The organism is Kosakonia sp. WA-90, assembly GCF_039871955.1.
GTDB classification, from domain to species: domain Bacteria; phylum Pseudomonadota; class Gammaproteobacteria; order Enterobacterales; family Enterobacteriaceae; genus Kosakonia; species Kosakonia oryzendophytica.
The window spans coordinates 287,841-344,569 of sequence record NZ_JBDPLJ010000001.1; the positions used below are offsets into that span (position 1 = coordinate 287,841).

55 protein-coding genes (2 of these 55 cut by a window edge) are annotated in these 56,729 nt (G+C 55.8%); 35 read left to right on the plus strand and 20 right to left on the minus strand.

The window, feature by feature from the left end; genetic code table 11:
* From nifH to nifM, 14 genes are all read left to right on the plus strand, one after another.
* On the plus strand, positions 1-189 hold the final stretch of the coding sequence (gene nifH / locus ABGA49_RS01235; protein WP_061495732.1) for a nitrogenase iron protein. Its footprint begins 693 nt before the window's first position; 189 of the gene's 882 nt are visible here — the last part of the coding sequence; its start codon lies off the left edge, out of view; it ends in the stop codon at positions 187-189.
* 26 nt (positions 190-215) lie between these two features.
* Positions 216-1,664 carry a nitrogenase molybdenum-iron protein alpha chain gene (gene nifD, locus ABGA49_RS01240; protein WP_088237519.1) on the plus strand — a complete coding sequence of 483 codons (1,449 nt, stop codon included), beginning with the start codon at positions 216-218 and terminating at the stop codon, positions 1,662-1,664.
* Positions 1,665-1,719: 55 nt separating this feature from the next.
* Positions 1,720-3,282: a nitrogenase molybdenum-iron protein subunit beta gene (gene nifK, locus ABGA49_RS01245; RefSeq protein WP_347665010.1), complete on the plus strand. Its 1,563-nt coding sequence runs from the start codon at positions 1,720-1,722 to the stop codon at positions 3,280-3,282.
* A gap of 40 nt (positions 3,283-3,322) precedes the next feature.
* On the plus strand, positions 3,323-3,541 hold the full coding sequence (gene nifT / locus ABGA49_RS01250) for a putative nitrogen fixation protein NifT (protein WP_088237518.1): 219 nt from the start codon (positions 3,323-3,325) through the stop codon (positions 3,539-3,541).
* An 11-nt stretch (positions 3,542-3,552) separates the two neighbouring features.
* Positions 3,553-4,215, plus strand: coding sequence for a NifB/NifX family molybdenum-iron cluster-binding protein (locus ABGA49_RS01255; RefSeq protein ID WP_347665011.1), 663 nt, complete (start codon positions 3,553-3,555; stop codon positions 4,213-4,215).
* Positions 4,216-4,380: 165 nt separating this feature from the next.
* Positions 4,381-5,754, plus strand: a complete 1,374-nt coding sequence (nifE, locus tag ABGA49_RS01260) for a nitrogenase iron-molybdenum cofactor biosynthesis protein NifE (protein WP_061495721.1) — start codon at positions 4,381-4,383, stop codon at positions 5,752-5,754.
* 10 nt (positions 5,755-5,764) lie between these two features.
* A complete protein-coding gene (gene nifN / locus ABGA49_RS01265) occupies positions 5,765-7,150 on the plus strand; it encodes a nitrogenase iron-molybdenum cofactor biosynthesis protein NifN (RefSeq protein WP_347665012.1) in 1,386 nt (461 codons plus the stop codon).
* Positions 7,137-7,601: a NifB/NifX family molybdenum-iron cluster-binding protein gene (locus tag ABGA49_RS01270; protein ID WP_061495717.1), complete on the plus strand. Its 465-nt coding sequence runs from the start codon at positions 7,137-7,139 to the stop codon at positions 7,599-7,601. Before nifN ends, ABGA49_RS01270 begins: the two co-directional genes overlap by 14 nt.
* Before the next feature lie 206 nt (positions 7,602-7,807).
* Positions 7,808-8,632 carry a Fe-S cluster assembly protein NifU gene (gene nifU / locus ABGA49_RS01275; RefSeq protein WP_061495715.1) on the plus strand — a complete coding sequence of 275 codons (825 nt, stop codon included), beginning with the start codon at positions 7,808-7,810 and terminating at the stop codon, positions 8,630-8,632.
* Between the two features lie 31 nt (positions 8,633-8,663).
* Positions 8,664-9,866, plus strand: coding sequence for a cysteine desulfurase NifS (gene nifS / locus ABGA49_RS01280; RefSeq protein ID WP_347665013.1), 1,203 nt, complete (start codon positions 8,664-8,666; stop codon positions 9,864-9,866).
* A 9-nt stretch (positions 9,867-9,875) separates the two neighbouring features.
* Positions 9,876-11,021: a homocitrate synthase gene (gene nifV / locus ABGA49_RS01285; RefSeq protein WP_061495711.1), complete on the plus strand. Its 1,146-nt coding sequence runs from the start codon at positions 9,876-9,878 to the stop codon at positions 11,019-11,021.
* Between the two features lie 2 nt (positions 11,022-11,023).
* A complete protein-coding gene (locus ABGA49_RS01290; protein ID WP_061495709.1) occupies positions 11,024-11,281 on the plus strand; it encodes a nitrogenase-stabilizing/protective protein NifW in 258 nt (85 codons plus the stop codon).
* Entirely contained in the window at positions 11,278-11,715 is a 438-nt protein-coding gene (locus ABGA49_RS01295; protein WP_061495707.1) for a nitrogen fixation protein NifZ, read from the plus strand. The genes ABGA49_RS01290 and ABGA49_RS01295 overlap by 4 nt, the downstream gene beginning before the upstream one ends.
* Positions 11,715-12,512: a nitrogen fixation protein NifM gene (gene nifM / locus ABGA49_RS01300; RefSeq protein WP_347665014.1), complete on the plus strand. Its 798-nt coding sequence runs from the start codon at positions 11,715-11,717 to the stop codon at positions 12,510-12,512. The genes ABGA49_RS01295 and nifM overlap by 1 nt, the downstream gene beginning before the upstream one ends.
* A gap of 42 nt (positions 12,513-12,554) precedes the next feature.
* On the opposite strand, the gene ABGA49_RS01305 is transcribed toward nifM, so the two are convergent.
* Positions 12,555-13,085 (minus strand): flavodoxin, encoded by a 531-nt coding sequence (locus tag ABGA49_RS01305; RefSeq protein WP_061495703.1) that lies wholly within the window; start codon positions 13,083-13,085, stop codon positions 12,555-12,557.
* A 358-nt stretch (positions 13,086-13,443) separates the two neighbouring features.
* Between ABGA49_RS01305 and nifL the strand changes: the two genes are divergently transcribed.
* The 6 genes from nifL to ABGA49_RS01335 all read left to right on the plus strand — a co-directional run bounded on the left by nifL (position 13,444) and on the right by ABGA49_RS01335 (position 21,827).
* Positions 13,444-14,931: a nitrogen fixation negative regulator NifL gene (gene nifL / locus ABGA49_RS01310; RefSeq protein WP_088237514.1), complete on the plus strand. Its 1,488-nt coding sequence runs from the start codon at positions 13,444-13,446 to the stop codon at positions 14,929-14,931.
* A complete protein-coding gene (gene nifA / locus ABGA49_RS01315) occupies positions 14,928-16,499 on the plus strand; it encodes a nif-specific transcriptional activator NifA (protein WP_134318209.1) in 1,572 nt (523 codons plus the stop codon). The genes nifL and nifA overlap by 4 nt, the downstream gene beginning before the upstream one ends.
* 166 nt (positions 16,500-16,665) lie before the next feature.
* Positions 16,666-18,060: a nitrogenase cofactor biosynthesis protein NifB gene (gene nifB, locus ABGA49_RS01320; RefSeq protein ID WP_347665015.1), complete on the plus strand. Its 1,395-nt coding sequence runs from the start codon at positions 16,666-16,668 to the stop codon at positions 18,058-18,060.
* Positions 18,060-18,569, plus strand: a complete 510-nt coding sequence (locus ABGA49_RS01325) for a nitrogen fixation protein NifQ (RefSeq protein WP_088237512.1) — start codon at positions 18,060-18,062, stop codon at positions 18,567-18,569. Before nifB ends, ABGA49_RS01325 begins: the two co-directional genes overlap by 1 nt.
* A gap of 197 nt (positions 18,570-18,766) precedes the next feature.
* Positions 18,767-20,005, plus strand: coding sequence for an EAL domain-containing protein (locus ABGA49_RS01330; protein WP_061495693.1), 1,239 nt, complete (start codon positions 18,767-18,769; stop codon positions 20,003-20,005).
* 256 nt (positions 20,006-20,261) lie between these two features.
* A complete protein-coding gene (locus ABGA49_RS01335) occupies positions 20,262-21,827 on the plus strand; it encodes a methyl-accepting chemotaxis protein (RefSeq protein WP_134318212.1) in 1,566 nt (521 codons plus the stop codon).
* 48 nt (positions 21,828-21,875) lie between these two features.
* Here ABGA49_RS01335 and ABGA49_RS01340 read toward each other — a convergent pair whose 3' ends face one another.
* Positions 21,876-23,291, minus strand: coding sequence for an aldehyde dehydrogenase family protein (locus ABGA49_RS01340; RefSeq protein WP_347665016.1), 1,416 nt, complete (start codon positions 23,289-23,291; stop codon positions 21,876-21,878).
* Positions 23,292-23,391: 100 nt separating this feature from the next.
* Between ABGA49_RS01340 and ABGA49_RS01345 the strand changes: the two genes are divergently transcribed.
* A complete protein-coding gene (locus tag ABGA49_RS01345) occupies positions 23,392-24,282 on the plus strand; it encodes a LysR family transcriptional regulator (RefSeq protein WP_347665017.1) in 891 nt (296 codons plus the stop codon).
* Here the strand turns inward: ABGA49_RS01345 and ABGA49_RS01350 are convergent, their stop codons facing one another.
* Positions 24,283-24,762: a carboxymuconolactone decarboxylase family protein gene (locus ABGA49_RS01350; protein ID WP_347665018.1), complete on the minus strand. Its 480-nt coding sequence runs from the start codon at positions 24,760-24,762 to the stop codon at positions 24,283-24,285. It abuts the gene before it with no gap.
* A 92-nt stretch (positions 24,763-24,854) separates the two neighbouring features.
* Between ABGA49_RS01350 and ABGA49_RS01355 the strand changes: the two genes are divergently transcribed.
* Positions 24,855-26,255, plus strand: a complete 1,401-nt coding sequence (locus ABGA49_RS01355; RefSeq protein ID WP_347665019.1) for a PLP-dependent aminotransferase family protein — start codon at positions 24,855-24,857, stop codon at positions 26,253-26,255.
* A 184-nt stretch (positions 26,256-26,439) separates the two neighbouring features.
* Here the strand turns inward: ABGA49_RS01355 and ABGA49_RS01360 are convergent, their stop codons facing one another.
* From ABGA49_RS01360 to sad, 9 genes are all read right to left on the minus strand, one after another.
* Entirely contained in the window at positions 26,440-27,354 is a 915-nt protein-coding gene (locus ABGA49_RS01360) for a bestrophin family ion channel (RefSeq protein ID WP_061495682.1), read from the minus strand.
* A gap of 264 nt (positions 27,355-27,618) precedes the next feature.
* Positions 27,619-29,070: a tagaturonate reductase gene (locus ABGA49_RS01365; RefSeq protein WP_061495680.1), complete on the minus strand. Its 1,452-nt coding sequence runs from the start codon at positions 29,068-29,070 to the stop codon at positions 27,619-27,621.
* A gap of 431 nt (positions 29,071-29,501) precedes the next feature.
* Positions 29,502-30,470 (minus strand): sensor domain-containing diguanylate cyclase, encoded by a 969-nt coding sequence (locus ABGA49_RS01370; RefSeq protein ID WP_134318216.1) that lies wholly within the window; start codon positions 30,468-30,470, stop codon positions 29,502-29,504.
* Between the two features lie 107 nt (positions 30,471-30,577).
* Positions 30,578-31,570: a diguanylate cyclase gene (locus tag ABGA49_RS01375; RefSeq protein ID WP_347665129.1), complete on the minus strand. Its 993-nt coding sequence runs from the start codon at positions 31,568-31,570 to the stop codon at positions 30,578-30,580.
* 188 nt (positions 31,571-31,758) lie between these two features.
* Entirely contained in the window at positions 31,759-33,207 is a 1,449-nt protein-coding gene (locus ABGA49_RS01380; protein ID WP_088237506.1) for a GGDEF domain-containing protein, read from the minus strand.
* A 91-nt stretch (positions 33,208-33,298) separates the two neighbouring features.
* The gene (locus ABGA49_RS01385; protein WP_061495672.1) at positions 33,299-33,661 is read right to left on the minus strand and encodes a DUF4186 domain-containing protein; all 363 of its coding nucleotides are present in this window, start codon (positions 33,659-33,661) and stop codon (positions 33,299-33,301) included.
* Positions 33,661-34,587 carry a glutaminase B gene (gene glsB, locus ABGA49_RS01390; RefSeq protein ID WP_088237505.1) on the minus strand — a complete coding sequence of 309 codons (927 nt, stop codon included), beginning with the start codon at positions 34,585-34,587 and terminating at the stop codon, positions 33,661-33,663. The genes ABGA49_RS01385 and glsB overlap by 1 nt, the downstream gene beginning before the upstream one ends.
* 62 nt (positions 34,588-34,649) lie before the next feature.
* Positions 34,650-36,239: a methyl-accepting chemotaxis protein gene (locus tag ABGA49_RS01395; protein WP_061495669.1), complete on the minus strand. Its 1,590-nt coding sequence runs from the start codon at positions 36,237-36,239 to the stop codon at positions 34,650-34,652.
* 101 nt (positions 36,240-36,340) lie between these two features.
* Entirely contained in the window at positions 36,341-37,729 is a 1,389-nt protein-coding gene (gene sad, locus ABGA49_RS01400) for a succinate-semialdehyde dehydrogenase (RefSeq protein ID WP_347665020.1), read from the minus strand.
* 105 nt (positions 37,730-37,834) lie between these two features.
* Between sad and ABGA49_RS01405 the strand changes: the two genes are divergently transcribed.
* Positions 37,835-38,686: a LysR family transcriptional regulator gene (locus ABGA49_RS01405; RefSeq protein WP_061495665.1), complete on the plus strand. Its 852-nt coding sequence runs from the start codon at positions 37,835-37,837 to the stop codon at positions 38,684-38,686.
* Positions 38,687-38,706: 20 nt separating this feature from the next.
* Here ABGA49_RS01405 and ABGA49_RS01410 read toward each other — a convergent pair whose 3' ends face one another.
* Positions 38,707-39,189, minus strand: coding sequence for a GNAT family N-acetyltransferase (locus ABGA49_RS01410; protein ID WP_347665021.1), 483 nt, complete (start codon positions 39,187-39,189; stop codon positions 38,707-38,709).
* A 152-nt stretch (positions 39,190-39,341) separates the two neighbouring features.
* Here ABGA49_RS01410 and ABGA49_RS01415 point away from each other — a divergent pair, with 152 nt between their 5' ends.
* Complete coding sequence (locus ABGA49_RS01415) at positions 39,342-40,286, plus strand: L-lactate dehydrogenase (protein ID WP_088237501.1); 945 nt, start codon at positions 39,342-39,344, stop codon at positions 40,284-40,286.
* 9 nt (positions 40,287-40,295) lie between these two features.
* Here ABGA49_RS01415 and ABGA49_RS01420 read toward each other — a convergent pair whose 3' ends face one another.
* Genes ABGA49_RS01420 through ABGA49_RS01430 form a run of 3 tightly spaced genes read right to left on the minus strand, consistent with a single transcriptional unit; the run spans position 40,296 to position 43,285 of the window.
* Positions 40,296-41,057, minus strand: a complete 762-nt coding sequence (locus ABGA49_RS01420; RefSeq protein ID WP_061495660.1) for a DeoR/GlpR family DNA-binding transcription regulator — start codon at positions 41,055-41,057, stop codon at positions 40,296-40,298.
* A 1-nt stretch (position 41,058) separates the two neighbouring features.
* Positions 41,059-42,045 carry a D-threonate 4-phosphate dehydrogenase gene (locus tag ABGA49_RS01425; protein WP_347665022.1) on the minus strand — a complete coding sequence of 329 codons (987 nt, stop codon included), beginning with the start codon at positions 42,043-42,045 and terminating at the stop codon, positions 41,059-41,061.
* On the minus strand, positions 42,038-43,285 hold the full coding sequence (locus ABGA49_RS01430; RefSeq protein WP_134318218.1) for a four-carbon acid sugar kinase family protein: 1,248 nt from the start codon (positions 43,283-43,285) through the stop codon (positions 42,038-42,040). Before ABGA49_RS01430 ends, ABGA49_RS01425 begins: the two co-directional genes overlap by 8 nt.
* Before the next feature lie 174 nt (positions 43,286-43,459).
* On the opposite strand from ABGA49_RS01430, the gene ABGA49_RS01435 reads away from it, so the two are divergent.
* The 6 genes from ABGA49_RS01435 (at position 43,460) to ABGA49_RS01460 (ending at position 49,366) form a co-directional block, all read left to right on the plus strand.
* The gene (locus ABGA49_RS01435) at positions 43,460-44,596 is read left to right on the plus strand and encodes an iron-containing alcohol dehydrogenase (protein WP_134318219.1); all 1,137 of its coding nucleotides are present in this window, start codon (positions 43,460-43,462) and stop codon (positions 44,594-44,596) included.
* Positions 44,597-44,667: 71 nt separating this feature from the next.
* Entirely contained in the window at positions 44,668-45,552 is an 885-nt protein-coding gene (locus ABGA49_RS01440; RefSeq protein ID WP_061495651.1) for a dihydrodipicolinate synthase family protein, read from the plus strand.
* Positions 45,553-45,627: 75 nt separating this feature from the next.
* The gene (locus ABGA49_RS01445; protein ID WP_061495649.1) at positions 45,628-47,052 is read left to right on the plus strand and encodes a sodium:solute symporter family protein; all 1,425 of its coding nucleotides are present in this window, start codon (positions 45,628-45,630) and stop codon (positions 47,050-47,052) included.
* A gap of 1 nt (position 47,053) precedes the next feature.
* Positions 47,054-48,220, plus strand: coding sequence for an exo-alpha-sialidase (locus ABGA49_RS01450; protein WP_134318220.1), 1,167 nt, complete (start codon positions 47,054-47,056; stop codon positions 48,218-48,220).
* Positions 48,217-48,687 carry a YhcH/YjgK/YiaL family protein gene (locus ABGA49_RS01455; protein WP_088237495.1) on the plus strand — a complete coding sequence of 157 codons (471 nt, stop codon included), beginning with the start codon at positions 48,217-48,219 and terminating at the stop codon, positions 48,685-48,687. The genes ABGA49_RS01450 and ABGA49_RS01455 overlap by 4 nt, the downstream gene beginning before the upstream one ends.
* Position 48,688: 1 nt before the next feature.
* Complete coding sequence (locus ABGA49_RS01460; RefSeq protein WP_347665023.1) at positions 48,689-49,366, plus strand: SDR family oxidoreductase; 678 nt, start codon at positions 48,689-48,691, stop codon at positions 49,364-49,366.
* A 59-nt stretch (positions 49,367-49,425) separates the two neighbouring features.
* Here ABGA49_RS01460 and ABGA49_RS01465 read toward each other — a convergent pair whose 3' ends face one another.
* Positions 49,426-50,232: a PhzF family phenazine biosynthesis protein gene (locus ABGA49_RS01465; protein WP_061495641.1), complete on the minus strand. Its 807-nt coding sequence runs from the start codon at positions 50,230-50,232 to the stop codon at positions 49,426-49,428.
* A gap of 172 nt (positions 50,233-50,404) precedes the next feature.
* Between ABGA49_RS01465 and ABGA49_RS01470 the strand changes: the two genes are divergently transcribed.
* The gene (locus ABGA49_RS01470) at positions 50,405-51,607 is read left to right on the plus strand and encodes a sugar transporter (RefSeq protein ID WP_347665024.1); all 1,203 of its coding nucleotides are present in this window, start codon (positions 50,405-50,407) and stop codon (positions 51,605-51,607) included.
* 4 nt (positions 51,608-51,611) lie between these two features.
* Here ABGA49_RS01470 and ABGA49_RS01475 read toward each other — a convergent pair whose 3' ends face one another.
* The gene (locus ABGA49_RS01475) at positions 51,612-52,772 is read right to left on the minus strand and encodes an alpha/beta fold hydrolase (RefSeq protein ID WP_347665025.1); all 1,161 of its coding nucleotides are present in this window, start codon (positions 52,770-52,772) and stop codon (positions 51,612-51,614) included.
* Positions 52,772-53,446 (minus strand): MarC family NAAT transporter, encoded by a 675-nt coding sequence (locus ABGA49_RS01480; RefSeq protein WP_061500014.1) that lies wholly within the window; start codon positions 53,444-53,446, stop codon positions 52,772-52,774. Before ABGA49_RS01480 ends, ABGA49_RS01475 begins: the two co-directional genes overlap by 1 nt.
* A gap of 244 nt (positions 53,447-53,690) precedes the next feature.
* Here ABGA49_RS01480 and marR point away from each other — a divergent pair, with 244 nt between their 5' ends.
* From marR to marB, 3 genes are read left to right on the plus strand one after another with little or no spacing between them, the layout of a single operon-like run.
* Complete coding sequence (gene marR / locus ABGA49_RS01485; RefSeq protein WP_061495634.1) at positions 53,691-54,125, plus strand: multiple antibiotic resistance transcriptional regulator MarR; 435 nt, start codon at positions 53,691-53,693, stop codon at positions 54,123-54,125.
* A gap of 17 nt (positions 54,126-54,142) precedes the next feature.
* On the plus strand, positions 54,143-54,526 hold the full coding sequence (marA, locus tag ABGA49_RS01490; protein ID WP_139109669.1) for an MDR efflux pump AcrAB transcriptional activator MarA: 384 nt from the start codon (positions 54,143-54,145) through the stop codon (positions 54,524-54,526).
* A gap of 31 nt (positions 54,527-54,557) precedes the next feature.
* Entirely contained in the window at positions 54,558-54,776 is a 219-nt protein-coding gene (marB, locus tag ABGA49_RS01495) for a multiple antibiotic resistance protein MarB (RefSeq protein ID WP_061495631.1), read from the plus strand.
* Between the two features lie 36 nt (positions 54,777-54,812).
* Here the strand turns inward: marB and eamA are convergent, their stop codons facing one another.
* On the minus strand, positions 54,813-55,709 hold the full coding sequence (gene eamA / locus ABGA49_RS01500; RefSeq protein ID WP_061495629.1) for an O-acetylserine/cysteine exporter: 897 nt from the start codon (positions 55,707-55,709) through the stop codon (positions 54,813-54,815).
* 195 nt (positions 55,710-55,904) lie between these two features.
* On the opposite strand from eamA, the gene ydeE reads away from it, so the two are divergent.
* Positions 55,905-56,729, plus strand: partial view of an efflux MFS transporter YdeE gene (ydeE, locus tag ABGA49_RS01505; RefSeq protein ID WP_061495627.1) — the 5' portion only. Its footprint extends 363 nt past the window's final position; only the first 825 of its 1,188 coding nucleotides appear in the window; its start codon is at positions 55,905-55,907; its stop codon lies beyond the right edge, outside the window.

Consider the following 56,729-nt stretch of genomic DNA (forward strand, 5'->3'; position numbering starts at 1 on the left):
GACCCTACCTGCAAACAGGCGAATGAATACCGCACGCTGGCCAGCAAGATCGTCAACAACACCAAAATGGTGGTACCGACCCCCTGCACCATGGACGAGCTGGAAGCACTGCTGATGGAGTTCGGCATTATGGATGTGGAAGACACCAGCATCATCGGTAAAACCGCCGCCGAAGAGAACGCGGCCTGAGGCCTCCTGATCGAAGGAATAGCACAATGAGCAATGCAACAGGCGAACGTAATCTGGACATCATCCAGGAGGTGCTGGAGGTTTTTCCGGAGAAGACGCGCAAAGAACGCAGAAAGCACATGATGGTCACCGATCCGGAGCAGGAAAGCGTCGGTAAGTGCATCATCTCTAACCGTAAGTCACAGCCCGGCGTAATGACCGTGCGCGGCTGTTCTTACGCCGGTTCTAAAGGGGTGGTGTTTGGGCCGATCAAAGATATGGCCCACATCTCACACGGCCCGATCGGCTGCGGTCAGTACTCCCGCGCCGGTCGGCGTAACTACTACACCGGGGTCAGCGGCGTGGACAGCTTCGGCACGCTGAATTTCACCTCTGATTTTCAGGAGCGCGACATCGTGTTTGGCGGCGACAAAAAACTGACCAAACTGATTGAAGAGATGGAAATGCTGTTCCCGCTGACCAAAGGCATCTCGATCCAGTCGGAATGCCCGGTGGGCCTGATCGGTGACGATATTGAAGCCGTTGCCAACGCCAGCCGTAAAGTGCTGAACAAACCGGTGATCCCGGTGCGCTGCGAAGGGTTTCGCGGTGTGTCGCAGTCTCTCGGGCACCATATTGCCAATGACGTGATCCGCGACTGGGTACTGGATAACCGCGAGGGTAAACCGTTCGAATCCACCCCATACGATGTCGCAATCATCGGTGATTACAACATCGGCGGCGATGCCTGGGCATCACGTATTCTGCTCGAAGAGATGGGATTACGGGTGGTGGCGCAGTGGTCCGGCGACGGCACGCTGGTGGAGATGGAAAATACCCCCTTCGTGAAGCTCAATCTCGTGCACTGCTACCGCTCCATGAACTACATCTCTCGTCATATGGAGGAAAAACACGGTATTCCGTGGATGGAGTACAACTTTTTTGGCCCGACCAAAATCGCCGAGTCACTGCGGAAAATCGCCGATCAGTTTGATGACACCATTCGCGCCAATGCTGAAACGGTGATCGCCCGCTATCAGGCACAAAATGACGCCATCATCGCCAAATACCGGCCGCGTCTTGAGGGGCGCAAAGTGCTGCTCTATATGGGCGGTTTACGTCCGCGTCATGTGATAGGCGCTTATGAAGATCTGGGGATGGAGATCATCGCCGCAGGCTACGAGTTCGCTCATAACGACGATTACGATCGCACCCTGCCGGAGCTGAAAGAAGGCACGCTGCTGTTTGATGACGCCAGCAGTTATGAGCTGGAAGCGTTCGTTAAGGCCCTGAAGCCGGATCTGATCGGCTCCGGCATCAAAGAGAAGTACATCTTCCAGAAAATGGGCGTGCCATTTCGCCAGATGCACTCCTGGGATTACTCCGGCCCGTACCACGGCTATGACGGTTTCGCCATTTTTGCCCGTGATATGGATATGACGCTCAACAATCCCGCCTGGGGTCAGTTGACCGCGCCGTGGCTGAAATCCGCCTGACTTTTATCCTGCTATCCCGTCTGTTCACCGATTTGTGGCGCGGGAGGAGAACACCATGAGCCAAACTGTTGAGAAAATCCATAACTGCCATCCGCTGTTCGAACAGGATGCCTACCAAACGTTGTTTAGCGGTAAACGGGGAATGGAAGAAGCGCACTCGCCGGAGCGGGTGCAGGAAGTGTTCCAGTGGACGACCACACCGGAATACGAAGCACTGAACTTTAAACGCGAAGCGCTGACCATCGATCCCGCCAAAGCCTGCCAGCCGCTAGGCGCGGTACTCTGTTCGCTGGGATTCGCCAATACCCTGCCCTATGTGCACGGTTCTCAGGGGTGCGTAGCTTATTTCCGCACCTATTTTAACCGTCACTTTAAAGAGCCGGTGGCCTGCGTATCGGACTCCATGACCGAAGATGCCGCCGTGTTCGGCGGTAATAATAACCTCAATATCGGCCTGCAAAACGCCAGTGCACTGTACAAACCGGAGATCATCGCCGTCTCCACTACCTGTATGGCGGAAGTGATCGGCGACGATTTACAGGCCTTTATTGCCAACGCCAAAAAAGACGGTTTTCTTGATGCCGCCATTCCGGTGCCATACGCCCACACACCGAGCTTTATCGGTAGCCATATTACTGGCTGGGACAATATGTTCGAGGGTTTTGCCCGCGCCTTCACCGCCGATTATCAGGGGCAGCCAGGTAAGCTGCCGCGCCTCAATCTGGTGACCGGTTTTGAAACCTATCTGGGTAATTTTCGCGTGTTGAAACGCATGATGGAACAGATGGACGTGCCCTGTAGCCTGCTGTCGGATCCTTCAGAGGTGCTGGATACCCCGGCGGATGGCCATTACCACATGTATTCCGGCGGTACTACGCAACAGGAGATGCGCGAGGCACCCGATGCTATCGACACACTGCTGCTGCAACCCTGGCAACTGGTGAAAACCAAAAAAGTGGTGCAGGAGATGTGGAACCAGCCAGCGACAGAGGTCACGACACCGATTGGCCTGGCGGGCACCGATGCGCTGCTGATGACCATCAGCCAGCTTACCGGCAAGCCGATTGCCGATGCGCTGACGCTGGAGCGTGGCCGCCTGGTGGATATGATGCTCGACTCCCATACCTGGCTGCACGGCAAGAAATTCGGTCTGTTTGGCGACCCGGATTTTGTGATGGGGCTGACCCGCTTCCTGCTGGAACTGGGTTGCGAACCGACGGTGATCCTCTGTCATAACGGCAGTAAACGCTGGCAGAAAGCGATGAAGAAAATGCTCGACGACTCACCGTATGGTCAACAGAGCGAGGTCTTTATCAACTGCGATTTGTGGCATTTCCGTTCGCTGATGTTCACCCGCCAGCCGGATTTTATGATTGGCAACTCCTATGGCAAGTTCATTCAGCGCGACACCCTCGCTAAAGGCGAACAGTTTGAAGTACCGCTGATCCGCCTGGGCTTCCCGTTGTTTGACCGCCATCATCTGCACCGCCAGACGACCTGGGGCTACGAAGGCGCGATGAGCATCCTGACGACGCTGGTTAACGCGGTGCTGGAGAAAGTGGACAAAGAGACCATCAAGCTTGGCAAAACCGACTACAGCTTCGATCTTATCCGTTAACCATCACAGCCCCGTCACTGACGGGGCTCAGGGAGGCACTATGCCAGTCATTATCATTCGCCAGCGTGGCAACGATCTCTACTGCTATATCGCCAAACAGGATCTGGAAGCGCGGGTTCTGCACATCGAACATGACACCGCCCAACGCTGGGGTGGCGTGCTTTCTCTGGAGGGCGGACGCCGTTATTACGTGAATGAGCAGCCAGGTCGCCCTGCGTTTCCGATCAGTTTGCGCGCCACTCGCGATGCGCGGGTGTAAGGAGGTGTTCCATGTTTGACAACGACAGACTTTTCTGGCGGATGCTGGCGCTGTTTCAGTCTTTGCCGGAGCTACAACCCGCGCAGATTGTCGCCTGGCTGACCGACGAGCGCGACGAGACATTAACCACGGATTATCTGGCGTCGCTGAATACGCAGCAACTGGAGGCGCGATTCCCCTATGCACATGCACTGATGTCCAGAGGGCGCTGGAGCCGGGTAAGAGCCTGTCTGCGCGGTGAATTACCAGCGCATCTTACTGTGCAAGCGCCACACGCGCGGCGTCCGCAGTTAATTGCCGCTTTTTGTTCGCAGGATGGCCTGACGATCAACGGTCATTTTGGTCAGGGCCGCCTGTTCTTTATCTATGCTTTTGATGATCAGGGGTACTGGCTGCATGATTTACGTCGCTACCCCGGCAGTCAGGAAGATAAAGAGCCGAATGAGAGCCGCGCCCGCTTACTGGAGGATTGCCACCTGCTGTTCTGTGAAGCGATTGGTGGCCCGGCTGCGGCGCGCCTGATCCGCCATAATATTCACCCCATGAAAGTCTCACCGGGTTTTACCCTTCTCTCGCAGTGCGAGGCGCTCAAAACGCTGCTTGCCGGACGGCTGCCCCCCTGGCTGGCTAAACGACTGGAGCGCGATAACCCTCTGGAAGCGCGCGTGTTTTGACGCCTTCTCATCCCCCGTTCGCGGGGGATTTTTTTGACGTAGGCATTACGTCAATTGTTCGTTTTGTCGCAAAGCCAACATAAATTTTCCCTTACAAATCAATCACTCGCTTCTGGCCTGCGATTTGCAACACCACCGGTAACCCAATCCATACATGAGGTGACTATGAAGGGGAATGAGATTCTCGCACTGCTTGATGAGCCCGCCTGCGAACACAACCATAAACAAAAAACCGGCTGTAGCGCCCCCAAACCCGGCGCCACCGCTGGCGGCTGTGCCTTTGATGGCGCGCAGATCACCTTGTTGCCGCTGTCCGATGTGGCACATCTGGTGCACGGCCCGATCGGCTGTACCGGCAGTTCCTGGGACAATCGCGGCAGCCTGAGCTCCGGTCCGGCTATCAACCGACTGGGCTTTACCACCGACCTTAACGAGCAGGATGTGATCATGGGGCGCGGTGAGCGCCGCCTGTTTCATGCGGTGCGCCATATCGTCAACCGTTACCACCCGGCAGCAGTCTTTGTCTACAACACCTGCGTCCCGGCCATGGAGGGCGACGATATTGATGCCGTCTGCCAGGCGGCGGCAACCGCCACGGGCGTGCCGGTGATCGCCGTGGATGCGGCGGGTTTTTATGGCAGTAAAAATCTCGGCAATCGCCTGGCCGGTGAGGTGATGGTGAAGCAGGTGATCGGCAGTCGCGAGCCGTCGCCCTGGCCGGACGATACCCCCTTTTCCCCGGCGCACCGCCACGATATCGGGCTGATTGGCGAGTTCAACATTGCCGGGGAGTTCTGGCATATCCAGCCGTTGCTTGATGAGCTGGGGATCCGTGTACTGGGGAGTCTTTCCGGCGACGGACGATTTACCGACATTCAGACCCTGCACCGGGCGCAGGTCAATATGCTGGTCTGCTCGCGAGCGCTGATTAACGTTGCCCGCGCGCTGGAACAACGTTATGGCATACCGTGGTTTGAGGGCAGTTTCTACGGCGTGCGCGCCACCTCTGATGCTTTACGCCAGTTAGCCGCCCTGACCGGTGATGAGGATCTGATCGCACGAACGGCAGCGTTAATCTCCCGCGAAGAGCAGCACGCCGAACGGGCTCTGGCCCCGCTGCGCGAGCGGTTACGCGGTCGCAAAGCACTGCTGTACACCGGTGGTGTGAAGTCCTGGTCGGTGGTCTCCGCGTTACAGGATTTGGGGATGACCGTGGTCGCCACCGGCACCCGCAAATCAACCGAAGAGGATCGGCAACGCATCCGTGAACTGATGGGTGACGAGGCCATCATGCTCGATGAGGGCAACGCCCGTACGCTGCTGGATGTGGTGTACCGCTACCAGGCGGACATGATGATCGCCGGTGGACGCAATATGTACACCGCCTACAAAGCGCGGTTGCCGTTTCTGGATATTAACCAGGAGCGTGAGCATGCCTTCGCCGGCTATCGCGGCATCGTCACGCTGGCCGAACAACTCTGTCAGACCCTGGAAAGCCCGGTCTGGCCGCAAACCCACGCTCGCGCGCCGTGGCAATAAGGAGTCGATAATGGCCGAAATCATGCGTAATAAAAAACCACTGGCGGTCAGCCCCATAAAAAGCGGTCAGCCGTTGGGGGCGATCCTTGCCAGTATGGGGTTTGAACAGACCATTCCACTGGTGCACGGCGCTCAGGGGTGCAGCGCTTTCGCAAAAGTCTTTTTTATCCAGCATTTTCACGATCCGATCCCCTTACAATCAACGGCGATGGACCCCACCTCCACCATTATGGGCGCGGATGAAAACATTTTGACCGCGCTGAACCTCCTCTGCCAGCGCAATACCCCCAAAGCCATTGTGCTGCTCAGCACCGGACTTTCGGAGGCCCAGGGCAGCGACATTTCGCGCGTGGTCCGGCAGTTCCGCGATGCGTTCCCGCGTCATAAAGGCGTGGCGATCCTCACCGTCAATACACCGGATTTTTACGGCACGCTGGAGAACGGCTACAGCGCGGTGCTGGAAAGCGTGATTGAGCAGTGGGTGGCGGAAAAACCCCTGCCAGGTCTGCGTAATCGCCGCGTTAACTTGCTGCTCAGCCATTTATTGACTCCGGGAGACGTGGAACTGCTGCGCAGCTATGTGGAAGCGTTCGGGTTACAGCCGATCATGGTGCCGGATATCTCGCTGTCACTGGATGGTCATCTGGCGAATGGTGACTTCTCGCCAGTCACCCAGGGCGGTGCGTCTCTGCGCATGATCGAGCAGATGGGGCTGAGCCTGTGCACCTTTGCCATCGGCGTCTCCCTCTCCCGTGCAGCCACGCTGCTGGCGCAGCGCAGTCGCGGCGAAGTAATTGCCCTGCCGCATCTGATGACGCTTGGCGACTGCGATCAGTTTATTCACCATCTGCAACGCCTTTCCGGGCGCGACGTTCCGGCCTGGATTGAACGCCAGCGCGGGCAATTACAGGATGCGATGATCGATTGTCATATGTGGTTACAGGGGGCCCGCATGGCGCTGGCGGCGGAAGGCGATCTGCTGGCGGCATGGTGTGATTTCGCCCGCAGTCAGGGCATGGTTCCCGGCCCGGTTGTCGCACCAGTGAGTCAGCCGGGGTTGCAAAATCTGCCTGTCGATAGCGTAACCATTGGCGATCTGGAAGACCTGCAGGATCTGTTGTGCGCAACCCCGGCGGATCTACTGGTTGCCAACTCCCACGCGGCGGATCTGGCAGAGCAGTTCGCTATCACGCTGGTGCGCGCAGGTTTTCCCCTCTATGACCGGCTCGGCGAATTTCGCCGTGTGCGTCAGGGTTACGCGGGCATGCGCGATACCTTGTTCGAACTGGCGAACACCCTGCGCGAGCGCCATTCTCACCTGGCCACTTACCACTCCCCGTTGCGCCAGCACGTCAGCGAACCGCCCATCTCCGGAGGCAACTATGCACTATGTTAACCGCCAGTTCAGCACCATTTGCTCCGGCGTCTGGTCAATGAAAGTGGCCTTTGCCAGCTCCGACTATCACCATGTGGATCAGCACTTTGGCGCAACGCCGAGGCTGGTTATTTACGGTGTGAAGGAGAACGACGTGACGCTGTTGCGGGTAGTGGATTTTTCGGTGCTTGCCGGGCATCAGCAAGAGAAGATCGCCAGCCGGATCGCAGCGCTGGAGGATTGCGTCACGCTCTACTGTGTGGCGATTGGCGAAAGCGTCTTCCGCCAGTTGCTGCAAATCGGTGTGCGTGCCGTGCGCGTCCCGGCAGAGACCACTATTGAGGGGCTGTTGCAGGAAATTCAGCACTACTGGTATGACAAAGAGCAGCGTAAAAATACGCGTAACCGCAATCCACAGCGCTTCGCACAACTCTTGCAGGAGCACGACTGGCAGGATGATGAGGAGTGCTGACCGCCAACTGTGTCGTCTCTGTGACAAAACCAACATAAAACTGCGACACAGCTCGCAGTTTTATGACAGAAAAAAATCTTAACCCTCTGAAAATAGGTCACTTTACCTTCTGGTACTGCTTTTGCTTGGTACGTCTGACCCGCTGTTGATTGACGCGGTGAAATGCGCCCCGGCGCTTTCCGTCATACATCCTGGGAGCTGAGAGCATGTGGAATTACTCCGAGAAAGTGAAAGATCATTTTTTTAATCCCCGTAACGCCCGCGTGGTGGATAACGCCAACGCCGTTGGCGACGTGGGATCGTTAAGCTGCGGCGATGCGTTGCGGCTGATGTTACGAGTGGATCCGCAAAGTGAAACCATCCTTGAGGCCGGGTTCCAGACCTTTGGTTGTGGCAGCGCAATCGCCTCTTCGTCGGCGTTAACTGAGCTGATCATCGGCCGTACGCTGGCGCAGGCTGAACAGGTGACAAACCAGCAGATCGCCGATTATCTCGACGGTCTGCCGCCGCAAAAAATGCACTGTTCCGTGATGGGTCAGGAGGCGCTGCGTGCGGCGATTGCCCACTATCGCGGCGAAACCCTGGAAGACGACCATGAAGAAGGCGCGTTGATCTGCAAATGTTTTGGCGTCGACGAAGGCCAGATCCGCCGCGCGGTGTTAAGCAACGGGTTAACCACGCTTGAAGAGGTGATCAACTACACCAAAGCGGGCGGCGGCTGTACCGCGTGCCATGAAAAAATCGAACTGGCGCTGGCGGATATTCTGGCGCAGCACCCGCAGAGTGCCGCCCCCGTCGCAGAACAGAAAGATCCGCACTGGCAGGAAGTGGTGGATGCCATCACTGAACTGCGTCCACATATTCAGGCCGATGGCGGCGATATGACGCTGGTGAACGTTGCAGCGCATACCGTGACAGTCAGCCTCTCCGGCAGTTGCAGCGGTTGCATGATGACCGATATGACGCTGGCATGGCTGCAACAAAAACTGATGGAGCGTACTGGTTGTTATATGGACGTCGTAGCGGCCTGAAGCACCGCCGGTCAACAGAGGGGAAATCACCATGAAACAGGTTTATCTGGATAATAATGCCACCACCCGAATCGATCCGATGGTGCTGGAAGCGATGATGCCGTTCCTGACTGAACATTACGGTAACCCGTCATCCATTCACGATTTTGGCGCACCCTCCCGCGTCGCCCTTGAGCGGGCGCGCCAACAGGTGGCCGACCTGCTCGGTGCGGAACACGCCAGCGAGATTATTTTTACCTCCTGCGCCACCGAAGCGACCTCTACCGCACTGCATGCCGCTGTCGAACTGTTGCCGGAGCGACGGGAAATCATCACAACCGCGGTAGAGCACCCGGCAACCCTGGCGGTGTGCGAACACCTGGAGCGACAGGGCTACCTTATCCACCGCATTGCGGTGGATACCGATGGCGTACTGAATATGCAGCAATATCGCCAGGCGCTAAGCCCGCGCGTTGCGGTGGTCAGCGTTATGTGGGCCAATAATGAAACCGGCGTCCTGTTTCCGGTTGTGGAAATGGCAGCAATGGCGCACGACGTCGGCGCGTTGTTTCACTGCGACGCGGTACAGGTAGTGGGAAAAATACCGCTGGATATTGGTCGGACGGCCATTGATATGCTCTCCTGCTCAGCGCATAAAGTGCATGGTCCGAAAGGCGTCGGTTGTCTCTATTTACGCCGTGGTTCGCGTTTTCGTCCACTGCTGCGTGGCGGGCATCAGGAGCGGGGCCGCCGGGCGGGCACTGAAAATATCGCTGGCATTGTGGGGATGGGCGCGGCATGTGAACTGGCGCAGGTGCACCTGCCTGGAATGAACAGCATTGCCGCATTGCGCGATCGTCTTGAAAGCGAACTGGTCAGCCAGGTGCCTTCGGTAAGGGTGATGGGCGGTAATGCCCCGCGCGTTCCCGGCACCGTCAATCTGGCGTTTGAGTTTATCGAAGGCGAAGCGATTCTGTTGCTGCTCAACCAGGCCGGAATAGCGGCCTCCAGCGGCAGCGCCTGCACCTCCGGTTCACTGGAACCGTCGCATGTGATGCGCGCCATGCAGATTCCCTATACGGCCGCGCATGGCAGTATTCGTTTTTCGCTCTCCCGTTATACCCGTGAGAAAGAGATAGACTACGTCATTGATGCGTTACCGCCCATCATCGCCCGTCTGCGCGCGCTTTCTCCCTACTGGCAGGACGGCAAGCCACGTCCGGCTGAAGCCATTTTCACACCGGTTTACGGTTAAGGTGACGTCATGGCAAGCGTAGTGATAAACGATACGACGCTGCGGGACGGTGAACAGAGCCCGGGCGTGGCCTTTCGCGCCAGTGAGAAAGTGGCGCTGGCACAAGCGCTGTATGAAACCGGCATCACCGCACTGGAAGTTGGCACACCCGCGATGGGCGACGAGGAGCGCACGCGTATGCAGCTGGTGCGCCGCCACCTGCCCGCCGCCACGCTGATGGCCTGGTGCCGGATGAATCGCGACGAAATTCAGCAAAGCGCCGACCTGGGCATGGATTGGGTGGATATCTCCCTGCCCGCCTCTGACAAACTGCGACAGTACAAACTGCGTGAGCCGCTGCCACGCCTGCTGGAACGGCTGACCACGCTGATTGAGCAGGCAAAAACGCTGGGTTTGCAGGTCTGCATCGGCTGTGAAGACGCCTCCCGCGCGAGCGATCTCACCCTATTGACCATTGCCGATACCGCACAGCAGGCTGGCGCGCAGCGGCTGCGTTTTGCCGATACCCTCGGCATACTCGACCCGTTTACCACCGCCACCCGGATCGGTACGTTACGGCAACGCTGGGCAGGCGAGATTGAAATGCACGCGCACAACGATCTGGGGCTGGCCACCGCCAATACCCTGGCGGCGGTACGCGCCGGGGCGACCAGCGTCAATACCACCGTACTGGGGCTGGGCGAACGGGCAGGTAATGCAGCGCTGGAGACGGTCGCCCTCGGCTTACACCGCTGCCTGGATATCGACTGCGGGGTGCACTTCGCCCGCCTACCCGCCCTGTGCCAGCAAGTCGCCGATGCCGCTCTGCGCCCGATAGACGCCCAACAACCGTTGGTGGGCGCACAGGTGTTTACCCACGAGTCCGGTGTGCATGTCGCCGCGCTGCTGCGCGATCGTGACAGTTATCAGGCGATTGACCCGGCGCTGATGGGCCGTGAATACCGGCTGGTACTCGGCAAACACTCCGGACGCAAGGCCGTAGACGGCGTGTTCGCCCGAATGGGCTACCGGCTCGACGCCCTGCAAATCGAGCTGTTGCTCCCGGCAATCCGGCGCTTTGCCGAAAGCTGGAAACGCACGCCCAAAGATTATGAACTGGTCGCCATTTACGATGAGCTGTGCGGCAGCGCAGCGCAACAGGCCGCAGGGAGTTGAGTATGGAGTGGTTTTATCGCATCCCGGGCGTGGATGAACTCGACAGCGCCGAATCCTTTTTTGAATTTTTCTGCGTACCCTACGCATCACCGGCATTGCGCAGTTGTTGCCTGCGGGTACTGCGTGATTTTCACCAACGCCTGCGCGACCACGTGCCGCTGCGGAATTTACTGGAAGAGGATCCGCGCGCCCCCTGGCTTCTCGCCCGGCGTCTGCTGGCGGAGAGTTATCAGCACTGTACCGCGGAGCATAAGCAATGACTCAAAAATATGCCTTTGGCGAAGAGGTGCGCGTGACACGCGCGATCCGCAACGACGGCACTCTGTTCGGTTACCGGCGCGGCGACTTGCTGGTGCGCCGTGGCACTACCGGTTTTGTGCGCGAATGGGGAACATTTTTGATGGACCAGATCATCTACCAGATCCATTTTCTCGACAGCGACCTGATTGTCGGCTGTCGGGAAGAGGAGCTGCTCCCGGCCTGCGCACCGTGGCACGCCGGTCAGTTTCAGTATGGCGACCATATCGTGTGCCGCTGTGCGTTAGCCATCAACGGCGAGGTGGTGATTGCCGCTGGTGCGCAGGGGCAAATTGCGGCAACCGATCAGGGCGACAATGGTGAAAGTTACATTGTCACCTTTTCGACGCGTAGTTTCCAGGTGCCTGCCAGCGCCATGATATTGGTGGAGGAGTAATGAAAGAGCCAGCTTGGGCGCGTTTTGCCAGGCGACGTCTGGCGTTGTCGCGCTGGTGCTGTGAGCCGGACGCCCTTCCTGCCGCGCAGAAAGCGGCCTTCGAGGCAGCCTGGGTACGCCAGAAACGACTGGAAACGGCGGTGGTCGAGGCCGCGGGCGGAGAAAACATCCCGGACGCGGTGCTCAGCGCCGTCGCCGCCTCCCTTGCGCCTCAGCTTGATGAGACGCCCTTTTCCGCAGCGGATCGCCAGGCCGTGATCCGCCACCATGCGCTGATGGAGATGCAATTCACCCGCGTTGCCGCGTCAGCGCCCCAGCCCGATGACATCCAGGTGCTGGCCTGGTATCAGCAACATCAGGCGCAGTTTATGCGCCCGGAACAACGTTTAACCTCGCACTTGCTGGTAACGGTAGATAACGATGGCGAAACGGTGCGACGCCAGGTAGCGCATTTTCATCAGGAAATCGTTCGCACCCGCACGGCTTTCAGCCAGCTGGCGCAGCGCTATTCTCACTGCCCCAGCGCGCTGGAGGGCGGTCGGCTGGGCTGGATCAGCCGGGGATTACTCTACCCGGAGCTGGAACAGGCGCTGTTTGCGCTGAAAGAAAATGACGTTAGCGCCCCCATTGAAACCGCGCTGGGCTGGCATTTAGTATGGTGTGAGCACATCCGGGAACCCGCGCCGATGGCAAAAAACGAGGCACTGGCAAAAGCGCGGGAACACCTGTACAGCCTCCAGCAGCAACAATGGCAACGCCGCTGGCTGGCGACATTACTTAACGATGCATCGGCCTGATGCGTTTTTAGGTCATCAGGCCTGACACCCGATAGTGCGCGGTTACAGAATCGCCGGTTTGAGGCTTTCCAGCCAGGCATCTATCCGTTCGTCGGTGAGGTCATACTGATTGTCCTGATCGATAACCAGCCCCACGAATTTATCCGCCTCCAGCGCCTGGGAGGCGTTGAATGTATAACCTTCTTTCGGCCACAGACCAACCACCTGCGCCCCGCAATTTTTCAACGTGTCATACAGCGGGCGCATACCACTGACAAAATTATCCGGATAGCCGACCTGATCCCCCAGCCCGAATAACGCCACGGTTTTACCGCTCAGGCTGGTTCCGGCAAGCTGCGCCATAAATTCGCCCCAGGATTCGCTTTCACACCCCGCTTCCAGCCCTGGCAGTTGCCCGTCGCCCAACGTCGGCGTGCCGAGCACCAGAACCGGATAAGAGAGAAAGGTCGCCAGATCGGTGCGATTGATATTGACCGGCGAAGCCGCCGCCTCCCCCAGTTTTTGTTGGATAAGTTTGGCGATTTTGCGGGTCTTGCCGGTATCGGTGCCGAAAAAAATACCAATAGTAGCCATTGCATGCTCCTGTCAGGAAAAAGGGTTAATCCGCCATGAAAAGGCAGGAATCAGACAGGATATTGCGAAGGCTGTGCCAGGTTTACGGATGAGCAAAACCTGCACCAAACCGGGCGCGCACGCACCATCGTGATGCTTTTTTCGCCAGCACATTTCGTCCTCAGCGCCCGCCCGCAGGGCAACAACGCGATTAATGCCGTCGAATACCGATCTGGATCAATGTTAACGCCTGTTAATGCCGCAGAAGGTGCACTCTTTGCATGGTTAATGTGCGCCCGACCGCGTGCGGGCGAAAGTCGACAGGTGGCACAAATTGTCATAACTGCGACATAACCCACGTTGACCCCAGGAGTGCGTGATGACTCTGAATATGATGATGGATGCCACCGCGCCGGAAGAGATTGCCGGCGCGCTGACTCAACGGCATCCCGGCCTGTTTTTTACCATGGTCGAACAAGCGCCTGTGGCGATCTCACTGACCGATCCCCATGCACGGATCGTCTACGCTAACCCGGCGTTTTGCCGTCAGACCGGTTATGACCTTGAACAGTTGTTACAGCAAAATCCACGGCTGTTGTCGAGTAAGCAAACACCGCGGGAAATTTACCAGCAGATGTGGCAGACGCTACTGCAACGCCGGGCCTGGCGCGGACAACTGATTAACCGCCGCCAGGACGGTAGCCTTTATCTGGTGGAGATCGACATTACGCCGGTTATCAATCAGTTCGGTGTGCTGGAGCACTATCTGGCGATGCAGCGGGATATCAGCGCCAGCTATGCGCTGGAGCAGCGGCTGCGTAACCATATGACGCTCACGGAAGCGGTGCTGAACAATATTCCGGCGGCAGTCGTAGTGGTCGATGAATACGATCGTGTCGTGATGGACAACCTGGTCTATAAAACGTTTTGCGCCGACTGCGGCGGTAAAGAGTTACTCAGTGAACTGAATTTCTCCGCCCGCAAAGCAGAGCTGGCTACCAGTCAGGTATTGCCGGTCGTGATCCGTGGCGTGGTGCGCTGGTTGTCGGTCACCTGCTGGGCACTCCCCGGCGTTAGCGAAGAAGCCGGACGTTACTTTATTGATAGCGCGTTACCCCGCACGCTGGTGGTGATCACCGACGATACCCAACAGCAGCAGCAACGGGAACAGGGGCGTCTCGATCGTCTCAAGCAACAGATGACCACCGGCAAACTGCTGGCGGCAATTCGCGAGTCGCTGGATGCAGCGCTGATTCAGCTTAATTGCCCTATCAATATGCTGGCGGCCGCACGGCGTCTGAATGGCGATGATCACAATAATGTGGCGTTGGATGCAGCCTGGCGTGAAGGCGAAGAAGCGATGGCGCGTTTGCAACGTTGCCGCCCATCACTGGAGCTGGAAAGCGCTGCAGTCTGGCCGTTGCAGCCCTTTTTTGATGATCTGCGCGCCCTCTATCACACCCGTTTTGATGAGGGTAAAAACCTGCACATCGAGCTCGATTCACCGCAACTCGTCGGTTTTGGTCAGCGCACGCAACTGCTTGCCTGCCTGAGCCTGTGGCTCGACAGAACGCTGGATATTGCCGCCGGCCTGCGTGATTTCACCGCGCAAACGCAAATTTTTGCCCGTGAAGAAAATGGCTGGCTCTCCTTTTATATCAATGACAATGTGCCGCTGATCCAGGTGCGTTACACCCACTCTCCCGACGCATTAAATGCCCCGGGAAAAGGGATGGAGCTGCGCCTGATCCAGACGCTGGTGGCCCACCACCGCGGTGCGATAGAACTGACCTCACGCCCCGAAGGGGGCACCTGCCTGACCCTGCGTTTCCCGTTATTTCATTCACTGACCGGAGGCTCACAATGACCCAGCGAACCGAGTCGGGTAATCCCGTCTGGCGCTTCGACCTGTCCCAGCAGTTTACCGCGATGCAACGCATCAGCGTGGTCTTAAGCCGGGCAACAGAGATTGGTCAGACATTACAGGAAGTGCTGTGCGTGCTGCACAACGATGCGTTTATGCAACACGGGATGATCTGTCTGTACGACAATCAACAATCCATCCTCAGTATTGAAGCCTTGCAGGAAGCCGATCAGGAGTTGATTCCCGGCAGTTCGCTGATCCGCTATCGGCCCGGAGAAGGGCTGGTCGGTACGGTACTGTCGCAGGGGCAATCGTTGGTGCTTCCGCGCGTGGCTGACGATCAGCGTTTTCTCGATCGTCTGGGACTGTATGACTACAACCTGCCGTTTATCGCCGTGCCATTAATGGGGCTGCAATCACAACCGATGGGCGTGCTGGCCGCGCAGCCGATGGCGCGTTTCGAGGAGCGGTTGCCCGCCTGCACACGTTTTCTGGAAACGGTCGCCAATCTGGTGGCGCAAACGGTACGGCTGATGATGCGCCCCGTCGCCACCTCCCCACGCGCAACGGTGATAAATAATGAACGTCCGCGCGGCTGTGCGACGACACGCTCGTTTGGTTTTGAAAATATGGTCGGCAATAGCCCGGCGATGCGCCAGACCATGGAAATTATCCGCCAGGTTTCCCGCTGGGATACCACTGTGCTGGTGCGGGGAGAAAGCGGTACCGGCAAGGAGCTGATCGCCAATGCTATCCACCACAATTCGCCACGCGCCGGTGCGCCGTTTGTGAAATTTAACTGCGCTGCCCTGCCCGATACCCTGCTGGAAAGTGAGCTGTTCGGTCATGAAAAAGGGGCATTCACCGGTGCGGTGCGCCAGCGGAAAGGCCGCTTTGAACTGGCGGACGGCGGCACACTGTTTCTTGATGAGATTGGTGAAAGCAGCGCCTCGTTTCAGGCCAAGCTACTGCGGATTTTGCAGGAAGGCGAAATGGAGCGCGTCGGCGGTGACGAAACGCTACAGGTGAACGTTCGTATTATTGCGGCAACCAATCGCAATCTGGAAGAGGAAGTGCGGCTGGGGAATTTTCGGGAAGATCTCTACTACCGTCTCAATGTGATGCCTATCTCCCTGCCCCCGCTGCGCGAGCGACAGGAAGACATTGCCGATCTGGCACACTTTCTGGTGCGTAAAATCGCGCAAAACCAGAGCCGTACGCTGCGCATCAGCGATGGAGCCATCCGTCTGTTGATGAGCTACAACTGGCCCGGCAACGTGCGCGAACTGGAAAACTGCATTGAACGCTCGGCGGTGATGTCGGAAAGCGGTCTGATCGATCGCGACGTGATCATGTTTAATCACCGGGAAAATACGCCGAAGCAGCCCCCGCTCACTACATCGCGGGAGGATAGCTGGCTCGATCACTCACTGGATGAACGTCAGCGGTTGATTGCCGCGCTGGAAAAAGCCGGCTGGGTGCAGGCGAAAGCGGCGCGTTTACTGGGGATGACCCCGCGCCAGGTGGCGTACCGCATTCAAACCATGGATATCACCTTGCCAAGAATGTGAACCCCGGATTTGTGGCATTCGGCACAATGTCAGCCAAATGCCACAACATTCACAACACAACGCGGGCGCAGTGAAATTAAGTCTCTTTTTTTCAATAAGTTAAAAAGTCGGCACACGGTACAAGATTTGCAACTGGGGGTTATGACTCCGAAACGAAGGTATCCCCATGACTTCCTGCTCATCCACCGTTGGCAGTTCACGCTGCCGGGCCGTTCAGCCTGAACCGTTATCTGATGTTGTGGCTGGCAAAGTGGCGTTGCATCCCTGCTATTCGCGTAGCGGTCACCACCATTTTGCACGTATGCATCTGCCCGTCGCCCCTGCCTGTAATCTGCAATGTCATTACTGCAACCGTAAATTTGATTGCAGCAATGAGTCCCGGCCTGGGGTCTCTTCCTCGCTGCTGACGCCGGAACAGGCGGTCGCCAAAGTGCGCCACGTCGCAGCGGCTATTCCACAGTTATCGGTAGTGGGCATCGCCGGCCCTGGCGATCCACTGGCGAATATGAGCCGTACCTTTACGACCCTGGCGCTCATCCGGGAACACCTGCCAGATATGAAATTATGTCTATCTACCAATGGGTTAATGCTTCCGGATGCGGTAGATCGCCTGGTGGATGTGGGCGTCGATCATGTTACGGTGACCATTAATACTCTCGACCCGGAGATTGCCGCGCAGATCTATGCGTGGCTGTGGCTGGACGGTGAGCGTTACAGCGGGCGCGAAGCCGGTGAAATACTGATCGCCCGACAACTTGCCGGGGTACGTCGCCTGACGGAAAAAGGGGTGCTGGTAAAAATCAACTCGGTATTGATCCCCGGCATTAACGACCAGGCACTGGCGGACGTCAGCCGTGAACTGCGTGCCAGCGGTGCGTTTATTCATAATATTATGCCGTTGATTGCCCGCCCCGAACACGGCACGGTGTTTGGTCTGAAGGGTCAGCCGGAGCCGGATGCCGCGATGACAGCCCGCGTCCGGGAAGCGTGCGGCGAGGTGATGCCGCAAATGACCCACTGCCAGCAGTGCCGCGCCGATGCCATTGGTATGCTGGGGGAAGATCGTAGCCAGCAGTTTGCCCTGCTCCCCGTCGAGGCGTCGCCTCAACCCTGGTTGCCTACGCTCTATCGCCGCACGCAATTGCATGCCAGCATTCTGACCAAAGGCGATGCCGACGAAAAAGATGCCTGCCTGGTTGCCGTGGCGTCGACCCACGGTGAGGTAATCGACGCGCATTTTGGTCATGCGGATCGCTTTCGCATCTACAGTTTGTCGGCAGCGGGCGCGGTGCTGGTCAATGAGCGATTTACCCCGAAATATTGCAGCGGACACGATGAATGTGATCCGCAGGAAGGTGATGCGCTCTTTGCGTTACTGGCGGATGTGAAAGCGGTGTTTTGCGCACGCATCGGTTACGCGCCGTGGCAAAAGCTGGAAGCGCGCGGCATTCAGCCCTGTGTCGACGATGCCTGGCAACCGATCAATACTGCGCTACTGCGTTGGTGGCATCGCTGGCGTCAGCAGTGCGCGGCAAAACAGCCTGACCAGGGGGTGGCCTGATGTTGACACGCGACTGGCTACAGCGTTTGTTATGGCTTTATGCCCATGGCGAGGGCTGTTATCCGTTAAAGATGGGGCTTGATGCCGCGCAATGGGCAACACTGCAGGCTGATTTTTCGCCGCCAGCAGGGCAGATCCCCTCGGATTGTCTGCTGCGACAATCCGTGATGAGCGAACTAAACGCCACCCGAACGGAGGAGCGGCAGCAACTGGCGCAGTGGCTGGCGTGCTATATGGCGCCTGATGCGGCGCCGATGCATCTGATCATCGCCAGCGTGTCGCTGGCGTTTAATCATCTCTGGCAGGATCTGGGGCTACATTCACGCGAAGAGTTGCGGGAGTTGATGAGCGACTGCTTTCCGCGCCTTGTTGAGATGAATACCCAGAATATGCGCTGGAAAAAATTCTTCTATCGCCAGCGCTGTCTGCAAAGCGACGGCGAACTGGTCTGCCGCTCCCCCAGTTGTGATGCTTGCTGCGAACGCGCGTACTGTTTTGAACCTGCCTGAAGCCCTAAGGTAAACAGGCCCGGTGCCACTGGGTTCATCGGGTCTGAATATCTGTGCATCCCCACGCCACTGTCCTATTATTTAATAATAAAAGTAAAATATTTTGCCGCAATCACACGGTTCCAGTAGTCAGGGTGTTACTGTAGCCTATATATTTGGAAAACTTATACAAAAGTAACAGGTGTGTGAGGTAGCGAATGTATTCTTTTGTGGCCAGACAGGCGATATTTGATAAACAATTAAACACCGTCGGTTACGAGCTTCTCTTCAGGGACAGTATGGATAACCGTTTCCCGGATATCTCTGCGGAACAAGCCACCACGCAATTAATTGAAGAACAATTTCTTAGCGCCCCGGTCGGACGCAAAAGTGACAACAGCACGGTATATGTTAATTTCCCCTACCAACTGCTGGTGGAAGGCCTGGCGGAAACGTTGCCAAAAGATCGCGTAGTCATTGAAATACTTGAAGATGCTAAGCCGGATGGCAAGCTACTGGAAACGGTAAAACGCTTACATAACAGCGGATTTCGCATCGCACTGGATGATTTCGTGCCCGGTAACGCATGGGATTCATTTATGCCGTATGTCAACGTTATTAAATTTGATATAAGGAGTGGTTCGCGCGACGAAATAAGCCAGTTTATTCGTTCCAACCGTGATTCATTACGCCATACCGTTTTGCTGGCGGAAAAAGTGGAAACCTATGACGAATTCGAAAATTATAAAAAAATGGGCTTCAATTTGTTTCAGGGGTATTTTTTCAGCAAGCCGGTTGTCACTAAGCGAAATAAATTGGTGCAAAATCGGGCATTCGCACTGAAATTGATGCAGGAAGTGAACGTAGAATCACCTAATTTAAATAAAATTGAAGATCTGTTAAAACGCGACGTCTCGCTTTCCTTCAAGATTATGCGCTATGCGCAGAATATTCTCTATAACACACGCGGCATCAGCGGCTTTCGCAATCAATCATTACGCGACGTGGTGGTTTACCTTGGGATTAGCGAAATGCGCCGTTTTGTGTTGGTCGCTTGCCTGACTTCGTTTGAAGAGGTGAGCAACACCGAGATCTATTATCTCAGCCTCATTCGCGCAAAATTCTGCGAACTGCTGGCGGCGCGCACCTCAGCCAATAATGCCATTAATGATGCATTTATGGTCGGTTTATTCTCCTTGCTTGATGTCATCCTTGGACTGCCGCTTGACGAGTTGCTTGAGCAAATCACCGTCTCTCCGGAAGTGGCAAAAGCCCTGCAAAGCCACAGTGGTGAATTGTACCTTTATCTGCGTCTGGCGCGTCTCTATGAACAACGGATCTGGAAAGAAGCCAACGAGGTGGCGGCGCAATTAGGTTTGTCGAACGCCATGGTCAGCGAGCTGATGAACCAGGCGACAAAATGGGCGGATGAACTGCCGATTAGCACATCGCGTTAATTTTTATTTCTGTTACGTGCAATTCCGTAATAATCATCTTCAGTATTGAAATACACTGAAACATTATTTCAATTGCATTTTGTACAATTGCTTCACATTTTTAACACCCCTCCTTCCCCTTAATCAAAATTTATTTCCCGCCATGTGCCGTTGCACAAAAATCATAGCGTAATGTGATTAAGATCAGATAAAAAGATCAATATTTTCAGAAATATTGCCGTTATTAATAATTCCTTTCTTTATATAGCGTAGGATTATGAAAAAAATAGCGCAGGCAACTGTTCTGACCAAACTGCTCATCGGCTTCTCCATCCTGATTGTGATGATGTTGCTGTTGGGCGTTGTGTCTATTTATCAGCTCAACACCAGTAATCACCATATTGATAAATTCCGCGAAAACCGCATGCCTGGTGTTCGCTATTCCCTTGAAATGCGTGGCGTATTATCCGAAATGCGCTTGCAACAGATTCAGTACATCACCTCTACTACGCCGGAATCTCGCGAGCAGCATCGGGGAGAATTACTGCAAAACCAGGCCATATTCCTGAATGCAGAGCAGCAGTACGCCAAAGCCTCCGCCGATGCGCCGCAAGAGATGCGTGCCCTGTTTGCGACAGTGGTCGATAACTTTAAAAACTTTGTCGACGTTAACGCCAAAGTGATCGACGCAGTAAGCAGTGGCAATGCGGATGAAGCCTCCAAAATCAGCGGCGCTGTCTCCGCCAAATACCGTACCCAGTTAATGAAAGATCTGGCTACGCTGGTGGATATGGAACTGGCGCTGGGCGATAAAGCGGGCGATGCTTCGCAAGCAGGTTATAACCAGGCCTTATACCTGCTGAGTGGTTTACTGCTGCTGGCCCTGATTGCCACAGGTGTGATCGCCCTCTTTATCTCTCGCAATCTGGCGCGTCAGTTGGGCGGCGAACCGGCCTATGCGGTTTCGATCATGAAAGCGATTGCCGCCGGTAATCTGAGCGCGGATGTCACGCTACGCGATAACGACAGCCAAAGTTTGCTGGCGACCATTAAGTTTATGAACAGCAAACTGGCGGAGATCATTAACGGCATTATTAACGGCAGCGAATCTATCTCCCATGCCGCCAGTGAAATTGCCGAAGGCAACAACGATCTGTCGCAGCGTACCGAAGAACAAGCCGCATCGCTGGTGCAAACATCGTCGAACATGCAGCAAATCACGGAAAACGTGAAGAGCAACGCCGAAAACGCCCGTAAAGCCAGCGATCTGGCACGTGAGACATCACAAACGGCGGTTAAAGGCGGCAAAGAGGTGCATGACATGCTGAAACGCATGCATGAAATCTCCGATAGCTCGCAGAAAATTGTCGATATTATCTCGGTGATTGAAGGGATTGCCTTCCAGACCAATATCCTGGCGCTTAACGCCGCGGTTGAAGCTGCGCGCGCAGGCGAACAGGGTAAAGGCTTTGCGGTGGTCGCCGGCGAAGTGCGCAACCTGGCGCAGAAAAGCGCCGATGCGGCAAAAGAGATCAAGCAGTTGATTGAAGGAACGGTGGAGAAGATCACTGATGGTTCACGCTTTGCTGATACAGCCAGCCGCGCGATGGAAGATATCGTGACGTCGGTAAACAAGGTGACCGATATCGTGGCGGAAATTTCTGCCGCCTCAACGGAACAGCACCAGGGGATCAAGGAAATTAGCGTGGCAATTGAACAGATGGACCAGGTGACCCAACAGAACGCCACTCTGGTGGAACAAGCGGCTGTCGCCGCCCAGTCCATGACCGAGCAAAGCGAAATCCTCCGCGATTCCGTACGCTTCTTCCAGTTGGCGCGTTAATGCCGCACAGGCCCGATGATGCAGGATGCCATCGGGCCTGTTCTTCCGTTACATGACGAGGGTTTTCGGCTCCATAAACGCCGCTAATCCCCAGCGCCCCATTTCCCGCCCAATGCCTGAGTGTTTAAAACCACCGAACGGCGCACCGGCCTCATGCGCCAGCGTGTTCACCTGCACACGCCCGGCGTGAATTTGCGCCGCCACCTGCTGTGCACGTTCAACATCGCGACCCAGTACCAACGCACTTAATCCATAATCCGTGTCATTGGCGATCGCTACCGCATGCGCATCATCCTGATAACCGATCACCGATAACACCGGGCCAAAAATCTCTTCACGGGCAATGCGCATTGTGTTCTCCACATCCGTAAACAACGTCGGGCGGACAAACCACCCCTGCCCGCTATTTTCCGGCCGCCCTTCACCTCCCGCCAGTACTCGCGCCCCTTCCTGCTGCCCAAGGCGAATGTACGACTGCACACGCTGCCACTGTTTTTCACTGACCATCGGCCCGATATCGTTAGCCGGATCGTGCGGGTCGCCTGATTTTACCGCCACAACCGCCTGCGCCAACGCCGCTTCATACTCGGCCTTACGTGAATTCGGCACCAGAATACGCGTGCCAGCAATACAGGCCTGACCGCTGTTAATAAACCCCGCCTGTATCGCTAAAGGCACGGCGGTGGCGGGATCGGCATCATCCAGGATCAGGGTGGGCGATTTACCGCCCAGCTCCAAAGTAACCCGTTTAAAGGTGTCAGCGGCATTACGCAGGATCGCTTTGCCCGTCATGGTTGAGCCGGTGAACGAAATTTTTGCGATATCCGGGTGGCGGCTCATCACCTCGCCCACCACCTCGCCGCGCCCGGTGACAATATTAAACACGCCGGGCGGCAGTTCCGCCTGATGCAATGCGCGAGTCACCACCTGGGTTTGCCATGCGCTCATCTCGCTGGGTTTGATCACCGCCGTACACCCCGCCGCCAACGCGGCGGCAAGCTTGCCGCAGATAAATCCCGCATTGCTGTTCCACGGAGTGATAAGACCGGCCACCCCCAGCGGCGTCATCTCCACACGCGCGTGGCCAACCTGTGAGGTAAACACAAACTGCTGCAGATCGCTTATCACCTGATCGATAACCGCCACAGGGTAGCGTGCCATCCAGACTGCGCGGGCGGCAGGCGCGCCATACTCCTGCACAATGGCCTGCAATAACTCCTCTTCACACGCCGCTAATGCCTCACGCATGCGCGTCAGCGCCGCGACTCGCTCCCCGACACGGGTCTGCGACCAGGCTGGAAACGCGGCTTTTGCTGCGGCAATGGCGTTCAGCGCATCGGCTTCGTTTGCCAGACGCACCTGACCAGTGACGTCGCCAGTCGCCGGATTAAACAGGTCAAAACGTTCTGTGCCTTGCGGCGTCACCCATTCGCCGTTAATGGAAATATGTTCGACAGATTGCATGGAAACCTCCTTCTGTAACGTGTGTCCAGTGTGTCATAGCTTTATCGCGCCGATAATCCACGCTATGCTGCAAAGGTTGTTTCGATTTTCGGGATAATCTATGCATCGTTCAGGGTTGATTGAGCTGGAAGTGGTGATGGCGGTTATGCGCCAGGGCAGTTTCCGCGCCGCGGCCAGAGAACTGGGTATGTCGGCGACCGCCGTCAGTAATGCCATTGCCGGGCTGGAAAGCCGTCTGGATGTGCGGCTATTTCACCGTACTACCCGCAGCGTCGCGCTGACCGAGGCCGGGCAACGTTTTGTGGCACGAGTAGGCCCGGCCTTGCAGGAGATTCGTCATGCCACGGAAGAGATCCACAGCGTCGCTGACGAGCCGTCCGGCACGTTGCGCATTAATGTACCTCAGGCGGTAGGACAGCTTTTTCTTGATGATCTGTTGGTGCGTTTTCTTGCCCGTTATCCCTTGATGCGCCTCGAAATCGCCAGCGAAGCCCGGATGATCGATATCGTCGCCGAAGGGTATGATGCAGGCATTCGCCTGGCCGAGTCGATCCCGCAGGATATGATTGCCGTCCCCCTGACGCCGGATATTCACATGCGGGTTGTGGCCACGCCGGAATGGTTTGCTGCGCACGGTACACCGCAAACACCGGAGGATTTGTATCAGCATCAGGGGATTTGCATGCGCATGTCGCACGGTGGGATTTACCGTTGGGAGCTATCGCGCCATGGTCAGCATTACGCGATTGCCGTTCCCGCCCGGCTGGCGACAACCGACCTGTTTACCTCGATCGCGGCGGTGCGCGCCGGGCTGGGCGTAGGTTTCTTACCAGGGTTCTATATTGAAGACGATCTGCGTAGCGGTCGGCTGGTTAGCGTGCTGGATGCGTGGACACACCCCTTTAAGGGGCTGTGTCTGTATTATCCGGGACATCGCCATATCCCGCTGGGGCTGCAAGCGTTTATCGCCTTTATCCGCGAAGCGGTTTAATTACTCGAGATGCGCGCGATCCAGGCCGTAGGCTTTGTCCAGCGCACCGGGTAAGGTCTGTTGCAGCACCATTAACCGATTCCAGCTATTAATGATAGCGATAGCGAATGCAAGTTCAGCCACTTCCACCTCACTGAAATGCTCACGCACTTCACGGTACAGCTCATCACTGACACCCTGCTCCCCGAGGCGTGTCAACGCTTCGGTTAGTGCCAGCGCCGCCCGCTCTTTTGCGGTAAACAGCGGCGACTCACGCCAGACCGCAACATGGTAAAGACGCAACTCACGCTCGCCGTGCACTTTCGCCTGTTTGACATGCATATCGAGGCAGAAGGTACAGCCATTCAGTTGCGATGCGCGAACATCAACAAGATTTTTAATGGCGGTATCAAGGCTGCTGTTGTGCGATGCCTGGCTGGCATCACCCAGAGTTTTGATTAGCGAAGGTGCGGTCTGAAAGAGATTCACGCGGGTGCTCATAATCATTTACCTCATTTATTGATTCAACAGCCGCTATACTACCGACTTATGGCATACTAAAAAGACGCAAAATGTGAAAATCAAGGTAGGACATGAAACCCGGTTACAAAACCATTTACGAGCAGTATCGCCACAGCATCACCAGCGGATTGCTGAAACCGGGTGATAAAGTGCCGTCGGTGCGCGTGCTGGCAAGCGAATTAGGGGTTGCGCGTAAAACAGTGGAGACGGCGTGGGCAATACTGGTCGGTGAAGGTTATCTGGTAAGCCAGGGCGCACGTGGTACACGGGTTAATCCGGACTTGTCACTCGGCGGTGAGAAAAAAAACCTGCCGACAGCGCAAAACGGTGATCTCCCCCTCAGTATGGCGGAGACGCTCCGCGATCAATCGGGCTTTTTGCGCCTTGGCATTCCGTCGCTGGATGCCTTTCCCTACAAGAAATGGCTGCTGCTGAGCGGCAAGGCGGTGCGATCAATGCAGCCGGTGGAAATGACCAATCCGCCGTTGATGGGCTATGCGCCGTTGCGTGAAGCGATTGCCCATTACGTCAATATTTCGCGTGGGCTTTCCTGCTCAGCGGATCAGATATTTATCACTAGCGGGTATAACCATAACCTGCGATTGATTCTCAGCGCACTGGGCAAACCCGACGACAAAGTGCTGTTTGAAGATCCCGGCTACTATTTCGGTCAGCAAACCCTTAAGCGTATTGCCAGCAATCTGCACTTTGCGCCAGTGGATAACCACGGGTTGAAGGTTGATTACATACAACAGTATCACCGCGATGCGCGCTTTGTTTTTGTGACACCGTCACATCAAAGCCCACTTGCTGTCACCCTTTCACTGCCGCGTAAACAGCAATTACTGGACTGGGCGCAGCAGAATGAAAGCTGGATTATCGAAGATGATTACGACGGCGAATTTCACTATACCCGCAAGGTCCTGCCTGCCTTAAAAAGCCTCGATACGCAGGATCGGGTGATTTATTTGGGCACATTCAGTAAAACGGTGATGCCTGCACTGCGCATCAGTTATCTGGTGATGCCGCGCGCTTGCGTGGCGCAGTTTCGCGAAACCGGGGAACTGACGGAAAGCGGCCAGCCCGTGCTGACACAAAAAATCCTCGCCGCATTTATGGGGGAAGGCAACTTTTTCCGCCACCTGAAAAAAATGCGCACGCTCTACTCGCAACGCAGAAAAACCATGCTGGCTGCGCTGGAGCAGGTTTATCCAGGGATGTTTAACATTGAAGTGAGCGACGGCGGAATGCACATCATTGCGTTGTTGCGCACCAGCACACAGGACGTCCGACTGGCGCAAATCTGGCAGCAACACCAGTTGCAGGTCAGCCCACTCTCCCGGTGGTATAACCAGAACCCTAAGCGCTACGGTTTAATTATGGGTTATACGAATGTGCGATCGGCGCAAGAAGCGGTCGCGCTATTACAGCGCCCGGCGCAGGAAACGCGGGCGCTGCTCAGCGTTGAATAACGATCATGGAAGGCAACTGACGAGGGAGAGATCCCACGCTGTTGCCAGAAGAGATAAGCTGATAACCAGTGTCACCGCTAACGAAACCGTTTTATCTGACATTTCCATCGCATGTCCCTCTGTATGGTGGTATCGCCATTTAACAGGGCAGATCTTAATGATTTCTTACTCTCTCAGAAAAAGTTTAGGTTAGTTGATAGTTTTTGCCTGGTGTCATTTTGTGCGGAAGCACATCGGCATCGTTCATTTGCAACAAATCGATCTCAATGGCATTGCAGATGGCATCCAGCGGCAGATCGTTATCCTCTTCACCAAACGGGTCTTCCAACTCCTCCGCCAGCGTATCAAGCGAGATAAAGGTGTAGGAGATCAGCACCGAGACAAACGGCGTCATAAAGTGCAAATCCACCACCAGCGCAAACGGCAACATGATGCAAAACAGGTAAACCGTACGATGCAGAATCAGTGAATAAGCAAACGGCAGCGGTGTGGTAAAAATGCGTTCACACCCGGAAAGCACTGCGGACATGTCATGTAAACGCTGCGTGATGCTGTGGAACAGAATGTCTGACAAGGTGCCCTTCGCCCGGCGCTCCCCCAACCACTCCGCCATTAATAACAGAATGCGGTTAGCTGGCGAATGGGCATTGAGCACCGTCCGGAGTTCCTGCCCGCTCAGATAGTTTGCCAGCACTTCACCCTGGGGCTTACGGCGCAATGTCATACGCAGACAATGCGCAAAGGCAATTTGCAAGCGGATAAAATGCGCCACGCCGTCGTCATCCGGCAGCGTGGTTTTCACTTCTCGCAGCAACGAACGCGAGGCGATCATCAGTTGTCCCCATAACAATCGTGCTTCGCTATAGCGGGCAAAGCAGGCGTTGTTACGAAAACCAAGGAAGATGGCAATCGCCACGCCAAGGATACTGAACGGCGCGACAGTCAGTTTGATACCCAGCGAGGTATACCAAGGGAGCATCCAGATCACGGCGATAGAGAGCAGGAAGTTCATCACCAGTCGGGAGGTAATTTTCGGCAGCACCGAACCGTGCCAGACGAAAAGACGCGTAAGCCAGTGTTGTTCAGGTCGGACAATCATGTTGAGTCGTATGCAAAGAGAGAGCTGCACTATTAAACGTGATCGCCATCACGGTTGCAAGGATGCTAATGAATTGTGACAAAGCGACATGCCAGACGAAGATGGCTGGCACAGAAGTCACTGAAACCTGTTATACAACTATTCAAAAGTATGTTGTAACTAATGATGATAAAACCCGTCAGGGACGCTAACGTAGCCGGTCAGAAAGCATAAAAAAACCCGACCGGAGTCGGGTTCGCGTTTATCTGCATGCTGCGTTCAGGATCAGCACAACGGCTTCACGGCTTCACGCATGCCTTGCAGCAGTATGGCATCCAGATCCAGCGACACTTGCTCAACCAGACCGGCGACTTTCGTCAGATCCTGTTCCCAATGGTCGCTCACCGACAGAACCGCTTTAACCAGCTCGCTGGTGCTGATCTGGCGATCGCCATGCTGGCTCCACAGTTGCTGATAACGCGCAATCCAGTGCGCATCATCCTGCACCGGATAAGCCTGTCCGTTACGCTCGCCACGATAGAAAGCAATCAGCGCCGCCAGCGCAAACGTCAGGCGTGCTGGCAGTTTACCGGTGGCTTTCTGCCCTGCCAGCAGTTGCGGCAGAATACGGGTACGGAACTTGGTCATACCGTTGAGCGCAATGGAGAGCAACTGGTGTTTGATGTACGGGTTACGGAAGCGCCCCGTTACCGCGCTGGCGAACGATTCCAGCTCATCGCGCGGCAGATCCAGCACCGGGATTATCTCCTGGTAAATCGCTTTCTCTACAAACGCGCAAATTTCCGTGTCGTTCATCGCCTCGCCAACAGTGTCCAGCCCTGCCTGATAGGCCACCGGCACCAGCGCAGTGTGCGCACCGTTGAGGATCGCCACTTTACGCTCTTTGTACGGTTTAATATCGTCGACAATCAGCACGTTCAGTGGGAATTTGTCGAGGCGCAGTTCAGACGCCAGCGTTTTCGGCCCCTGGATCACAAACAGATAAAAGTGTTCCGCCGTGTCGAGGAAGCTATCCTGATAGCCCAGTTCCGCTTCCAGTTTCGCCACTTCATCACGCGGATAACCGGTTACGATACGGTCCACCAGCGTGGAGCAGAAGGCGTTCGCGTTATCCAGCCACTGAATAAATTCAGCACCCAGCGCCCACTCTTGCGCATAACGCAGTACCAGTTCGCGTAACGCGTCGCCATTATAATCAATCAGTTCACACGGAATGATCACCCAGCCTTTGTCGACTGCGCCAGAAAAATGGCTGAAACGTTCGAACAGCAGACGGGTCAGTTTCGCCGGATAACTCACCGCAGGCGCATCGTCGAATTTGTCCCCGGCATGATAGCTGATGCCCGCTTCCGTGGTGTTAGAGAATACAAAGCGGATGTCCGGGTTGTGCGCCAGTTTCAGAAACTCGTCATACTGCGCATACACGCTGATTTCGCGGTTCACGGAGCGGATCACGCGGGCATCACTCACCGCTTCACCCTGCTCGTTCAGACCACGAATGATGGTGGTGTAAAGGCCATCCTGAGTACTCAGGGACGGCGGGAAATCACTCTGGATCGGGCGAACAACCACCACACCGGCGTTGAGGTCGGTGTGCTCGTTCAGCAGATCGATTTGCCAGTCGACAAAAGCGCGCAAAAAATTCCCTTCGCCGAACTGAATAATACGCTCAGGGTATTCAGCGCCGGGAAAGTTGCGACGGTTTAATGTGTTCACAGTGGGTTCCTTTTTTGATTAGTCATACAACCTGGGAAGATTGGTGTAATAACTTACCAGACTTTTAGACCATGAAACCCTGTTTTGATCAAAATGGGACTGCTTAGTGGAGACAATTATAAAAGCGTGTAAAAAAATGTCGTTGCTGTCACATTTCTCTGCGACATCAGTGCATAGCGCGGGCTCTCCCCGGCGCGCAGCCAGCTGCATTGCAAGAGAGAAAGGCAATGCGCTCCTCGCGCGTGGTGCTGACCACCACGCCTGATCAGAAACAGAAGGATTTTTCCCGCAAGAGTGTGGGCATAAGCGAAAGGTCACCGCCAGAGAGGGCGTGAAGAGGATAAGCGGTCATTTTTCTTCCTTATAAAAACAACCACTATCTGATTTACATGAAATTAACACGCGTCGCCGCAACAGGTTTAACTTAAGGTTTAGCGTGCACGGCTATTCTGTTGCTTCATCGCGTACATTTTTTTATCCGCATCCTTCATCCACGGATGCAACTCACCGCTGCCGTCATGATCGAACTCGCTCAGCCCCCAGGAAAACGCCAGCTTCCAGGGTTTACCAGAAGAGAGATTCCAGGCTTCAACCTGTTCAACCAGATGCTGCATGGCGATCCAGGCCCCCTGCTCATCGGTGTCGGAAAAGATAATCGCAAACTCATCACCACCGTAGCGCACTTGCAGATCGGCTTCGCGCAAGCTGGCCGCCATGACCGACGCCATTGATTTTAGCGCTTCATCCCCTTCCGCATGCCCCCAGGTGTCGTTGATCGCTTTAAAGTTATCGAGATCGATCCACGCCAGCGTTAACGGCTCCGCACGGCGGCGTGCGCCAAAAATAGCGAACTTCGCCAGGCTGTCAAACCCACGACGATTAAACAGCCCTGTCAGTTCATCGGTGGTGGCCGCGCTCATTACCGCGAACTCATCTTCAACAATCATGGCGAAATCTTTCAGGCTGTCGAACTCCGTGTCGCTGAAGCGGCGCGGTTGCTTGTCGATCAGACAAAACGATCCCACAACCGCCCCGTCCGGCAAGTGCAATGGATGGCCTGCGTAGAAGCGGATGTGCGCATCCCCCGTTACCAGCGGGTTATCGGCAAAACGTTCATCGCGGGACGCATCTTCGATAATCAAAGGGTCGGCGCATAATATCGCATGACCACAGAAGGAGATGTTGCGTGGCAGGGATTCTTTCGGATAACCCGCCGTGGATTTGAAATGCAGCGTGGTTTCATCGACTAACGTAATCAATGCCCCCGGAACATTAAACATACGTTTTGCCAGACGGGTTAAGCGATCTAACCGGTCGGTAACACCACTCTCCAGGAGTCCCGAATCATGCAATGAGGCAAGACGTTTTTCCTCATTGGCGGGAATAGCAGGTATTTTCATAGAGTGCCTATCTCATCATTCTCAGGCTGTTTTTCGCAATGATATGAAGAAATATATCGTTCAACCTACGATATACAGCATAAAGTTTAGTCTATACCGAGCGATTGTCAGTGCGAGTAAATTTGGTTTTTCCCCAGACGCTTAGCCTGATACAACGCATCATCCGCCGCTTTTAACCATTCACTAACGGTATGCATACCCGGCAAAGCGCTGGCAATGCCTATACTCAGCGTACAGGTAAACGCGTATTCCTGCACGATAGGCATGATCGACGCCTCATTCATAATCTGCGTCGCCACCGCGTGTGCTTCATCAGGCGATGTGTCCGGTAGTAAAACAACAAACTCATCGCCGCCAAGCCGGGCTGGCGTGTCGTTTTTGCGGGAGGCAACATGCAAAATTTTCGACACCGTGACCAGCAACGCATCCCCGACTTTATGACCAAAACGGTCGTTAACCTCTTTAAAATTATCAATATCAATAAACATCAAAGAGGAGTGTCCGGGCGTCGTACGCAGTTTCTCCAGCTCATACTGAATGCGCTTTTCCAATAGCCGCCGGTTGGCGATATCCAGCAGCGGATCCATCATGGCAATGCGTTCAAGCTCGCGACTTTTCATCCGCAGTTTAACGGCAATGCTATCGGTCAGCACACTTAAGGCGAGTAAATAGATAGCAATCAGTGGCAAGGTGGCGAACATTGTCCGCTGCGTCACCACCTGTTCAACAGGCATCCCCTGCGCCAGCCATGTCAGCAGAAAGATCCCTACCATGGTCAGACCGGCTTTGCGCATCAGGATAAAACCGCCCGCCGATAAACGGTCGGTAAGCAGGACCGTGGCGATCACCACAGAAGGGAGCGGATTAACCGCCATCAGCGCGATCCACAAGCCCCCTGCACCTGCATCTATAACCAGGTTTTGATGTTCACTGTTCAGCGGCGAACGGGCGTGACGGGCACGTAAAAATGCGAGGGTCGGCCAAAGAAAAGCGTTCGCAGAGAGCAGGACGATCGTCCATAACGGTCGCTGCAGTTCCTGTAGCACGGAAAGAATAGGGAAAAAACAGAGCAACGTTCCGAGGATACGCATCAGGTACATGCGCCTGACAAAACGTCTGCCAGAGATCCGCTCGTTTTTATTCAAATTATCAGACCCGTTCATGGCGCGCTTTTTTCCCGCTACGTATAGCCAATAATAGTATTGACGTTAAAAATTAGTAGCAAGCAATTTAATAAGTTATCGATATTAACTGCATCAAACATCAGCGGAGTGAATAAAGCCAGGAACTATTGGCCCGACGAAACCTGCGACGGCGCGTCGGCAAAAACAATATCTTTACTGGAGGTTGTACAATTGCGGCCCTGTTTTTTCGAACGGTAGAGATTTTCATCCGCTTCTGCCAGCAGTTCATTGAACATTTCGGTCAACGCCCAGGCTTCCGTCAGACCGCTACTCAAGCCAATGCTGACGGTCAAATGCAGCGTTTGTTGCCGCCACTTGAAGGGGTAATGTTCGATGGAGTGACGCACCTTTTCTGCCAGCGTAAATCCATCATCCGGATCGGCGGTGATCGCCACGACCACAAACTCTTCGCCACCCATTCGCGCCACAATGCCCCGCTCTCCCAGCGCTTCCTGCACTTTCCGGGCAAAAGCGGCCAACACCCGATCGCCGCATTCGTGACCGTAGTTATCATTCACGCTTTTGAAATAATCGATATCCATCAGCATCACCGTCACATGCTTGTCGGCAAAGCGCTTATCATCGTTATTCAGCGCTTCGTACAGCCCTGAACGGGAATAGACGCGGGTCAGGAAATCAAAATCAGCGCGCAGGGAGACTTGGCGGATCAGGCGGTTAATTTTCGCCACGCTCACGGAGACAATCACCGGGCAAATCGCCAGGGTGGCGATGCCCAGACGGGCGGAAAACATGTGTGGCATTTCCATGGGCGATCCCACGAAAATATTGATTGCGCCATTGGCGACGAGCATGATTTCCGCCCCGCCGGTCAGCAATGTCACCAGGCTGGTTAACGGCAGCGGATACACGACCGCGCACCAAATCAACGCCGGTAGTGGGAATGCCAGACTGCCTGCGCCGCCAATCACCACCGACGCCAGCACCGACACTATCACCGCGCCTATAGGCAGCAATTGCTGTGGTTTGAACTGCAACGGTTCACGCGGCCAGCTCATCGTCAGCATGCCCGGCAGAATCAACACACCCGTGGAAAATTGCTCACTGAACCAGTCAGCCAGCAGTTGCAAAAAGCCTTGCCCGTTAATCCCGACCGAGCCGACTGCGCCAAAAAACGCGCACAGCAGTGCGGCAAACATGCAATAACCAAAGAGCCGTAGGGCATTCACCGGTTCCGGGGCTTTGACCATCTGGTTACGTTCCAGGGTGATCAAATGAACCATGGTGATAATAAACACCATATTGGAGAAGTTAATAATCAGCGATGCTGTGCCCCAGGAGGTGGTAATCGCATCATAGGCCAGCATAGCGATGTAGCTAATCAGATAATATTGCCAGCGATGCAGAAAGGCGTAACGCGCAAAAACCCCCGCCATAACCGCATTCAGCGGCCAGAAAAGCGACAACTCTTCCACCAGACGCATCATGGCGCCCAGAAAATAAAATAGCGTTGTCAGTAGGAAAATCACCGCGGCGTTATTCAGCGGTTTCTCTTCCTGGAATGGACGAAAAGGGGTTGAAAATAATGATCGCATCACATCTTAATCCATATCACGCGCACAACACTCTGTTCGATACACAGGGGAAATTCCTATAGCTTAGCATGCTTACCTTGCGCGCTTCCGTTCAGCGCGGTGCATTCATCTGCACGACCAGCCAGTGGTAAATCACATCCACAATATACTGTTGTTGCGTTTCTGTTAATGGATATCCATGTGGAATGTTGTGCCATTTTTCCAGACACCCGCGGCAACAGGTCGCGGTGGCATGCTGGGCGATAAACACCGGATGCCCTCGCATCGGCGTCTGCTTACCGTCATTTTGCGGCTGCGCAGGCGCCAGACGGCGGGCAACAAAATCCGCCGCGTGTGACGCAATCACCTCAGCGCCTTTATCCAGACAATACTGCCGCTCTTTTACGCCAAGGCGAAAGCGGGAACGAAACGCCGAGCGTGACAAGCGGGCGAACAGCGGCGTTAAATCGGCCATCAGTACACCGACCTCCCCAGTTGTTGCGTTAAGGCCTCCAGCACCGCGACACCTGCCAGGGAGTTCCCGGCCTCATCCAGTTCCGGGCTCCAGACCGCAATCGCCATTTCATGCGGCACAATCGCCACAATACCGCCACCGACGCCGGATTTTGCCGGCAGGCCAACCCGCCAGGCGAACTCCCCGGCATTCTGGTACATGCCGCTGGTGGCCATCAGCGCATTCACCTGACGCGCCTGCATCGGCGTAACGATGGGTGAGGAAATGTGCGCAGCGTGCCCCCCCTGCGCCAGAAAGAGGAACGTCTGCGCCAGCTCGACACAGCTCATTTTGAGTGCACAGTAGTGAAAATAGTTTTGCAACACGGTGGAGACATCGTTATGGAAATTACCAAACGACTTCATCAACCAGGCGATGGCGGCATTACGGGCGGAGTGGTCGAATTCAGAGCGGGCGACGGCGCTGTCGTAGGCGATGTCATGCACGCCGGAGAGTTTTCGTACGATTTCCAGCATACGCTGGCGCGGCGCGCTGAGGCGGCTTTGCAGCATATCGCACACCACCAGCGCCCCGGCGTTAATAAAGGGGTTGCGCGGTTTGCCTTGCTCTATTTCCAGTTGCAACAGCGAGTTAAAGGGCTGCCCGGAGGGATCTTTCCCCACGCGCTGCCAAATCTCCTCTTCGGCGTAGTGGTTCATGGCTACCACCAGACTGAGTACCTTAGAAATAGACTGGATAGAAAAACGTTCGTGGGCGTCGCCTGCGTAGAAATGTTCTCCCTGCACCGTACTGATAGCAATGCCCAGCTTATTGCCGCTTACCGAGGCCAGCGCGGGAATATAATCCGCCACTTTGCCCTGACCCAACAGCGGACGTACCTGCGCAAGCACCGCATCCAGTACGCCATTATCCATTGCCGTTGCCACATTCACCCCTTGCTCACAGGCCAAAAACGGCCTGCGAGTATAACAGAGACGAATGAATCGCGTCAGGCTGGCAGGCGAAAACGCGCCACTGCCTGCAGTAACTGATGAGAGTCATGATGCAGTTGTTCAGAGGCTTGCGTCGCCGTCGATACCAGTTCCCCCGTGCGCCGGGCGACCGTATTCAGGGCATGCAAACGCCGGGTCATCAGATGGATACTCTCCCCCTGGCTCAGTGTCGCGGCGGAGATCTCATTGAGTACGCCGCTTAAGTGTCCCACCAGCCCGGTCACTTTTTGCAGGTTGCTTTCAAGGCGGCTCACCGCCTGCGTACCGTCAGTGATCCCTTGCAGGGAGTGATTAATCAACTGCTGAATAGTTTGCGTTGAGTGGCTACTCTTCCGCGCCAGCAGCCCCACTTCTTTCGCCACTACCGCAAAGCCGCGCCCGTGATTCCCCGCATGAGCCGCTTCAATGGCCGCATTCAGCGCCAGAATATTGGTCTGGAATGCGACGCCATCAATCATATCGACAATGTTGCGCATCTCAGCCGATCGTTCGACGATCTCGCGCATCGACTGGTTAACCGTATCCATCATGCGATCGCCACCTGCGGCGATTTTTTGCGCCTCATCCGCCTGTTGACGGGCCTGCTGGGCGAAGCCAGTGCTGCCTTCAACGTGGGACTCCAGTGTGGCGATATGTTCGGTCACATCCGTCAGTTCCTGCGCTTGTTTCGTCGACTGCTGATAAAGCGACTGATTACCTTCCGCGAGGTGGCTGATGGTGTTCACCATGGAAGCGGTTGCGTCACTGACCTGCATCACCAGTTGTTGCAGTCCAAGCTGCATGCTGTGAATGCTCAGGCTAAGCTGCTCAACCTCGCGGTTAAAACGTGGCACCGGCGGCAGCGCCGTTCCCAGATCGCCCGCAGCCAGAATATTGATATGCGCAATCAGCCGACGCAGTGGTGTGATCACCCAGCGCGACATGGCAAACCATACCAACACCGCAATCACCAGCAGCAGTACTGGCACCAGCACAAAGACATGTTGTAGCTGCCCAAGGTTGGACAGTAACGCCTGACGACCGGTTTCCGCACGGCTTTCGCTGGCCTGCTGGAAACGGGCATAGTTGTCATTAAAGTCTGCCTGGAAGGCCTGGGCTGGCACCGCAAAGAAAGCATCGATCGATTGGGTTTTCACCAGCCCATCCGCCTGCTCTTTCAGCGCGCCGTAAAACAGCTGATAACTGTTGAGTAAACCGTCGTCTTTCGGCGGATCCAGTGCCAGCCAGGCTTGCCAGGCCTTTTGCGACGCCTCCAGTGCGCTGTGGGTTTCATCCATCAGACTGCGCCAGCTTCCTTCGGAGCCGGTTTCTTTGTCCTGCATAAACCAGACGCCCGCGCGATTAAGCAGATCGCTTGCCGTCAGCAACGCCACGCGGGCTTCATCCACGCGAACCTGTTGCAGGTGTGCCTGCTGGTTTAACTGTTCATTGTGCTGTGCTTCGCGTAACGACGCGGAAAGGAGAAATGAGGAGGCGATTTGCAGCGCGGAGAACAGACCAATGATGCAGAAAATACCGGCTAACAAACCAAACTGCTGAGGCGTAACACGCCGAACAATACGGCGAAAAATTTGCATTAAGTTCATGATATTCTTCTATAACCACAACGTTGCCGTGAGTCTACAAAAGGATCATGACACCCCCATGACAGCGAGGCGTGGCGCGCCCCACCGGGGCGCGCATACGGTTACAAACGATCTTTCCATACGGTCTGGATATTGCAAAACTCATGCAAACCAAAGTGCGACAGCTCACGGCCAAAACCGCTTTTCTTCACACCACCAAACGCCACGCGGGCGTCGCTGGCGCTGTAGCCGTTAATAAACACGCCGCCGCACTCCAGGTGTTTGGCAAACCACTCAGCCTGCGCATCATCGGCGGTAAAAACAGTGGCAGACAGACCGAAATCACTGTCATTAGCCAGCGCCAGCGCATGCTCAGCATCACGAGCAAGGGTGATAGCGGCAACCGGGCCAAACAGCTCCTGGCGGAATGCGGTCATCTCCGGCGTCACGCCAGCCAGTACCGTCGCCGGGTAGTAGTTGCCCGCCCCCGGAACCTTTTCCCCACCGAGCAGCAGTGTGGCCCCTTGCTGAATGCTGGCCTGCACCTGCGCATGCAGCTCATCACGTAGATCAAAACGTGCCATCGGCCCCAGATAGTGCTCTTCGTTGTCCGGTGCCCCCTGTTTTAGCGCGGCTGCGGCAGCAACAAATTTGTCGGTAAACGCCTGCGCAATGCCGGATTCAACAATAAAACGTTTCGCAGCGGCGCAGACCTGTCCGGTATTTTGATAACGCCCGGCGACAGCCGCTTTCACTGCCAGATCAACGTCGGCGTCGTTCAGCACAATAAAGGGATCAGAACCGCCCAATTCCAGTACGCATTTTTTCAGCGCCGCCCCCGCCTGTGCGCCAATGGCTGCGCCCGCGCGTACGCTGCCGGTCACCGTAACGGCGGCAATACGCGGGTCATTGATGGCCTGACTGACGCCATCGTTGGTGGCGTTCACCCAGCCAAACACTCCGTGCGGGATCCCGGCGCGGGTGAAAATCTCACCCAACAGCGCCGCGCATCCCAGCACATTAGGCGCATGTTTCAGTAAATAACTGTTACCTGCCAGCAGGATGGGCACCGCGCCGCGCATCACCTGCCACACCGGAAAATTCCACGGCATCACCGCCAGAATCGCCCCCAACGGCCGGTATTCAATGGTGGCCCGGTTATGCTCAACCTGAGTCGGCTCGCTGCCAAGCATTGCCGGACCGTTATCCGCATACCAGTCGCACAGGCTGGCGGATTTGTTCACCTCGGCCCGTGCCTGCAGGATCGGTTTCCCCATCTCCTGGCTGATCCGTTGCGCCATCTCTTCGCCACGTTCACGTAGCACCGCGCCGACATCGCGCAGTTTTTGCGCACGCCCCGCCACGCTGAGCACACGCCACTGGCGATAGCCGTTAGCCGCCTGTTCGAGGGCCGCGTCCACGTCTGAGGGGCTGGCCCACGGTGTGGCGCTCAAGGTTTCCCCGGTGGCCGGGTTGATGGAAATAGCATGGGTTGTCGCGGTGATAGACATACGGGTCTCCCTTAAAAGTAGTCAGGACTTGCATCAGAGTGGCGGAATTTGTTATTTCTGAAAACTGAATAATATTAACGACACTGTTCACAAAGAGAGAATGGTATGGATTTAACCCAGCTTGAGATGTTTAACGCCGTGGCGCAGACCGGCAGTATTACCCAGGCGGCGCAGAAGGTGCATCGCGTGCCCTCCAATCTCACGACCCGCATTCGCCAGCTGGAGTCCGATCTCGGCGTCGATCTGTTTATCCGCGAAAACCAGCGCCTGCGTCTCTCCCCGGCAGGGCACAGTTTCTTGCGTTACAGCCAGCAGATCCTGGCGCTGGTGGATGAAGCCCGCATGGTGGTTGCCGGTGACGAACCGCAAGGGCTGTTCTCGTTGGGCGCGCTGGAAAGCACCGCAGCGGTGCGCATTCCCGCCACGCTGGCGCAGTACAACCAGCGTTATCCGCGTATCCAGTTTGATCTGTCCACCGGGCCTTCCGGCACCATGATTGACGGCGTGATGGAAGGAAAACTGAGCGCTGCTTTCGTCGACGGCCCGATCATGCACCCGGGCCTGGAAGGGATCCCGGTTTACCGTGAAGAGATGATGATTGTCGCGCCGCACGGTCACGAGCGAATTGAGCGCGCGTCGCAGGTCAATGGCGCCAGCATCTACGCCTTTCGCGCTAACTGCTCCTACCGCCGCCATTTTGAGAGCTGGTTTAACGCCGATCGCGCTACGCCCGGAAAAATTCACGAGATGGAGTCCTACCACGGCATGCTGGCCTGTGTGATCGCCGGGGCCGGACTGGCGCTGATCCCCCGCAGTATGCTGGAAAGTATGCCCGGTCATCACCAGGTGGAAGCCTGGCCGCTGGCGGAAAACTGGCGCTGGCTGACCACCTGGCTGGTATGGCGTCGTGGTGCGAAAACCCGTCATCTGGAGGCATTTATTGAACTGTTGCAGTAACGTTAACGCCCGGTGTCGGTTTATTGCATGGCAAAACGCAGGTCGGCGATAAGCGTTTTTTCCATAAAAATACTCAAGGGATCGTCGACATAGGGCGCAAAAGCGCGGCAGGTCTGGTAACCGCAACGCTCATACAACTTCACCGCCGCCAGCTGCCTGATCCCGGTCTCCAGACGCAACGTATGGCAAAAACGGGCAGCCGCCTCCTGCTCCAGCTCGGCAATCAGTATTTCACCCAGTCGTTGCCCGCGATGCCGGGGATCGATAAACACCCGTTTCATCTCGCCGCTGCCATCGCCGTTCAGCACCACCGCGCCGCACCCCACGGTCGCCCCCTCGGTGTGCCGGATTTTTCTCAGGATCAGCTTTTGCGCAGGTAAAGCGGCCAAATCAAGCAGATGGTTACTCTCCGCCGGATAGAGCGCACGCTGATAGCGATCCCGTTCGTCAATCAGTGCAATCACATCCGGCTGGGCGGCAGTGGCATCGTTAATACTGTACATGAGGCACTCCTTATTGTTACTCCCTTGTTAAATTAGCCAGCCAGACCCGCACCCACGTCATACGATTAACCTATAGATGATACAGGCCGTTGCACAGCCGGGATGACAGACGGTACCTTACGCGCAGAACTAACCCTGATAACGGAACCAGAATGAATACGAAAGCCCGTAAGGTGATGATTATTGGTACTGGCAATGTGGGGGCGTCCGCCGCCTACGCCCTGCTGAACCAGACCATTTGCGAGGAGTTGATCCTCGTGGATTTGGACCAACAGCGCGTGGAAGGCCACGCTCAGGATCTGTCGGATGCCGCTGCGTATATGCCGGGCATGATGACCATCTCAACGCGCCCGGTTGAAGCATGCGCGGATGTCGATATTGCGGTGATCACCGTCTCCGGTGGTCCGTTAAAACCTGGCCAGACGCGACTCGACGAACTGACCAACACCGCGCGGATCGTGCAAAAAATTGTACCGGCCATGATGGCAAACGGTTTCAACGGCATTTTCCTTGTTGCCACCAATCCCTGCGACATCATTACCTGGCAGGTGTGGAAACTCTCCGGCCTACCGCGCAACCAGGTGATTGGTACTGGCGTCTGGCTTGATACGACTCGTCTGCGCCGTGCGCTGGCGCAGTCACTGGAAATTGGCGCACAGAGTATCGATGCGTTTATTCTCGGTGAACACGGCGATACCCAGTTTCCGGTGTGGTCGCATTCATCGGTCTACGGTTCGCCCATTGCCGAGGTCTACCGGCGCAAAACTGGCCAGACGCTGGATGTCGATGCACTGGCGGAAAAAGTTCGCCGCCACGGTTTTGAGATTTATGCCCGTAAAGGCTGCACCGAGTATGGTATTGCCGGCACCATTGCCGAGATTTGCCGTAATATTTTCACCGGCAGCCACCGCGCGCTGGCGATCTCTTGCATTCTCGACGGTGAGTATGGCGTGAAAAATGTCGCGATCGGGGTCCCTGCTGTGCTGGCGCAAAACGGTGTACAGCAGATTATTGAGTTACAACTGCGGGATGACGAAGTGGCGAAATTCAACCACTCCGTCGGGGTTATCCAGGCCAATATTGCCCGTCTGCCCTGACGTGCGCGGTTAACCGGCAATGGTTAACCGCCCGGGCAGAGACTCAAGCTGCTGGCGGATATCCGCACTGAGTTGCGCATCGGTGATGATATCCGTCAGCGAATCCAGGTTCGCCACGTTAAACAATGACCACGCGCCATATTTGCTGCTGTCCGCCAGCAGGATCCGCCGTTTGGCGTTAGCGATCAGATCGTGCTTAAGCGCGGCTTTCTCTTCCGTTGGCGCAGTGATCCCGCGTTCCAGTTCCCAACCGTTACAGCTGACAAACGCCAGATCCGGCCAGATGTTTTGCAGCAGCTTGCGCCCATGCTCGCCAATGCAGGACTGGCTGGAATCATCAATACGCCCGCCGATAATCGTCACTTCAATCTGTTTAAATTCCGACAGAAACAGCGCAATGTGCAAATCGCTGGTGATCACCCGCAGCGGCAGGTGCGTGAGCTGGCGAGCCAGCTCAATCATCGTGGTGCCCGCATCCAGTACAATCGCATCCCCGGCTTTCACCAGTGAGGCAGCAGCACAGGCAATGGCGTGTTTTTCCGCCAGATTACGCTGCATTTTTTCGCTGGTCGTCGGCTGCGAGGGGATAAACCGGTTCAACGTTACACCGCCGTGGGTGCGACTGATCACCCCTTCCTGATCAAGCTTGATCAGATCGCGGCGAATGGTGGCAGGTGAAGCATCCGTCGCCGCGACCAGTTGATCCACCGTCACCAGATTATGCCCTTTCAGGTAATCCATAATCTGCTCTAACCGGTTATATCCCTTCATATTATTCCCGTGTAATTTGCATTGCTAACTGGATGGATACCGCCATGCTTTCGGCTTTGGCTATACCACGCCAGGCGATATCAAATGCGGTGCCGTGATCCGCCGAGGTACGGATAAACGGTAGCCCGGCGGTGATATTAACGCCATCGTAAAAGCCCAGCAATTTTAATGGAATATGCCCCTGATCGTGGTACATCGCCACCACCATGTCATACATCCCTTCGTGACACTGCATAAACACCGTATCAGGCGGGCACGGCCCGGTCACATTTACCCCTTCGGCTTTCATCGCCTCAACCGCCGGGCCAACGATAGTGATCTCTTCATCGCCAAACAATCCGTTTTCGCCCGCATGCGGGTTGACCCCCGCCACCGCAATCCGCGGATTGTCATAGCCGACGCGTTTCAGGAACGTATCAGCAATACGCACCACCGTTTTCACGCGATCCTGATTCAGGGTGTCGAGGAATTTACGCAGGGCGATATGCGTCGTGATATGAATCACTTTCAGTTTATCGGTGTAGAGCACCATCCCGTAATCTTTGCTGCCAGTCAGTTGCGCCAGCAGTTCGGTGTGACCCGGATAGTGATGCCCGGCCAGATACAGGGCCTCTTTGTTCAGTGGCGCGGTGGCAATGGCTTTCACGTCCCCGCTCATCGCCAGTTCGGTGGCGCGTTTAATGCAGCGATAAGCCAGATCCCCGGCCTGTGCCTGCACCACGCCGGGTTGCAGGGCTTCGACATCTGCCAGCGGTTCATCAATCACGTTGATAACGCCCGGCGCAAAACGCGCATCAGCAACGCGTTCAATTATCCGCAGTTCCGCGCGCGGGGTGATATTCAACCCGAGGATACGCTGAAACGTGCGCGCACACCCGACCACCACCACCGGCGAACCGGTTAACTCTCCTTCGACCAGCGATTTGATAATGATCTCCGGGCCAATACCCGCCGGGTCGCCCATCGTTACAGCAATGATATTAGTCACTCGATTTCTCCTCGATAAAATGCAAAACCTTAAGCAAGGTAGTTTCGTCACCAAAGCCACCTGCTTTGGTCATCACCGGTCGTTGCCACAGACAACCTGAAAAGTATCCCCACGGTACGCAGCCTGCCGCCCGTCCGCGGATGCTAAAACCTTTCGCCCCCAGCGCATGGGCCGCAGCAACCGCCACATCGCCACCGGAAAGATAGAGCGCGTCCGGTTGCGCTTCGCGCAACACATCCCGTGTCAACGCACCTAAAAACGCGCAAATACGCTCACCCAGTTCACTGCGGCTTACGCCCTGCTGTTCACACAGTGCGGCAATCTGGTGACGCGCCTGCGTATCCGGGCAGGTGTGCACCAGACAGTGACGGCCGCTGACCAGGATGCGGACAATACGTTGCCGGTACTCTGCTGCAGCCGGGGTGAACAACGTGTTGATATCAATAAACACCTGCTCGGTGCGGGGATGTTTTGCCGCCCACGCCAGCTGCTGTTGAGCGATTTCGCTCATCGACCCCACCACCGCCAGTACCGTGCGCGGAACACACGGGTTCAGCCGACGTGCCAGCGCATCGCACAGCCCTGCGGAACCCACCAGCAGCGGGCGCGACGTCGCCGATTCGGCCCCGGCAACAATCTCATCCAGTTCGGCATCGCTTTGTGCATCCACCACCAGTAGCAGGGGCGCACTCGCTGATGCGGTCGCCAGCGCCGCTGCCACATCAGCGGCATGCAGGTAACGGATTTCCGCGCGGCTGTGCGCCGCCAGCAAGGTACCGATGTCGGCGCTGGTCACTGGCGTCTTTGGATCGCTGGCGAACTCGGTGTCTGTCAGTAATTGCCCGTGAACAAAGCACTGCCCGTTGCGCGTGATGCGCCCCGCGGTCGGAAAAGCCGGCGCGATAATCGCTGCGGGAGCCTTGCAGGCCTGCAACATGGCGGCGACTTCCGCCCCCACGTTGCCGCGTAGCGTGGAGTCGATCTTCTTAACCAGCCACTGCGGCGCGCCGTGCGCGACAATCTTTTGCGTCAGCGCAGTAACCCGCTGTGCGGCATCGCTGGCGGTCAACGCCCGGCTATCGCTGTTATAAATGCGGGCCTGCGCTGTGCTGACGTAGTTCGCGCTTAACGCCACATCCACCGTCATTCCGCACTGCGCCAGGCTGACACCCGCGTCATTCGCGCCGGTAAAGTCATCAGCGAGGATGGCTATCTGTTTATCCGAGGTTGGATCGTTCATCCCTTCTCCGGGTCATTATGGACTGGATATGATTATATTCAATCATGATTGATTATATGTGAGCAAGATCAACTTATTCAGTTTGCGAATAAATTATAAATTTAGGCCATGTAGTGACGGTGATTGACAAGTAATGATTGAACTCAATCACCATAACAGAGACAGGAGAAGGTTGTGGTAACGATTAATAGCACCCTGATAAGTGGCGCAGGCGCGATCCCGGCGATAGCGCCGTTACTTGCAGGTAAAGAGAAAATCTTACTGGTCAGCGACGGCAACATTATAAAGCTTACGCCGACACAGCAGATCCGCGCCCTGCTGACGGCCAACGGTGCAGCTCTGCAACTGATTGATAATGTGCCGCCCGAACCGAGCCATCATGACGTTGCCAACATCCTGCAAGGGCTGGGCGATAGCACATTTGATCTGGTGGTCGGTATTGGCGGTGGCAGCGTGCTGGATGTCGCCAAGCTGTTATCCGTTCTCTGCCATCCCGCCTCCCCGGGCTTGTCTGCGCTGCTGAAAGGCGACAAACCCACGGCGCGCGTGACGTCGCTGTTGATCCCTGCCACCGCCGGTACTGGCTCGGAAGCCACGCCTAACGCGATTCTGGCGATCCCGGAGCAGGACATCAAAATCGGCATTATCTCCCCGGTGATGTTACCGGATTACGTCGCCTTACTGCCGGAACTGACCACCAGCATGCCTGCGCATATCGCCTCGTCGACCGGCATCGATGCGCTGTGCCATCTGATTGAGTGCTTCACCGCCACCATTGCCAACCCGGTCAGCGATAACGTGGCGCTGATGGGCCTGCGCAAACTGCTGCGCAATATCGAAACCGCCGTCAATGAACCGCACAATCTGACTGCCCGGCTGGAGATGCTGTGGGCCTCATATTACGGCGGCGCGGCCATCGCTCATGCCGGTACACATCTGGTACACGCACTCTCTTACCCGCTTGGCGGCAAATACCATCTGCCGCACGGTGTGGCGAACGCTATTTTGCTGGCACCGTGCATGAAAGTGGTGCGTCCACACGCGGTAGAGAAATTTGCCCTGGTCTGGGATCTGGTTCCCGGCGCCGACACCACGCTGAGCAACGAACAGAAATCGCTGGCGCTGGTGGAGTGGTTCGCTGCGCTGGTTAAGCGCTTGAATCTGCCGGACAACCTCGAAGCACTCGGTGTCCCCCGTGAAGATATCCCGGTGCTGAGCGACGCCGCGCTGAATGTTAAGCGTCTGATGAACAACGCCCCCTGCACCCTGGATCACGCACAGGTGCAGGCCATCTATCAGACATTGTTTTAACTGTTTTTAACCGTCTGTCGGCCCGGTAAGCGCTGCGCCACCGGGAATAAACAGCGAATCAGGGATACGTTATGAACAAGCACATTAGCGGCGTGTTGACCGCCATTGTCACACCTTTCGACGCCAACGGGGACGTTAACCCGCACGCGCTTAGACAACAAATCAACCGCCAGCTTGAGGCCGGTAATGGCATTTTTTGCGGCGGCACCAACGGGGAATTTTTCGTGCTGAACGAGCAGGAAAAGGTCGCGGTTACCGCCACTTGCGTTGATGAAGTAGCCGGACGTTCGCCGGTGGTGGCGCACATCGGCGAAATCTCCACCCGTGAAACCCTTCGTCTGGGGCGGCAAATCGAGAAACTGGGTGTGGATGCGGTATCGGTCATCACGCCCTATTTCGTGCCACTGAAACAAGATGAGCTGATTAACCACTACACCGCCATCGCCGACGCATTAAACGTGCCGGTATTTCTCTACAACATTCCGGCACGTACCGGCAACACACTCGAACCCCAGACCGTTCGTGCGCTGGCGGAACATCCGAACATTATCGGTATCAAGGACAGCGCCGGAAGCTATGAAAGCCTCAGCGGTTTCCTGAATGCAGTGAAAGATATCGAAGGTTTCGATGTTCTGAACGGCCCGGACTCGTTAATCCATCAGGGATTTGTAGACGGCTGCTCTGCCTGCATTTCCGGGCTGGCAAACGTTGCACCGCAGGCCATTAACACCATCTGGTCACGTTTCCAGGCGGGCGACATTGCAGGTTCACGCAGTGCGCAAGAGAGCGTCACCGGGTTACGTACCGATCTGTATAACGTGGCCTTCTCGCCGGCCGCCGTGAAAAAAGCATTGCAAATCATGGGTTATGACGTTGGTGAAAGTCGTTACGCTGTCACGTTTAACCCACAGCAACTTCAACAGATCCGCCAGATAGTGACGCAGTACCTTCACTAACGGCGGTGTCATTCGTCATAAGAAAACCGGGCGCATACCGCGCCCCGGATTCACACGCCCTGAAGAGAGGCAAAGATGAACACCTTTACATCTCAAGATACCCTGATCATTGTTGGCATTGTGGTGGCTTATATTCTGTTCACCACCTGGTTAACCTTCCGCTTGCGCAGTAAAAACAGCGGCGATTTTATGGAGGGGTCGCGTGCGATGCCCGCCTTTATCGTCGGCATTCTGCTGATGTCTGAGTATATTGGCGCGAAATCGACCGTCGGCACCGCGCAAGCGGCGTTCGAAGACGGCTTTGCCGCTTCCTGGTCGGTGATTGGCGCAGCCATTGGTTTCCCGCTGTTTGGTCTGCTGCTGGTTAAACGCATCTATAACACCGGCAAAATTACTATCTCCGGGGCGATTGCCGAAAAATATGGCAACAGCACCAAAAACATCATCTCGATTATTATGATTTACGCCCTGCTGCTGGTGAACGTCGGCAACTACGTAAGCGGCGCGGCGGCGATCTCAACCGTACTGAAAGTGAATCTGCCGATCGCCGCCTTTATTACCGCTATCGTCAGCACCTTCTACTTCGCCTTTGGCGGTATGAAAGGCGTGGCATGGGTGACATTGCTGCACAGCGCGCTCAAATATTTCGGTATTCTGGCGATCATGGGTTTTGCCTTGTCGAAGACCGGCGGTTTTACGCCAATGATTGAAAACATGCCGAAATACTACTGGACCTGGGACGGTAATTTCGGGGCCAGCACCATTTTTGCCTGGTTGATTGGCACCATTGGCTCCATCTTTTGTACCCAGTTTGTGATCCAGGCAATTTGCTCGACCAAAGATGTTCAGAGCGCCAAACGTTCCACCTGGGTCGCCTTCTTCTTCTGCCTGCCGATTGCACTGGCGATTGCGGTCATTGGCGTCGCGGCAAAATACCTGCACCCGGAAATCAACAGCCTGTATGCCATGCCGATTTTCCTGCAGGATATGAACCCGTGGGTGGCAGGACTCGTGACAACGTCACTTGTCGCCTCTATTTTTGTGAGCGTCAGTACCGTGGCGCTGGCAATTGCGTCGCTGGTAGTAAAAGATTTCTACGTGCCTTATCGCAAACCGACGCAAGAGCAAGAATTTAAAGCCACACGCTGGTTGTCGCTGCTGATTGGCTTCCTGCCGCTGATTTTTGTGCTGTTTGTTCCGGAAGTCCTGAAACTCTCCTTCTTTACCCGCGCCATCCGCCTCTCGATTTCGGTGGTGGCGGTGATTGCCTTCTATGCGCCGTTCTTTAAGAGCACCCGTGGTGCTAATGCCGGTTTGATTGGTGCCTGTGTGGTGACCTCGATCTGGTATCTGCTGGGCGATCCGTTTGGCATTAACAATATGTATGTTGCGCTGATCACTCCGGCGGTGATCATGGTGCTCGACCGCCTGATCCCTAACAAAGCGGTTCCCAAAGCCGTCAGCAACGCGCATACCCCTGTTCGAAACAATGGAGTTTGATATGTCTGTGACTGTAAAACGCGATGGGGTGTTACGCCCACTTCCGCAGGACGCTCGCGTCACCACGGCCATGCTGCCGTCATCCTGCCCGCAAAACCATGCGGCGAACATTCTGCCGCTGCCCAATGGCGACATACTGTGCGTCTGGTTTGGTGGCACACAGGAAGGAATTGCGGATATCTCCGTATGGAGCTCACGTCTGGCATCCGGCGCGCAGCAGTGGAGCGATGCGGTAAAACTGTCGGACGATCCGTCACGCTCCGAACAAAACCCGGTCTTATTCCTTGCCCCGGATAATGTGCTGTGGCTGTTGTGGACGGCGCAAATTTCCGGTAACCAGGATACGGCTATCGTGCGCTACCGCCAGTCTGTAGATTTTGGCACCAGTTGGGGCGAGATCGGTACGCTGCTGGATCAACCTGGCACCTTTATCCGCCAGCCTATTACCGTGCTGGATAACGGCAACTGGTTGCTGCCGGTGTTTTATTGCCGCACGCAACCGGGCGAAAAATGGGTGGGTAACGACGACATCAGCGCCGTCAAAATCTCCGCCGATCAGGGGAAAAGCTGGCGTGACGTTGTCGTACCGGAAAGCCTCGGCTGCGTACATATGAACATCACCACCCTGGCAAGTGGAACACTGGTGGCGCTGTTCCGTAGCCGCTGGGCAGATAATATCTATTACAGCCAGTCTACCGATGGCGGTGAAAGCTGGTCGGTACCGGAACCTACGGTATTGCCGAACAATAACTCGTCCATTCAGGTCACCACGCTTGACGATGGCATGCTGGCGCTGGTGTTTAACGCGATGAGTGCGGCGGGCGCAACAGAACGACGCGCATCGCTGTATGATGAGATCGATGATGGTGACGGACGCAAAGAACCCACGGTGACCGGCGGACGCAGTGCCTTTTGGGGCGCGCCGCGCGCGCCGATGACGGTGGCGATTTCACCCGACGGCGGGAAAAGCTGGCCGTGGCAGCGTAATCTCGACGAGGGCGACGGTTACTGCATGACCAACAATTCACAGGAAAAACTCAACCGCGAGTTCTCCTACCCGAGCATTAAACAAGGTGCTGATGGCAATCTGCATATCGCCTATACCTACTTCCGCCAGGCGATTAAATATGTGCGCGTCTCCCCGACGTGGGTGAAGGAGTTGCCATGATCCTCGGAAACCTTAACGCCCTGCCGCTGGCCGGGCTTCCCGCCGGGCTTAGGGCAATCCTTGATTTACCCCAGTGCTCACTGGCGGCACTTCAGGCGCACGATGACGGGCGCCTGCAACCGGAAAACGCAGCCTGGTATTGCAATATTGGCCCGGCGAATACCCGACCGCAGGCTGAGCGCCACACGGAATACCACCATCAGTGGGCGGACATTCAGGTAGTACTGTCAGGCGAAGAGACCATTCACGCGGGCACGCAGTATGCGCCGAAAAGCACAGATGAAGAGCGGAAACCGGATCTGTTTATTGCCACCCAAGCGCAATTACCAGTGCGTGTGACGCTGCGCGCCGGTGATTTTGCCGTGTTCCTGCCAGGCGAACCGCATCAGGCATTGTGCGCGGTTGACCAACCGATGACCGTGCGTAAAGCGGTGTTCAAAGTGCCGCGCACACTACTGGAGGAATAAGATGTCGATTGCTGTCGTCACCGGCGCCAGTTCCGGTATTGGCGAAGCCATTGTCAGCTGGCTGCTTGATCACGGCTGGCAGGTGGTCGGGCTTTCGCGTTCGCCGGTTCAGCGGAATACCACGGCCTTTCGCAGTTTGCAGGTCGATTTAAGCGATGACGCCGCTTTTCGCCGGGCGCTCAACGGGCTTGAAACGCCGCAGGCGGTGATCCATGCCGCTGGCATGATGGCCGCCGCACCGCTTGGCGAACTGGATGCCGCTGCCAGCCAGCGTTTGTGGCGGCTGCATGTGCAGGCCGCAGAAACGCTGGCCAACCATTTTGCTCCCCAGATGCAGGCAGGCGGGCGGATTGTGGTGATTGGCAGCCGTACATCACGCGGCGCAGCCGGGCGTTCACAGTATGTGGCCACCAAAGCAGCGCTGGTGGGCATGGTACGAAGCTGGGCGGCAGAACTGGCACCGCGCGGCATTACCGCCAATGTGGTCGCGCCCGGCGCAACGCAAACCCCGATGCTGAGCGCACCAGGACGGGAAAGCTCGCCGCCAAACGTGCCGCCCATTGGGCGTCTGATCACACCGCAGGAAGTGGCAGCGCTGGTAGGGTTTGTGTTGTCAGCCGATGCCGCAGCCATCACCGGCCAGGAACTGGTGATCTGCGGTGGCGCATCGTTGAAGTGAGCATGTACCGGGTATGGTTGTCGGCAAGGTGTCATCACCATCCAACGACATGCCCGGCATTACCCCCCCGTAACATCACGCAGAAACACTTTCCCCATCAGGTACAATGTTGCCTGGCCGCCAATCAGCACGCGATCGCCCCGCCACTCGCAGCGCAGATCCCCGCCCCGGGCAGAAACCTGCCGCGCCTGCATCACCTGTTTGCCCTGTTTTTCACCCCAGTACGGGATCAGCATGCTATGGGCCGAGCCGGTGACCGGGTCTTCCGGTACGGATTCGCCAGGGCAGAAGAAGCGGCTGACAAAATCCACCGACTCACCCGGCGCGGTCACGCAGACCATTTTCCCCAATGGGACCATACCGGCGATATCCGGTTGCAGGGCTTCGACTTGCGCCTGGTTTTCCAACACCACCAGATAGTCACGCCCAACGCGCACCTCTTTCGCCGCTGCGATACCGAGCGTGGTCAACAGTAGCGCGGGCGGATTCGCCACCGCTTCCGTCGACCATGCCGGGAAGTCGAGCGTTAACCAGTCGCCATTGCGCGTCACTTTCAGCTCCCCGACGAAACGGGTGGTGAAGCGGATCGCGGTATCCGGGTAATCGAGATATTCAAAAATCACATGTGCAGCAGCGAGCGTGGCATGCCCGCAGAGGTTAATTTCAGATTGCGTGGTAAACCAGCGCAGCTCAAAGCCGCTGTCGTTACGCACAAAAAACGCGGTTTCAGACTGATTATGCTGCTGCGCCATCTTCAGCAGTACCTCATCCGGTAGCCACTCGGTCAGTGGGCAAACGGCGGCGGCATTGCCGCCAAAGGTGCGATCGCTGAAAGCGTCTACCATATAGAAGTCGATTGTTTGCATAGCAGTTCCTCTTTATTGTTCTCTGTTTTTGAACGCTATTAGATCCCGATGCAATGGGTATTTTCCATCTCGCCACAAAATGAGATCTGCATCACAAATTGTTTGTATTTTCGCCAGCAAAAGCCTTAAGATCACGCCCTCTCCCTTTTCCATCACCTGGCTAAACATTTTTATGACAACGAATACGGTTTCACGAAAAGTCGCGTGGCTACGGGTGGTAACGCTTGCCGTTGCCGCTTTTATTTTTAACACCACCGAATTCGTCCCCGTTGGGCTGCTGTCAGACATTGCGCAAAGCTTCGACATGGAGACCGCGCAGGTGGGGATCATGTTGACCATTTACGCATGGGTGGTGGCGTTGATGTCGCTGCCATTTATGCTGCTGACCAGCCAGATTGAACGCCGTAAGCTGTTGATTGGCTTATTTGTGCTGTTTATTGCCAGCCATGTTCTCTCCTTCCTGGCATGGAATTTCGAGGCGCTGGTACTGAGCCGCATCGGTATTGCCTTCGCACATGCCATTTTCTGGTCGATCACTGCGTCACTGGCTATTCGCCTCGCCCCGGCGGGCAAACGGGCGCAGGCGTTAAGCCTGATCGCCACCGGCACCGCGCTGGCCATGGTGCTGGGGCTGCCAATTGGTCGCGTGGTCGGGCAATATTTCGGCTGGCGCACCACCTTTTTTGCCATCGGCCTGGGCGCATTAATTACGCTGGTCTGCCTGGTCAAACTGCTGCCAAAACTGCCAAGTGAACATTCCGGCTCACTGAAAAGCCTGCCGCTGCTGTTCCGTCGCCCGGCATTGATGTGCATTTATCTGCTGACCGTGGTCGTGGTCACTGCCCATTATACGGCGTACAGCTATATCGAGCCGTTTGTGCAGAACGTTGCGGGCTTTAGCGCCAACTTCGCTACGGTGCTGTTGTTGCTGCTTGGCGGCGCGGGGATCATTGGTAGCGTACTGTTTGGTAAACTCGGCAATCAGCATGCATCCGGGCTGATCAGTGGCGCTATTGCGATGCTGGTTGCCTCACTGGTGCTGATGTTACCGGCATCCGGTAGCGAAATACATCTGGCGGTACTGAGCATTTTCTGGGGTATCGCCATCATGGTTATCGGGCTGGGTATGCAGGTCAAAGTGCTGGCGCTGGCCCCGGATGCCACTGACGTAGCGATGTCGCTCTTTTCCGGCATTTTCAATATCGGCATCGGCGCCGGCGCGCTGGTGGGGAATCAGATAAGCCTGCACTGGTCGATGGACGCCATCGGCTATGCCGGGGCGATCCCGGCGGTTGCCGCGCTGGTGTGGTCCGTATTGATTTTCCGCCGCTGGCCGGTAAAACTGGAAGAACAGACCAGCCCCAGTCACTCGTAAGTCATTACATCTGCTGCGAAATGACCGAATCCATCACCGTGGTTTGCCAGTCAAACCACGGATTCCAGGTCAGCCGGGCATGAATTTTATCCGGCTCGACCAACCCCCAATCGGAATACCACACTTCTTCTCCCGCCAGGCAACGTCTGGCTACGGCTTCCGGCTGCCCGTTCGCGCACAATACCACGCTGCCTTTGCGCCCATAGAGCGGGTTTTGCGGTGAGAAGAGGACCGACATATGGGAAAACTGGCTGATGCGATCTTGCGGCAGGACATCGGTTTTCACCAGGATTCGCGGCGCTTTTACCACGCCTACCGGCGGTGTACCGTACCAAATGACCCGGCTCGCGGGGTGGGTAAAACTGCGGTCAAAATGCTCAAGGATCCAACGGGTATTCAGCACCGAATCGTGCTCAGCCAGCACCAGTAGCGCGGGTTTGTCCCAGGCCTTTTGCGCCAGCCAGTCCTGCGCACGGGCCGCTGTCCACCAGAACTGCGCAAAGCCATTCGTCGGAACGCGTAAATAGCGCGTGGCGATCTGCTGGGGAAAAAGGGTGCCTGGCGGGCGTAGCCAGTCGCGAAACAGCGCGACCGTCGGCGCAAGGAAATCATAGCCAGTACTGGACTTGAAGGCCGGAGAGAATAAGAGTAGCCCCTGCACGCTGTCATGATGCGTCATGGCATAATCCAGTGCCAGATTACCACCGGTTGAAAACCCACCGACCCACAGCGAATCCACCTCTTTTGCGAGAATATCCGCCTGCTCTTGCACCACTTCGCGCCACTGATCGGCGCTGACACTCAACAGATCGGCAGGCCGCGTACCGTGCCCTGGCAGCAACACCGTGCGCACCAGAAAACCCTGTTTCGCCAGTTGCGGTGCAATATCCACAAACGAGGCGGGGCCATCGCCCAGTCCGTGGATCAGCAAAATGCCCTTGCGCGCGGGTGACGCAGGGCGCCACTCCTGCGGCGTGTTTAACTGCAATTCGGCATTTTTATCCAGCGTCTGAAAAGCGCGGTGTGCGGCAACAAACGCACGGGTTTGCTGCTGATAGCTGGTAAAGCTTTTTTGCCCGAGCGGTGCCTCAACGACCGCTCGCTGTTGGCAGCCTACCAGCAGCAGACTGAGCGCAATCATGGCAAACCCGATACGCGTTCCCATTATGCCCCTGCATGAAAGGTGGTGATAATTTCCAGCACCCCGTTAATGATAAATTGCACGCCCATACAGACCAGCAAAAAACCCATCAGCCGGGAGATAGCCTCAATGCCGCCCTTTCCCACCAGCCGCATAATCGCGCCGGAGCTACGCAAGCTTGCCCACAGGATAACGGCCACAATGGCAAAAACAAGCGGCGGCGCAACGGTGATAATCCACGCAGGGAACGCTGTGCCGTGGCGGATCGTCGACGCAGAGCTGATGATCATCGCAATGGTGCCTGGCCCGGCGGTACTGGGCATCGCCAGCGGCACAAAGGCGATATTGGCGCCAGGCTCATCTTGCAGCTCTTCAGATTTGGTTTTGGCTTCCGGCGACTCGTGCGGCTTTTGCTGCGGAAATAGCATGCGAAAACCAATAAAGGCAACAATCAACCCACCGGCGATGCGTAATCCCGGGATCGAAATGCCGAAGGTGCTCATCACCAGCTGCCCGGCGTAATACGCCACCATCATAATGATGAACACATAGACCGATGCCATCAGCGCCTGCTGGTTGCGTTGAGCGCTGTTCATATTCCCCGCCAGCCCTAAAAACAGCGCGACGGTGGTTAGCGGGTTTGCCAGCGGCAACAATACCACCAGCCCGAGGCCAATCACTTTCACTAATTCCAGCATAATGCGCATCACTCCTTGAGGGGGTCAAAACGTTCGCAGTATAGCCTTAACGCGACGGCGAAAGCAGGGTTTGCGGATGGTCACAGCACGAAAAAATAAAGCTATTAGATTGTTTACGCTGGTAATTTTTTTACATCCTCCCGTGTTTTAGCAAATAGTGGCATCGGTCAACTCATTCGGTTGACTTATATTTGCCTGAGCAATAATATCTGCCGTGACTAATCTACTTGCCGGGGCAACCATTGTGAAAAGTACGAATGATCTATTTAACGACATCATTCCTCTTGGCCGTTTGATCCACATGGTTAACCAAAAAAAAGATCGTTTACTGAACGACTATCTGTCGCCGCTGGATGTGACAGCCACCCAATTTAAGGTGCTCTGTTCTATCCGCTGCCAGGTGTGCATTACCCCGGTGGAACTAAAAAAAGTGCTTTCTGTCGATCTCGGCGCCCTGACTCGCATGCTGGACAGACTGGTGTGTAAAGGCTGGATCGAACGTAACCCGAATCCACATGACAAGCGCGGCGTGTTGGTGCAGTTAACGGCCGACGGCGCAGCATTATGTGAGCAATGTCATCAATTGGTAGGGCAAAACCTGCATCAGGAATTAACAAAAAACTTAACGGCAGAAGAAGTGGCAACACTTGAGCATTTGCTTAAGAAAATATTGCCGTAAAACAAAGAGGTATGACGATGTCCAGACGCAATACTGACGCTATTACCATTCATAGCATTTTGGACTGGATCGAGGATAACCTGGAATCACCGCTGTCACTGGAAAAAGTGTCAGAGCGTTCCGGTTACTCCAAGTGGCACCTGCAACGGATGTTTAAAAAAGAGACTGGTCATTCGCTGGGCCAATACATTCGCAGCCGCAAGCTGACGGAAATTGCGCAAAAGCTCAAGGAGAGCAACGAACCGATCCTGTATCTGGCAGAGCGTTATGGGTTTGAATCGCAACAAACCCTGACCCGCACGTTTAAGAACTATTTCGACGTGCCGCCGCATAAATTCCGTGTCACGGATATGCCCGGAGAATCCCGGTATCTCCTGCCACTCAATCACTGTAGTTGCTAATCGCCTGTTTTAAAGACGTATCGAGGAAAGTATGAAACGTATCGCCTGTGCCGCCGTCACCCTGCTGGTGTTGGTTTCCGGCCAGAGTTATGCGGAGCAATTTAATCATCCCGCGCAGCAGAACGCGCGCGACACGATGATTTTACCCGCCGCTGCCCAACAAACCTCGCCGTATGATTTTAACCATATGGGCGCGGGGAGCGACAAATCCGACGAATTAGGCGTGCCGTATTACAATCAGCGCGGCTAACCGTTTTGCCCCGCACACTGCGGGGCTTTTTCTCGCTTATCCTGCCTGCACCGCACGACGTAAACGAAAACCAAACACATTGATATAGAGCCCTGCCATCACCAATAATGCTCCGAGCAGTTGCCATACCGACAACGTTTCGCCCAGCAGCAACGCCGCGCTCGCCATCCCCACCACCGGCACCAGCAAAGACAGCGGCGCCACACGCCAGGTTTCATAGCGTCCCAACAGGGATCCCCAAATACCGTAACCGATAATGGTGGCGACAAACGCCAGATAGACCAGCGACAACAGCGTTGTCACATCAATACTCACCAGGCTTTGCAGGATAGCAGCCGGACCGTCGACGACGAGCGACGCCAGCATAAACGGAACAATCGGGATCAGTGCACTCCACACCACCAGCGACATCACCGCGGGCCGGGATGTGTGCTGCATAATTTTTTTATTGAAGATATTGCCGCAGGCCCAGCTAAATGCCCCGGCCAGGGTGAGGATGAAACCGACCATCGGCACATGCTGCCCGGTGAGGCTTGACTCAATCAGCACCAGCACACCGAGAATAGCCAGCGTTATCCCGACCAGCTGTTTCGCCTGTAAGCGTTCGCCAAACACGCCCGCGCCAAGGACGATGGTAAAAAATGCCTGCGCCTGTAGCACCAGCGAAGCCAGACCGGCGGGCATACCAAACTTGATGGCGCAAAACAGAAAAGCAAATTGCCCAAAGCTGATGGTCAGTCCATACCCCAACAGTAAAGAGAGTGGGATTTTGGGACGCGCCACAAACAACAGCGCCGGAAACGCCACCAGTACAAAGCGCAAACCTGCCAGCATTAATGGCGGCATAGCGTGCAGACCGACTTTTATGACCACAAAGTTAAGCCCCCACGCCACCACTACCAACATCGCCAGCAGGACATCTTTACGCGCCATTCTTCGCCCCTGTGTAGTTTAAAATTTTGTAAAAAATTTACGTTAACGCAAAAAAATGTACAGCGACAGATCATTAAATCAGGTAGGTCAGTTAAGGCATTTCGCGACAAACATGCGGGTGTACTTCGCACTTTATGCATGTTATTGCTGTATACATCACAAAAAAATATAACAACACGCATGTCGGATAAGCCAATGATCTCAACGCAAACACGCTCTACCGCCGCTTTGCTGGCCTCATCGCTGTTACTCACCATCGGGCGCGGCGCGACGCTGCCCTTTATGACCATTTACCTCAATCGCCAGTATGGCATGGCGGTCGATCAGGTTGGTTACGCCATGACGCTTGCGCTGACCATTGGCGTGGTCTTTAGCCTCGGTTTCGGCATGCTGGCGGATAAGTTCGATAAAAAGCGCTATATGTTGCTCGCGATTACCGCGTTTATCGTCGGTTTCGCCGCCATTCCGCTGGTCGATCATGCAGGACTGGTGGTGCTGTTTTTTGCCCTGATTAACTGCGCATACTCGGTGTTTTCCACCGTACTGAAAGCCTATTTTGCCGATACGCTTACCCCGACAGCGAAGGCGAAGATCTTCTCGCTAAACTACACCGTGCTGAATATTGGCTGGACCGTCGGCCCCCCGCTCGGCACCCTATTGGTGATGCAGAGCATCAATCTGCCGTTCTGGCTGGCGGCAGTGTGCGCCGCGTTCCCGCTGGTGTTTATTCAGTTCTATGTCAGGCGTGTGGCCCAAGGCGCAGGCACAGACGGCCCGGCAGTCTGGCAACCCTCAGTATTACTGAAAGACAAAGCGCTCGGCTGGTTCACGCTGTCGAACTTCCTCGCCTCGTTTGTTGCCGGTTCTTTCGCTTCCTGCCTCTCCCAGTATGTTATGGCCGTGGCAAGCAGTGATTTCGCTGAGCGTGTGGTCGCCGTGGTGCTGCCGGTTAATGCCGCCGTGGTGGTCACGCTTCAATATGCCGTAGGGCGAAAACTCAACGCCGCTAACCTGCGCCCG

What these genes read in the sequence shown, in the direction of transcription:
- nifD (WP_088237519.1), top strand. Translation starts at nt 216, where the DNA reads ATGAGCAATGCAACAGGCGAACGTAATCTGGACATCATCCAGGAGGTG.
- nifK (WP_347665010.1), top strand. Translation starts at nt 1,720, where the DNA reads ATGAGCCAAACTGTTGAGAAAATCCATAACTGCCATCCGCTGTTCGAA.
- nifT (WP_088237518.1), top strand. Translation starts at nt 3,323, where the DNA reads ATGCCAGTCATTATCATTCGCCAGCGTGGCAACGATCTCTACTGCTAT.
- ABGA49_RS01255 (WP_347665011.1), top strand. Translation starts at nt 3,553, where the DNA reads ATGTTTGACAACGACAGACTTTTCTGGCGGATGCTGGCGCTGTTTCAG.
- nifE (WP_061495721.1), top strand. Translation starts at nt 4,381, where the DNA reads ATGAAGGGGAATGAGATTCTCGCACTGCTTGATGAGCCCGCCTGCGAA.
- nifN (WP_347665012.1), top strand. Translation starts at nt 5,765, where the DNA reads ATGGCCGAAATCATGCGTAATAAAAAACCACTGGCGGTCAGCCCCATA.
- ABGA49_RS01270 (WP_061495717.1), top strand. Translation starts at nt 7,137, where the DNA reads ATGCACTATGTTAACCGCCAGTTCAGCACCATTTGCTCCGGCGTCTGG.
- nifU (WP_061495715.1), top strand. Translation starts at nt 7,808, where the DNA reads ATGTGGAATTACTCCGAGAAAGTGAAAGATCATTTTTTTAATCCCCGT.
- nifS (WP_347665013.1), top strand. Translation starts at nt 8,664, where the DNA reads ATGAAACAGGTTTATCTGGATAATAATGCCACCACCCGAATCGATCCG.
- nifV (WP_061495711.1), top strand. Translation starts at nt 9,876, where the DNA reads ATGGCAAGCGTAGTGATAAACGATACGACGCTGCGGGACGGTGAACAG.
- ABGA49_RS01290 (WP_061495709.1), top strand. Translation starts at nt 11,024, where the DNA reads ATGGAGTGGTTTTATCGCATCCCGGGCGTGGATGAACTCGACAGCGCC.
- ABGA49_RS01295 (WP_061495707.1), top strand. Translation starts at nt 11,278, where the DNA reads ATGACTCAAAAATATGCCTTTGGCGAAGAGGTGCGCGTGACACGCGCG.
- nifM (WP_347665014.1), top strand. Translation starts at nt 11,715, where the DNA reads ATGAAAGAGCCAGCTTGGGCGCGTTTTGCCAGGCGACGTCTGGCGTTG.
- ABGA49_RS01305 (WP_061495703.1), bottom strand. Translation starts at nt 13,085, where the DNA reads ATGGCTACTATTGGTATTTTTTTCGGCACCGATACCGGCAAGACCCGC.
- nifL (WP_088237514.1), top strand. Translation starts at nt 13,444, where the DNA reads ATGACTCTGAATATGATGATGGATGCCACCGCGCCGGAAGAGATTGCC.
- nifA (WP_134318209.1), top strand. Translation starts at nt 14,928, where the DNA reads ATGACCCAGCGAACCGAGTCGGGTAATCCCGTCTGGCGCTTCGACCTG.
- nifB (WP_347665015.1), top strand. Translation starts at nt 16,666, where the DNA reads ATGACTTCCTGCTCATCCACCGTTGGCAGTTCACGCTGCCGGGCCGTT.
- ABGA49_RS01325 (WP_088237512.1), top strand. Translation starts at nt 18,060, where the DNA reads ATGTTGACACGCGACTGGCTACAGCGTTTGTTATGGCTTTATGCCCAT.
- ABGA49_RS01330 (WP_061495693.1), top strand. Translation starts at nt 18,767, where the DNA reads ATGTATTCTTTTGTGGCCAGACAGGCGATATTTGATAAACAATTAAAC.
- ABGA49_RS01335 (WP_134318212.1), top strand. Translation starts at nt 20,262, where the DNA reads ATGAAAAAAATAGCGCAGGCAACTGTTCTGACCAAACTGCTCATCGGC.
- ABGA49_RS01340 (WP_347665016.1), bottom strand. Translation starts at nt 23,291, where the DNA reads ATGCAATCTGTCGAACATATTTCCATTAACGGCGAATGGGTGACGCCG.
- ABGA49_RS01345 (WP_347665017.1), top strand. Translation starts at nt 23,392, where the DNA reads ATGCATCGTTCAGGGTTGATTGAGCTGGAAGTGGTGATGGCGGTTATG.
- ABGA49_RS01350 (WP_347665018.1), bottom strand. Translation starts at nt 24,762, where the DNA reads ATGAGCACCCGCGTGAATCTCTTTCAGACCGCACCTTCGCTAATCAAA.
- ABGA49_RS01355 (WP_347665019.1), top strand. Translation starts at nt 24,855, where the DNA reads ATGAAACCCGGTTACAAAACCATTTACGAGCAGTATCGCCACAGCATC.
- ABGA49_RS01360 (WP_061495682.1), bottom strand. Translation starts at nt 27,354, where the DNA reads ATGATTGTCCGACCTGAACAACACTGGCTTACGCGTCTTTTCGTCTGG.
- ABGA49_RS01370 (WP_134318216.1), bottom strand. Translation starts at nt 30,470, where the DNA reads ATGAAAATACCTGCTATTCCCGCCAATGAGGAAAAACGTCTTGCCTCA.
- ABGA49_RS01375 (WP_347665129.1), bottom strand. Translation starts at nt 31,570, where the DNA reads ATGTACCTGATGCGTATCCTCGGAACGTTGCTCTGTTTTTTCCCTATT.
- ABGA49_RS01380 (WP_088237506.1), bottom strand. Translation starts at nt 33,207, where the DNA reads ATGCGATCATTATTTTCAACCCCTTTTCGTCCATTCCAGGAAGAGAAA.
- ABGA49_RS01385 (WP_061495672.1), bottom strand. Translation starts at nt 33,661, where the DNA reads ATGGCCGATTTAACGCCGCTGTTCGCCCGCTTGTCACGCTCGGCGTTT.
- ABGA49_RS01395 (WP_061495669.1), bottom strand. Translation starts at nt 36,239, where the DNA reads ATGAACTTAATGCAAATTTTTCGCCGTATTGTTCGGCGTGTTACGCCT.
- sad (WP_347665020.1), bottom strand. Translation starts at nt 37,729, where the DNA reads ATGTCTATCACCGCGACAACCCATGCTATTTCCATCAACCCGGCCACC.
- ABGA49_RS01405 (WP_061495665.1), top strand. Translation starts at nt 37,835, where the DNA reads ATGGATTTAACCCAGCTTGAGATGTTTAACGCCGTGGCGCAGACCGGC.
- ABGA49_RS01410 (WP_347665021.1), bottom strand. Translation starts at nt 39,189, where the DNA reads ATGTACAGTATTAACGATGCCACTGCCGCCCAGCCGGATGTGATTGCA.
- ABGA49_RS01415 (WP_088237501.1), top strand. Translation starts at nt 39,342, where the DNA reads ATGAATACGAAAGCCCGTAAGGTGATGATTATTGGTACTGGCAATGTG.
- ABGA49_RS01420 (WP_061495660.1), bottom strand. Translation starts at nt 41,057, where the DNA reads ATGAAGGGATATAACCGGTTAGAGCAGATTATGGATTACCTGAAAGGG.
- ABGA49_RS01430 (WP_134318218.1), bottom strand. Translation starts at nt 43,285, where the DNA reads ATGAACGATCCAACCTCGGATAAACAGATAGCCATCCTCGCTGATGAC.
- ABGA49_RS01440 (WP_061495651.1), top strand. Translation starts at nt 44,668, where the DNA reads ATGAACAAGCACATTAGCGGCGTGTTGACCGCCATTGTCACACCTTTC.
- ABGA49_RS01445 (WP_061495649.1), top strand. Translation starts at nt 45,628, where the DNA reads ATGAACACCTTTACATCTCAAGATACCCTGATCATTGTTGGCATTGTG.
- ABGA49_RS01450 (WP_134318220.1), top strand. Translation starts at nt 47,054, where the DNA reads ATGTCTGTGACTGTAAAACGCGATGGGGTGTTACGCCCACTTCCGCAG.
- ABGA49_RS01455 (WP_088237495.1), top strand. Translation starts at nt 48,217, where the DNA reads ATGATCCTCGGAAACCTTAACGCCCTGCCGCTGGCCGGGCTTCCCGCC.
- ABGA49_RS01460 (WP_347665023.1), top strand. Translation starts at nt 48,689, where the DNA reads ATGTCGATTGCTGTCGTCACCGGCGCCAGTTCCGGTATTGGCGAAGCC.
- ABGA49_RS01465 (WP_061495641.1), bottom strand. Translation starts at nt 50,232, where the DNA reads ATGCAAACAATCGACTTCTATATGGTAGACGCTTTCAGCGATCGCACC.
- ABGA49_RS01470 (WP_347665024.1), top strand. Translation starts at nt 50,405, where the DNA reads ATGACAACGAATACGGTTTCACGAAAAGTCGCGTGGCTACGGGTGGTA.
- ABGA49_RS01475 (WP_347665025.1), bottom strand. Translation starts at nt 52,772, where the DNA reads ATGGGAACGCGTATCGGGTTTGCCATGATTGCGCTCAGTCTGCTGCTG.
- ABGA49_RS01480 (WP_061500014.1), bottom strand. Translation starts at nt 53,446, where the DNA reads ATGCTGGAATTAGTGAAAGTGATTGGCCTCGGGCTGGTGGTATTGTTG.
- marA (WP_139109669.1), top strand. Translation starts at nt 54,143, where the DNA reads ATGTCCAGACGCAATACTGACGCTATTACCATTCATAGCATTTTGGAC.
- marB (WP_061495631.1), top strand. Translation starts at nt 54,558, where the DNA reads ATGAAACGTATCGCCTGTGCCGCCGTCACCCTGCTGGTGTTGGTTTCC.
- eamA (WP_061495629.1), bottom strand. Translation starts at nt 55,709, where the DNA reads ATGGCGCGTAAAGATGTCCTGCTGGCGATGTTGGTAGTGGTGGCGTGG.